General features: G+C 39.5%; 56 protein-coding genes, 1 tRNA gene and 1 riboswitch (1 of these 58 running past the window's edge). Of the genes, 28 read left to right on the top strand and 29 right to left on the bottom strand.

Annotated elements, in window-relative coordinates:
• Positions 1-436: 436 nt before the first annotated feature.
• Together JO40_RS00010 and JO40_RS00015 are read right to left on the bottom strand one after the other, a co-directional pair.
• Entirely contained in the window at positions 437-862 is a 426-nt protein-coding gene (locus tag JO40_RS00010; RefSeq protein WP_044977248.1) for a hypothetical protein, read from the bottom strand.
• 28 nt (positions 863-890) lie between these two features.
• Positions 891-1,331, bottom strand: coding sequence for a hypothetical protein (locus JO40_RS00015; protein WP_044977249.1), 441 nt, complete (start codon positions 1,329-1,331; stop codon positions 891-893).
• 240 nt (positions 1,332-1,571) lie between these two features.
• On the opposite strand from JO40_RS00015, the gene JO40_RS00020 reads away from it, so the two are divergent.
• The 4 genes from JO40_RS00020 to leuS all read left to right on the top strand — a co-directional run bounded on the left by JO40_RS00020 (position 1,572) and on the right by leuS (position 7,964).
• Positions 1,572-2,729: an NAD(P) transhydrogenase subunit alpha gene (locus tag JO40_RS00020; protein ID WP_044977250.1), complete on the top strand. Its 1,158-nt coding sequence runs from the start codon at positions 1,572-1,574 to the stop codon at positions 2,727-2,729.
• The gene (locus JO40_RS00025) at positions 2,726-3,028 is read left to right on the top strand and encodes an NAD(P) transhydrogenase subunit alpha part 2 (protein WP_044977251.1); all 303 of its coding nucleotides are present in this window, start codon (positions 2,726-2,728) and stop codon (positions 3,026-3,028) included. The genes JO40_RS00020 and JO40_RS00025 overlap by 4 nt, the downstream gene beginning before the upstream one ends.
• The gene (locus JO40_RS00030) at positions 3,025-5,073 is read left to right on the top strand and encodes an NAD(P)(+) transhydrogenase (Re/Si-specific) subunit beta (protein ID WP_044977252.1); all 2,049 of its coding nucleotides are present in this window, start codon (positions 3,025-3,027) and stop codon (positions 5,071-5,073) included. The genes JO40_RS00025 and JO40_RS00030 overlap by 4 nt, the downstream gene beginning before the upstream one ends.
• A gap of 314 nt (positions 5,074-5,387) precedes the next feature.
• Positions 5,388-7,964, top strand: coding sequence for a leucine--tRNA ligase (gene leuS, locus JO40_RS00035; protein ID WP_044977253.1), 2,577 nt, complete (start codon positions 5,388-5,390; stop codon positions 7,962-7,964).
• A gap of 10 nt (positions 7,965-7,974) precedes the next feature.
• On the opposite strand, the gene JO40_RS00040 is transcribed toward leuS, so the two are convergent.
• From JO40_RS00040 to JO40_RS00090, 11 genes are all read right to left on the bottom strand, one after another.
• Positions 7,975-8,397 (bottom strand): FMN-binding protein, encoded by a 423-nt coding sequence (locus tag JO40_RS00040; protein WP_245608923.1) that lies wholly within the window; start codon positions 8,395-8,397, stop codon positions 7,975-7,977.
• A gap of 10 nt (positions 8,398-8,407) precedes the next feature.
• Positions 8,408-9,760, bottom strand: coding sequence for an RIP metalloprotease RseP (rseP, locus tag JO40_RS00045; protein ID WP_044977254.1), 1,353 nt, complete (start codon positions 9,758-9,760; stop codon positions 8,408-8,410).
• A gap of 19 nt (positions 9,761-9,779) precedes the next feature.
• A complete protein-coding gene (gene dxr, locus JO40_RS00050; protein ID WP_044979631.1) occupies positions 9,780-10,925 on the bottom strand; it encodes a 1-deoxy-D-xylulose-5-phosphate reductoisomerase in 1,146 nt (381 codons plus the stop codon).
• A 20-nt stretch (positions 10,926-10,945) separates the two neighbouring features.
• A complete protein-coding gene (locus JO40_RS00055) occupies positions 10,946-11,803 on the bottom strand; it encodes a phosphatidate cytidylyltransferase (protein WP_044977255.1) in 858 nt (285 codons plus the stop codon).
• A gap of 20 nt (positions 11,804-11,823) precedes the next feature.
• The gene (gene uppS, locus JO40_RS00060) at positions 11,824-12,507 is read right to left on the bottom strand and encodes a polyprenyl diphosphate synthase (RefSeq protein ID WP_044977256.1); all 684 of its coding nucleotides are present in this window, start codon (positions 12,505-12,507) and stop codon (positions 11,824-11,826) included.
• Complete coding sequence (frr, locus tag JO40_RS00065; RefSeq protein WP_044977257.1) at positions 12,508-13,065, bottom strand: ribosome recycling factor; 558 nt, start codon at positions 13,063-13,065, stop codon at positions 12,508-12,510.
• An 84-nt stretch (positions 13,066-13,149) separates the two neighbouring features.
• Positions 13,150-13,992, bottom strand: coding sequence for a translation elongation factor Ts (gene tsf / locus JO40_RS00070; RefSeq protein WP_044977258.1), 843 nt, complete (start codon positions 13,990-13,992; stop codon positions 13,150-13,152).
• Positions 13,993-14,078: 86 nt separating this feature from the next.
• Positions 14,079-14,954 carry a 30S ribosomal protein S2 gene (gene rpsB, locus JO40_RS00075; RefSeq protein WP_044977259.1) on the bottom strand — a complete coding sequence of 292 codons (876 nt, stop codon included), beginning with the start codon at positions 14,952-14,954 and terminating at the stop codon, positions 14,079-14,081.
• A gap of 227 nt (positions 14,955-15,181) precedes the next feature.
• Positions 15,182-15,799, bottom strand: coding sequence for a Maf family protein (locus tag JO40_RS00080; RefSeq protein ID WP_044977260.1), 618 nt, complete (start codon positions 15,797-15,799; stop codon positions 15,182-15,184).
• A gap of 15 nt (positions 15,800-15,814) precedes the next feature.
• On the bottom strand, positions 15,815-16,522 hold the full coding sequence (locus JO40_RS00085; RefSeq protein ID WP_044977261.1) for a HEAT repeat domain-containing protein: 708 nt from the start codon (positions 16,520-16,522) through the stop codon (positions 15,815-15,817).
• A gap of 136 nt (positions 16,523-16,658) precedes the next feature.
• Positions 16,659-17,258 carry a hypothetical protein gene (locus JO40_RS00090; RefSeq protein WP_044979632.1) on the bottom strand — a complete coding sequence of 200 codons (600 nt, stop codon included), beginning with the start codon at positions 17,256-17,258 and terminating at the stop codon, positions 16,659-16,661.
• 121 nt (positions 17,259-17,379) lie between these two features.
• On the opposite strand from JO40_RS00090, the gene JO40_RS00095 reads away from it, so the two are divergent.
• The 7 genes from JO40_RS00095 to JO40_RS00125 all read left to right on the top strand — a co-directional run bounded on the left by JO40_RS00095 (position 17,380) and on the right by JO40_RS00125 (position 23,770).
• A complete protein-coding gene (locus tag JO40_RS00095) occupies positions 17,380-17,871 on the top strand; it encodes a hypothetical protein (RefSeq protein ID WP_044977262.1) in 492 nt (163 codons plus the stop codon).
• Between the two features lie 73 nt (positions 17,872-17,944).
• Positions 17,945-19,816: a flagellar hook-associated protein FlgK gene (flgK, locus tag JO40_RS00100; protein WP_044977263.1), complete on the top strand. Its 1,872-nt coding sequence runs from the start codon at positions 17,945-17,947 to the stop codon at positions 19,814-19,816.
• A 22-nt stretch (positions 19,817-19,838) separates the two neighbouring features.
• Entirely contained in the window at positions 19,839-21,086 is a 1,248-nt protein-coding gene (locus JO40_RS00105; protein ID WP_084224496.1) for a flagellar hook-associated protein 3, read from the top strand.
• A gap of 18 nt (positions 21,087-21,104) precedes the next feature.
• On the top strand, positions 21,105-21,548 hold the full coding sequence (locus JO40_RS00110) for a flagellar assembly protein FliW (RefSeq protein WP_044977264.1): 444 nt from the start codon (positions 21,105-21,107) through the stop codon (positions 21,546-21,548).
• Entirely contained in the window at positions 21,548-21,778 is a 231-nt protein-coding gene (csrA, locus tag JO40_RS00115) for a carbon storage regulator CsrA (protein WP_044977265.1), read from the top strand. The genes JO40_RS00110 and csrA overlap by 1 nt, the downstream gene beginning before the upstream one ends.
• A 27-nt stretch (positions 21,779-21,805) precedes the next feature.
• On the top strand, positions 21,806-22,660 hold the full coding sequence (locus tag JO40_RS00120) for a DUF368 domain-containing protein (protein WP_084224497.1): 855 nt from the start codon (positions 21,806-21,808) through the stop codon (positions 22,658-22,660).
• A 186-nt stretch (positions 22,661-22,846) separates the two neighbouring features.
• Positions 22,847-23,770 (top strand): M23 family metallopeptidase, encoded by a 924-nt coding sequence (locus JO40_RS00125; protein ID WP_044977267.1) that lies wholly within the window; start codon positions 22,847-22,849, stop codon positions 23,768-23,770.
• Here the strand turns inward: JO40_RS00125 and JO40_RS00130 are convergent.
• From JO40_RS00130 to JO40_RS00150, 5 genes are all read right to left on the bottom strand, one after another.
• Positions 23,767-24,261 (bottom strand): hypothetical protein, encoded by a 495-nt coding sequence (locus tag JO40_RS00130; RefSeq protein ID WP_044977268.1) that lies wholly within the window; start codon positions 24,259-24,261, stop codon positions 23,767-23,769. The two genes, JO40_RS00125 and JO40_RS00130, sit on opposite strands and share 4 nt — an antisense overlap.
• Positions 24,251-24,892, bottom strand: a complete 642-nt coding sequence (locus JO40_RS00135) for an RNA polymerase sigma factor (protein WP_044977269.1) — start codon at positions 24,890-24,892, stop codon at positions 24,251-24,253. Before JO40_RS00135 ends, JO40_RS00130 begins: the two co-directional genes overlap by 11 nt.
• On the bottom strand, positions 24,885-25,241 hold the full coding sequence (locus tag JO40_RS00140) for a hypothetical protein (RefSeq protein WP_044977270.1): 357 nt from the start codon (positions 25,239-25,241) through the stop codon (positions 24,885-24,887). Before JO40_RS00140 ends, JO40_RS00135 begins: the two co-directional genes overlap by 8 nt.
• A 32-nt stretch (positions 25,242-25,273) precedes the next feature.
• On the bottom strand, positions 25,274-25,744 hold the full coding sequence (locus tag JO40_RS00145) for a flagellar basal body-associated FliL family protein (RefSeq protein WP_044977271.1): 471 nt from the start codon (positions 25,742-25,744) through the stop codon (positions 25,274-25,276).
• Positions 25,745-25,809: 65 nt separating this feature from the next.
• Positions 25,810-27,030, bottom strand: coding sequence for a mechanosensitive ion channel family protein (locus JO40_RS00150; RefSeq protein WP_044977272.1), 1,221 nt, complete (start codon positions 27,028-27,030; stop codon positions 25,810-25,812).
• A 177-nt stretch (positions 27,031-27,207) separates the two neighbouring features.
• Here JO40_RS00150 and JO40_RS00155 point away from each other — a divergent pair, with 177 nt between their 5' ends.
• Together JO40_RS00155 and JO40_RS00165 are read left to right on the top strand one after the other, a co-directional pair.
• Positions 27,208-28,659 (top strand): lipoprotein 17-related variable surface protein, encoded by a 1,452-nt coding sequence (locus JO40_RS00155; protein WP_044977273.1) that lies wholly within the window; start codon positions 27,208-27,210, stop codon positions 28,657-28,659.
• 120 nt (positions 28,660-28,779) lie between these two features.
• On the top strand, positions 28,780-31,128 hold the full coding sequence (locus JO40_RS00165; RefSeq protein WP_049992322.1) for a formylglycine-generating enzyme family protein: 2,349 nt from the start codon (positions 28,780-28,782) through the stop codon (positions 31,126-31,128).
• A 68-nt stretch (positions 31,129-31,196) separates the two neighbouring features.
• Here the strand turns inward: JO40_RS00165 and JO40_RS00170 are convergent, their stop codons facing one another.
• The 3 genes from JO40_RS00170 to JO40_RS00180 form a co-directional block, all read right to left on the bottom strand.
• On the bottom strand, positions 31,197-33,323 hold the full coding sequence (locus JO40_RS00170) for a methyl-accepting chemotaxis protein (RefSeq protein WP_044977275.1): 2,127 nt from the start codon (positions 33,321-33,323) through the stop codon (positions 31,197-31,199).
• Between the two features lie 24 nt (positions 33,324-33,347).
• Positions 33,348-34,667: an ABC transporter substrate-binding protein gene (locus tag JO40_RS00175; protein WP_044977276.1), complete on the bottom strand. Its 1,320-nt coding sequence runs from the start codon at positions 34,665-34,667 to the stop codon at positions 33,348-33,350.
• 114 nt (positions 34,668-34,781) lie between these two features.
• A tRNA-Gly gene (locus JO40_RS00180) sits at positions 34,782-34,853 on the bottom strand.
• Positions 34,854-35,030: 177 nt separating this feature from the next.
• A riboswitch (cobalamin riboswitch) is annotated at positions 35,031-35,209 on the top strand.
• A 153-nt stretch (positions 35,210-35,362) separates the two neighbouring features.
• Here JO40_RS00180 and JO40_RS00190 point away from each other — a divergent pair.
• The 6 genes from JO40_RS00190 (at position 35,363) to JO40_RS00215 (ending at position 41,714) form a co-directional block, all read left to right on the top strand.
• On the top strand, positions 35,363-37,018 hold the full coding sequence (locus JO40_RS00190) for an ABC transporter substrate-binding protein (protein WP_044977278.1): 1,656 nt from the start codon (positions 35,363-35,365) through the stop codon (positions 37,016-37,018).
• Between the two features lie 15 nt (positions 37,019-37,033).
• Positions 37,034-38,011 carry an ABC transporter permease gene (locus tag JO40_RS00195; RefSeq protein ID WP_044977279.1) on the top strand — a complete coding sequence of 326 codons (978 nt, stop codon included), beginning with the start codon at positions 37,034-37,036 and terminating at the stop codon, positions 38,009-38,011.
• Positions 38,008-38,820 carry an ABC transporter permease gene (locus tag JO40_RS00200; protein ID WP_245608926.1) on the top strand — a complete coding sequence of 271 codons (813 nt, stop codon included), beginning with the start codon at positions 38,008-38,010 and terminating at the stop codon, positions 38,818-38,820. The genes JO40_RS00195 and JO40_RS00200 overlap by 4 nt, the downstream gene beginning before the upstream one ends.
• Positions 38,813-39,766 (top strand): ABC transporter ATP-binding protein, encoded by a 954-nt coding sequence (locus JO40_RS00205; RefSeq protein ID WP_049992323.1) that lies wholly within the window; start codon positions 38,813-38,815, stop codon positions 39,764-39,766. Before JO40_RS00200 ends, JO40_RS00205 begins: the two co-directional genes overlap by 8 nt.
• Positions 39,759-40,424, top strand: a complete 666-nt coding sequence (locus tag JO40_RS00210) for an ABC transporter ATP-binding protein (RefSeq protein WP_044977280.1) — start codon at positions 39,759-39,761, stop codon at positions 40,422-40,424. The genes JO40_RS00205 and JO40_RS00210 overlap by 8 nt, the downstream gene beginning before the upstream one ends.
• Positions 40,425-40,547: 123 nt before the next feature.
• A complete protein-coding gene (locus JO40_RS00215) occupies positions 40,548-41,714 on the top strand; it encodes an aminotransferase class V-fold PLP-dependent enzyme (protein WP_044977281.1) in 1,167 nt (388 codons plus the stop codon).
• On the opposite strand, the gene selD is transcribed toward JO40_RS00215, so the two are convergent.
• Positions 41,711-42,775, bottom strand: a complete 1,065-nt coding sequence (gene selD, locus JO40_RS00220) for a selenide, water dikinase SelD (protein ID WP_084224499.1) — start codon at positions 42,773-42,775, stop codon at positions 41,711-41,713. The genes JO40_RS00215 and selD overlap by 4 nt on opposite strands.
• A gap of 232 nt (positions 42,776-43,007) precedes the next feature.
• Between selD and JO40_RS00225 the strand changes: the two genes are divergently transcribed.
• A complete protein-coding gene (locus JO40_RS00225) occupies positions 43,008-43,631 on the top strand; it encodes an FMN-binding protein (RefSeq protein ID WP_044979636.1) in 624 nt (207 codons plus the stop codon).
• A gap of 250 nt (positions 43,632-43,881) precedes the next feature.
• Here JO40_RS00225 and JO40_RS00230 read toward each other — a convergent pair whose 3' ends face one another.
• The 6 genes from JO40_RS00230 to JO40_RS00255 form a co-directional block, all read right to left on the bottom strand.
• Entirely contained in the window at positions 43,882-44,142 is a 261-nt protein-coding gene (locus JO40_RS00230; RefSeq protein WP_044977283.1) for a putative Se/S carrier protein, read from the bottom strand.
• A complete protein-coding gene (locus tag JO40_RS00235; protein ID WP_044977284.1) occupies positions 44,142-44,351 on the bottom strand; it encodes a sulfurtransferase TusA family protein in 210 nt (69 codons plus the stop codon). Before JO40_RS00235 ends, JO40_RS00230 begins: the two co-directional genes overlap by 1 nt.
• A gap of 72 nt (positions 44,352-44,423) precedes the next feature.
• The gene (yedE, locus tag JO40_RS00240) at positions 44,424-45,473 is read right to left on the bottom strand and encodes a YedE family putative selenium transporter (RefSeq protein ID WP_044977285.1); all 1,050 of its coding nucleotides are present in this window, start codon (positions 45,471-45,473) and stop codon (positions 44,424-44,426) included.
• Positions 45,474-45,771: 298 nt separating this feature from the next.
• Complete coding sequence (locus tag JO40_RS00245) at positions 45,772-47,085, bottom strand: hexokinase family protein (protein WP_044977286.1); 1,314 nt, start codon at positions 47,083-47,085, stop codon at positions 45,772-45,774.
• Positions 47,086-47,126: 41 nt separating this feature from the next.
• On the bottom strand, positions 47,127-48,296 hold the full coding sequence (metK, locus tag JO40_RS00250; protein WP_044977287.1) for a methionine adenosyltransferase: 1,170 nt from the start codon (positions 48,294-48,296) through the stop codon (positions 47,127-47,129).
• A 180-nt stretch (positions 48,297-48,476) separates the two neighbouring features.
• Positions 48,477-49,541 carry a DMT family transporter gene (locus tag JO40_RS00255; RefSeq protein ID WP_084224500.1) on the bottom strand — a complete coding sequence of 355 codons (1,065 nt, stop codon included), beginning with the start codon at positions 49,539-49,541 and terminating at the stop codon, positions 48,477-48,479.
• Positions 49,542-49,636: 95 nt separating this feature from the next.
• On the opposite strand from JO40_RS00255, the gene JO40_RS00260 reads away from it, so the two are divergent.
• The 8 genes from JO40_RS00260 (at position 49,637) to JO40_RS00295 (ending at position 57,207) form a co-directional block, all read left to right on the top strand.
• The gene (locus JO40_RS00260) at positions 49,637-51,415 is read left to right on the top strand and encodes an ABC transporter substrate-binding protein (RefSeq protein WP_044977288.1); all 1,779 of its coding nucleotides are present in this window, start codon (positions 49,637-49,639) and stop codon (positions 51,413-51,415) included.
• A gap of 98 nt (positions 51,416-51,513) precedes the next feature.
• Positions 51,514-52,539, top strand: a complete 1,026-nt coding sequence (locus JO40_RS00265) for an ABC transporter permease (protein ID WP_044977289.1) — start codon at positions 51,514-51,516, stop codon at positions 52,537-52,539.
• Complete coding sequence (locus JO40_RS00270; RefSeq protein WP_044977290.1) at positions 52,540-53,556, top strand: ABC transporter permease; 1,017 nt, start codon at positions 52,540-52,542, stop codon at positions 53,554-53,556.
• Positions 53,553-54,545 carry an ABC transporter ATP-binding protein gene (locus JO40_RS00275; RefSeq protein WP_044977291.1) on the top strand — a complete coding sequence of 331 codons (993 nt, stop codon included), beginning with the start codon at positions 53,553-53,555 and terminating at the stop codon, positions 54,543-54,545. Before JO40_RS00270 ends, JO40_RS00275 begins: the two co-directional genes overlap by 4 nt.
• A complete protein-coding gene (locus tag JO40_RS00280) occupies positions 54,538-55,695 on the top strand; it encodes an ABC transporter ATP-binding protein (protein ID WP_044977292.1) in 1,158 nt (385 codons plus the stop codon). Before JO40_RS00275 ends, JO40_RS00280 begins: the two co-directional genes overlap by 8 nt.
• The gene (locus tag JO40_RS00285; RefSeq protein ID WP_044977293.1) at positions 55,695-55,904 is read left to right on the top strand and encodes a hypothetical protein; all 210 of its coding nucleotides are present in this window, start codon (positions 55,695-55,697) and stop codon (positions 55,902-55,904) included. The genes JO40_RS00280 and JO40_RS00285 overlap by 1 nt, the downstream gene beginning before the upstream one ends.
• Positions 55,905-56,086: 182 nt before the next feature.
• On the top strand, positions 56,087-56,575 hold the full coding sequence (locus tag JO40_RS00290) for a flavodoxin family protein (RefSeq protein WP_044977294.1): 489 nt from the start codon (positions 56,087-56,089) through the stop codon (positions 56,573-56,575).
• Positions 56,572-57,207, top strand: coding sequence for an NADPH-dependent FMN reductase family protein (locus JO40_RS00295; protein WP_044977295.1), 636 nt, complete (start codon positions 56,572-56,574; stop codon positions 57,205-57,207). Before JO40_RS00290 ends, JO40_RS00295 begins: the two co-directional genes overlap by 4 nt.
• 92 nt (positions 57,208-57,299) lie before the next feature.
• Here the strand turns inward: JO40_RS00295 and metG are convergent, their stop codons facing one another.
• Positions 57,300-57,671 carry the end of a methionine--tRNA ligase gene (gene metG, locus JO40_RS00300; protein ID WP_044977296.1) on the bottom strand. It continues 2,010 nt past the right edge of the window, so only the last 372 of its 2,382 coding nucleotides appear in the window; its start codon lies off the right edge, out of view; its stop codon occupies positions 57,300-57,302.

Raw genomic sequence — 57,671 nt, forward strand, 5'->3', positions numbered from 1 at the left:
TGGTTAATCAGCTAACCCTTACCGGTTTTTGATACTTTCCTTACCAAAAGCTTTTCGCTTTGGCTATTTTTGTTCTTTCCCTTCCCTCTTAGTTTCAAATATCATTTGCTAAAAAGCATAAAATGCTATTTAGTGAGCAAAAGTGAGTATACATTATTTCCTCACTTTTTGTCAAGTGTTTTCTAAAAGTTTTTTTATTTTTTTTAACATTTTTGCAGCTTTTAAACTGCTAAGCTTAAGAAGCCTCGTCTTCATTCAAAAAGCAAAACTTTCAAAACTTTTCTGGTGTTTTCTGCACTTTTCAATGCAATCCCGCCCTCTCAGACGGTGAAAGCGAATATATACCTTTCTACAACTTTTGTCAAGTCCTTTTATAGGATTTTTTGTAAAATTTTCATTTATTTTTAACAAAAACAGAAAGACATTGATTTGATATTTAATACTCACCCGGAGTAAGTACGATGGTAAACAAACTCTCTTTATTTTTGTCATTATATACAAATTCCATATTCAATTTATCCTTTCGAAATTGTTCAACACTGGTCTGAGACTTAAATTCCGTGGTAAGAGCTTCTTTTGTAGCAGATTCAATCAGTTTCCATACATCTTCCGTATTATCGCTTTTAAGCATGGCAGTAAAGGAATAAATATATTGCAGGGTATGAGAATCTTCAACATAGTTAACCTCATCCAGCTGAATATTATCATCTATTTTTGTAGGGCACTGCTTGTTTAAAGAATCAGCTATAATTTTATAGTTAGTTTTATATCCGTCTTTATCGCTGTCTTTAGCACAAGCAAAACAACATACAAAACAGATCATTATTGCCGTTAAAATACTTATTTTTTTCATTATTTTCATCTTAATCTCCTAAAATTTTATATGTTTTTTAATATTCCGTGTGTTTAAAATCAAATACAAAAAGCTCTTTACCTTCCTTATCTTTAAAAACATAAACAAGTTTTACCTTGTCTTTTCTAAACATATCCAGTGCAGCCTGACCTTTTAAGCCGGATAACATAGCATCTCTCATCATTCCTAAGGTGAGGTCTACAGTATTAGCAGGAATATCCGATTTTTTTATGTTCATTATGCTGTAGCTATAAACTAGAGCATGTTCTTTTGCATTGTATTGAACGGAATCAAGCCTTGTTATTTCATCAAGCATTACGGGACACTGTTTTGTTGCAGCTTCTGCTACCAGCTCATATTTACTTAGATCACCATTGTTTTTTGCCGGACTGATTTTGTTCTCATTTGTTTTACATGAAAAAACAAACACAAAAGACAGCGTTAAAGCAAAAAGAATAATTTTTCTACATGTTTTCATTTTTTTCTCCTAAATTTTTAATTTAGTTGGTATACGCACAACTTAAACTATGAGTATGGTTTTATCACAATTTTAAAAAAAAGATAAGAGCTTAAATAAATAAATTTAAAAATATGCTAGCAAGACTATCAAAAATACATCAAAAATCGAACCTTGACGGTAATGGCGTACTATGGTATAATCGATTGAAATTAAGAGTTCAGTAGAGCTATATAAAACTGTACTCTATAGGAGGATTTTATGATTATTGGTATTCCTAAGGAAATCATGCATGGAGAAGACCGTGTTGCCGCTACCCCGGAAACATGTGAGCTTTTGGTTAAAGACGGACACAAAGTTTTAGTAGAAAAAGGGGCCGGTGAAGGCGCCTATTTCCACGATCCGGAATATGAAAAGGCCGGAGCAGAAGTAGTTTCCGATGTTAAAAAACTTTTTTCCGATTCGGAAATCATTTTAAAGGTAAAAGAACCCCTTTATAATGATGCAATGGGCTGTCATGAAATCGATATGATGCATAAAGGACAGTATCTTATCACGTTTATTCACCCTGCAGCCCCTGTTAACCATGAAATGGTTAAAAACATGGCGAAAAAAGGCGTTATTTCTTTAACACTCGACGGAGTTCCTCGAATTTCAAGGGCACAAAACATGGATGCTCTTACTTCGATGAGTACTTGTGCAGGTTACAAAGGAATTTTAATTGCTGCAAATCTCTTGCCGCGCTTTATCCCTCAAATTTTCTGTGCTGTAGGTATGATTAAACCTATGAATGTCTTAGTAGTCGGAACAGGTGTAGGAGGCTTACAGGCCCTTGCAACAGCCAAAAGACTTGGAGCTGTAACTTATGCAGCAGATATTAGGCCTGCAGCCCGTGAACAAGCTCAGTCCCTCGGTGCTAAGATTATCGATTTAGGTGTTCCTGAAAATGAAGCCATCGGTGAAGGCGGATATGCTCTTCATCTTAAAAAAGAGACCCTCGAAAACGAAAGAAAGCAGCTTGCTCCTCACATTAAGGACATGGACATAATCTTCCTTTCAGCCCTTGTTCCGGGAAAACTTGCTCCGGTTATCATCACCGAAGAAATGGTAAAAACTATGAAACCCGGCTCGGTAATCGTAGATATTTCTATTGACCAAGGCGGAAACTGTGAATTAACACCTCCGGGAGAAGTTGTAAAAAAACACAATGTTCACCTTGTAGGTATTAAAAACATACCCGGGCTTCTTCCTTCAAGCTCTACATGGATGTTTGCTCAAAACATTTGCAACCTTACACGCTACCTTATCAAGGACGGAAAAATTGAACTTGACCGAAATGATGATATCGTCAAAGGTATTCTTACCACCATTGACGGTGAAATCGTTCATAAGGGAGCCAGGGAGGCAATGGGCATATGAGTTTGGAATTGATACTGGTTCTTGTATTTGTTGTAACGACCCTTATAGGCTACAAACTGATCAAGAACGTACCAAGTCTTTTGCATACCCCTCTTATGTCGGGTATGAATGCATTGTCCGGCATTACCATTTTGGCTACAATGACCGCTACGGCAGCTGCAATTACTACAGGAAGCAAAATTTTCGGCTGTATAGGCATCATTTGTGCAACAATAAACGTAGTTGCCGGCTTCGGCCTTACGGATAGAATGCTTAAGATGTTTAAAACCGGTAACGAGTCTAAAGAGGATACAAAATGACGGATACGGTTTATTATATTATTTGCGGAGTACTCAGCATAGGAGTCCTTTTAGGAATCAACATGATGAGTAAGGTTAAATCGGCCGTTAAGGGAAACCGCTTAAGTGCCCTTTGTATGCTTGCAGCCGTATGCGTAACCTTGTATAAATATCAAATTTTTTCTGCAGGAATGATGTGGGCAGGACTTGCCATAGGAGCGGCAATCGGTATTTACCTAACAATAAAGGTAGAAATGATTACCATGCCCCAAACGGTTGCCTTGCTCAACGGTTTAGGCGGAGCGGCTTCGGCTGCTGCAGCCCTCTTAACATTAGCGGCTGTTAATACTGAAACAGGAATTTTTGCGATAGTTACGGGAGGAATAGCCTTAGCAGTAGGAGCACTGACCTTTTCAGGCAGCTTAATAGCCGCAGGAAAACTTCACAAACTTCTTCCTCAAAAACCGACCGTTCTTCCTGCACACCAAATTTTGACTACTGTCAGCTTTTTAGGAATGGTTGCCTTCATTATTCTCCTTCCTATTAAGCCTGAACTAATGATGAGCATTTCAGTTGCAGGACTTGTAATAAGCCTCCTTTTCGGCATCTTCTTTGCGATACGCGTAGGCGGAGCTGACATGCCGATTACGATTTCTCTTTTAAATTCCACTTCCGGTGTTGCCGCTTCGATTGCAGGTATGGCGATAGGAGATATTCTCTTGGTATCGGTCGGAGGCATAGTCGGAGCTTCAGGGCTCCTGCTTACCCAGATTATGTGCAAGGCAATGAATAGAAGCCTCGCTTCAATTCTTTTCAGCAAGGCGGCTTCTCCGGCTAAATCGGCACAGCCGGCAAAACCTGCGAGCCCTTCAGTATCTTCATCAAAAGAAACATCAGAGGCAAAAGCTCAGCAAACGGGAGAAGCAAAACCTGCTCAACAGGAGCTTACGGCAACAGGACATGCCGATAAATCGCAGCTTCCCTCATGGTTCAGCGATGCTAAAGAAATAATTTTTATCCCCGGCTACGGCATGGCTCTTTCACAGGCACAAGGCTTGGTAAAACAGCTCGCAGATAAACTCGAAGCTATGGGAAAGAATGTGCGTTTTGCCATTCATCCCGTCGCAGGAAGAATGCCCGGCCACATGAACGTACTCTTGTGCGAAGTTGATATTCCTTATGATAAGCTCTATGAAATGGAAGCTATAAATCCCGACTTTGATAAGACGGATTTGGCTATTATAATCGGAGCAAGCGATGTTGTAAACCCTGCCGCAAACACGGCAGAAGGTACGCCCATCTACGGAATGCCGGTCTTGGCTGCAGAAAAAGCTAAAAAGCTCATCATCTGTAACTATGACCTACAACCAGGCTATGCGGGAGTTCCAAATCCATTGTATGAACCTAATCCCAATACTATGATGCTGTTAGGCGATGCAAAGGACAGCATAAACACCATGCTCGACTCTCTTAGAACTAAGGGAAGCACCGCAGGAAGCTCTTCAGGCGGAGGAGCCGGCAGCACAGGAGCAGAAGCAAACCGTGAACAAGCCGGAACGGAAGCTCAAATAGGCCATTGGTTTAAGGAAGCAAAGGAAATCATCGTTATCCCCGGCTACGGCATGGCCCTTTCACAGGCACAAGGCTTGGTAAAACAGCTTGCAGATAAACTTGAATCTATGGGAAAAAATGTGCGTTTTGCCATTCACCCCGTCGCAGGAAGAATGCCCGGCCACATGAACGTACTTCTTTGCGAGGTCGATATTCCCTATGACAAGCTCTACGAAATGGAAACCATAAACCCCGACTTCGATAAGGCGGATTTGGCTATCATAATCGGAGCAAGCGATGTTGTAAACCCTGCCGCAAACACGGCAGAAGGTACGCCCATTTACGGAATGCCTGTCTTGGCTGCAGAAAAAGCTAAAAAGCTAATCATCTGTAACTATGACCTTCAGCCCGGCTATGCGGGAGTTCCAAACCCCTTGTATGAACCTAATCCCAACACTATGATGCTCTTAGGAGATGCAAAGGATAGTTTAAACAAGATATTGGAAAATCTATAAGTTAAAGGGGCTTTTTAAAAGCCCCTTTAACTTGAAAAAGGACTAAGGACGTACATTCATAAACGGACTCAGGATGTCCGTGGTTATGTCAAATGCGTACGTCCTTGTACGCATTTGACACCGAGTTTTTCAAAGACAAGCTTTGAAAAACATCGCAATAGTCTACAGTAATCGACCTCCTGTCGATGTTTTGCCTTCAGGCAAACTTGAAGTTCAAAAATGTACTCTGGATGTACATTGTTCATCGGCACTTGAATTTTCTCCCTCTTTTATATAAAATGCTTTCCGTCAATTTAATATACTCGGAGTAAAACATGGCTTATCCTTTTAGTACGATAGAACCTAAATGGCAAAAATATTGGGAAGAAAACAAAACCTTTAAAACAGTTGAAGACAAAAATTATCCTAAAGATAAGAGACTCTATATTTTGGATATGTTTCCCTATCCTTCGGGAGACGGTCTTCATGTAGGACACCCTGAAGGCTATACTGCAACGGACATTTACAGCCGTTTTTTACGTATGAACGGATACAATGTGCTGCATCCGATGGGTTTTGACTCTTTCGGACTGCCTGCAGAAAACTATGCCATTAAGACGGGCGTTCATCCTCTTATTACCACCCGAAAAAATATCGAAACCTTTAAGAAGCAAATAAAATCGATAGGTTTAAGCTATGACTGGGATAGGGAAATTTCTACAAGCGAAGAATCCTATTATAAATGGACCCAGTGGATATTCCTTCAATTATTTAAAAAAGGACTAGCCTACGAAAAAGAAGCGCCCATCAACTGGTGTCCTTCCTGCTTAACAGGCCTTGCAAACGAGGAAGTAAAGGATGGAAAATGCGAAAGATGCGGAGCTCAAATAAAGCGCAAAAACTTGAGGCAGTGGATTTTAAAGATAACCGAATATGCCGAACGCCTCTTACAAGATTTGGACGAACTCGACTGGCCCGAATCCATCAAAATTATGCAAAAAAACTGGATAGGCAAGAGTACGGGGGCCGAGGTGGATTTTGCCCTTGCCGATAAGGACGGAAAAGAAACAGGACAAAAAATAAAGGTTTATACAACCCGCCCCGACACTATCTTTGGAGCTACCTACATGGTATTAGCCCCGGAACACGAGCTCGTAAAAAGCATAACTACAAGTGACCAAGAAAAAGCCGTTGCCGCCTATATTGAAGAGGCTGCAAAAAAAAGCGACCTCGAAAGAACAGACCTTGCAAAAAATAAGACCGGCGTTTTTACGGGAGCCTATGCAATCAATCCATTAACGGAACAAAAAATCCCTGTTTGGATTTCGGACTATATTTTAATTTCCTACGGAACAGGTGCAATTATGGCAGTCCCCTCTCACGATGAAAGAGACTTTGAGTTTGCTGCCCAATTCAATCTCCCTAAAATAAAAGTTGTAGCCGGTACGGAAGAATGGGAAAGCGGAAAAAGAGACTTTTCGGCTGAACCTAAGGCTTGCACAACAGAGGATGGTTATTCGGTAAACTCAAAGCAGTTTGACGGTCTAAAAACGGAAGAAGCAAAGATAAAGATTACGGAATATCTTGAAAACCTAGGTCTTGCAAAAAAGGCTGTAAACTATAAACTACGCGACTGGATTTTCAGCCGTCAGAGGTATTGGGGGGAACCCATACCCTTAGTACACTGTCCTTCTTGCGGAATAGTGCCTATAGACGAAAAAGACCTTCCCCTAACCCTCCCCCAAGTAGAAAGTTATACTCCCACAGGTACAGGAGAAAGCCCCTTGGCTGCTATCGACTCTTGGGTAAATACAAAATGCCCAAAATGCGGAAAGGAAGCAAAACGGGAAACCAATACAATGCCTCAGTGGGCAGGTTCTTGCTGGTACTATCTCCGCTTTATAGACCCTCATAACGATAAAGCCTTTGCAGACAAGGAAAAATGCGATTACTGGATGCCGGTAGATCTTTATGTAGGAGGCACCGAACATGCTGTTCTCCATCTATTGTATGCAAGGTTTTGGCACAAGGTCTTGTATGATCTGGGGCTTGTCTCTACAAAAGAACCCTTTACCCGTCTTATAAATCAGGGGATGATAACCTCCTTTGCCTACATGAGAAAAAACAAGAGCCTTGTTCCGGCCGATAAGGTAAAAAAAATATCGGAAACCGAATTTGAAGACATTGAAACCGGAGAAAAACTTGAACAGGTAATAGCCAAGATGTCCAAGAGTTTAAAGAACGTTATCAATCCCGATGACATCATAAAAGAATACGGAGCAGATACCCTGCGCTTATATGAAATGTTCTTAGGCCCCTTAGAGGTCTCAAAACCGTGGAACACAAGCGGTATTATGGGAGTATTCAGGTTTTTGGAAAAAATATGGAATCTATCCGATAGGGAAATATATAAAACGCCGGTCAACGATACCTCGACCCCTGAAACCAAGACACTCACTGTTCTTTTAAATAAGACGATCAGAAAGGTAACCGAGGACACAGCCTCTCTTAACTTTAATACGGCTATAAGTCAGATGATGATTTTTATAAACGAGGTTTCAAAACATAAAAAAATACCCCACTATGTTTGGTATAATTTTGTAAAACTTTTAAACCCCTACGCTCCTCACTTGGCCGAAGAGCTTTGGCAAAAGATGGGTAATGATGAATCGATAGCCTATTCTCACTGGCCGATGTTTGTCGAAAAATTCTGTGTTGATCAAACCTGCACGGTGGTAGTACAGGTAAACGGAAAACTCCGAGGTAAATTTGAGACAGAGGCAGGCACCTCTAAAGAGGAACTGGAACGCCTTGCTTTATCGAATGAGGGTGCTGTCCGCAACATTGAAGGCAAGGAGATAAAAAAGATAATTACAGTGCCCGATAAACTTGTAAATATTGTTGTACAATAGGGCATCCTACTTAACAAGGGCTATTCTTTTTGGCCTTTAGGCCAGCCTTTAGGCCAGCCTTTAGGCCAGCCTTTAGGCCGGCCTTTAGGCCGGCTTTTTTTAGAGCATCATTTACAGCTTCTAAAAAGGCCTTGCTCGTTAGGGTAGCACCGGCTACGATATCCACATCCGTAGAATTTTTTTCGACAATCCTTTTAGGCAGGTATTCAAAAACGGCATCGCTGTAGCCGGGCGTATCGGCATACTCTAAGATATCTATATGTTTAATTTCGTTTTTTTCTATCACAACCCTTACGCTCATATTTCCCATCAGACTTTCTGCCTTTCCTTCAAAAATACCTGAAACAATCTTTTCATCATTTTTTTCATTACAAGAAAATAAAAGGCTGCTAAAAATAAAAACTATAAGGGCAAAACAAATTTTTTTAATCATATTTGAAAGTTCACCTGCCTAAAAAATATCCTATGTCCCCCCAGAGGGCAAATACGAAAACTATTGCAATAAAGGCTATGCCGATAAACTGAACATAGTACAGCACTTTCGGATGGATTTGCTTTCTAAAGATAAATTCTATAAAAGCAAAAAGAATTAAGCCTCCGTCCAAGATTGGAATGGGCAATAAATTCATTATAAAAAGAGAAATAGAAATTATACTTATAAAGTTTAAGATATCGGAAAGGCCTATTAAAAAACCGGCCTTAAAACCTTGGGCAGCTACATCTCCCAACATGTGGGTAATACGGACAGGGCCTGAAACAGCCTGCCTTAGATCAACCCCCTTAAACAAAAGACCTAAACTTTTAAACGTTAAAACAAAGGCCTTGTGGGTTGAAACAAAACCGTTCACTATGCTCCTAAAAAAGCCTGTTCCGGGAATTTCGACCTTGATAGATTTCATGCTTAAACCTAGGTCTACCCCGTTTTCGGTTCTGATAAGGCTTACGGTTTTTGTAATCTTGTTTCCGCCTCTTAAAATTCCCAGTTCGGCAGTCTTGTCGTTTATACCATCTAGAGCTCGGCTAAAATCTACAGTATTGGCAACTTCAATTCCGTTCAATTCCGTAATAAGGTCGCCTTTTTTAAGGCCTGCAAGTTCGGCAGATGAAGAAGGCTTTACTTCACCTATTTCAAGGGGAATAAAAGAATAAAAACCTATTATTCCTGCACCGGTTTTTGGGTCGAGCTTGGGCTTAAGTTTTTTTATGATAATTTGCCCATCTCTTTCTATTTCTAAGGTAACCTCTTCCTGTGCTTCAGGCACAATGAGACGCACAATATCTGCAAAGGTCTCGGTTTTTTCACCGTTAATGCTTAAAATTACATCCCCCATCCTTAAATCGGCCTCGCGGGCAGGAGAGTTGTCGGCTTCGTTGTAATAATAAACCGGAGCTATCTTATTTGAGCTTGTATAATAGCTTGAACCTATAGCACTTACAATAGCAAGGGCAAGAACCGCACTTATATAGTTTGCAAAGGGGCCGGCAAAGGCAATTATAATCCGCTTAAAAGGGTGTACACCGTAAAGCTCTCCCTTTTTTTTAGGAATTGCAGAGAGGTTTTCTTCGATAGCTTGCTGAAAGGCTTTTTCTCCTTTCATGCCGCAATAACCTCCCATTGGGATTGCAGAAATTCTATATTCCGTGTCTCCTTTCTTTTTTTTAAAAAGAACAGGTCCCCAGCCTATCGAAAAACTTTCTACTACAACACCGCAGAGTTTTGCGGCAATAAAATGACCAAGCTCATGGATAAAGACCATGATACTCAATATAATCAAACCTATTAAAATCTTAACCATAAATTATTCCGTTTTACTTTTATTGCAGGCCGTTTACTCTGCCAAGTATCCTTGCCAAAGCGATCGCTCTTGCCCTGTTTTCATAGTCATAAACTTCTTCATAAGAAGAAAGTTTCATAGTCCAATCCGAATTTAAAACTTCTTGCGTAATATCCGCTAAATCGGTAAAGCTCACCTTTCCATGCATAAAGGCATCAACGGCTTCTTCGTTTGCAACATTAAAAGCTATAGGATAGGCTCCGCCTTTTTTAGCCGCCTCAAAGCCCAAAGCCAGCATGGGAAAATCATCGGTTCTGGGAGGCATAAATTCCAACCTTATAACTTGAGAAAAATCCAAGGGGTTTAAAAATGGTTCAGGCATTTCAGGAAAACTTAAAGCATTTAAAATAGGATTTTTCATATCGGGAGGAGAGGCTTGAGCAAATATCTCTCCGTTTTTACACTGTACCATCGAATGGATTATACTTTGAGGATGAACCGTAACTTCGATTTTTTCGGGCGGAAAAGAAAATAGCTTTACAGCCTCAATTACTTCCAAGGCCTTGTTTGCAAGAGAAGCCGAATCTATCGTAATCTTTCCTCCCATTTTCCATGTCGGATGCTTTAAAGCATCTTCAAGTTTTATGGTGCAAAGCTTTTCCTTAGGCGTATTTAAAAAAGGGCCGCCTGAGGCGGTAATTATAATTTTTTCAATATTTTCTTTTTTATGAGCGTTTATAAGCTGAAAAATCGCAGCGTGCTCCGAATCAACGGGAATTATTTTACTCCCCGTTTTTTCGGCATCTTGAAAAATCAATTCTCCTGCCTCTACTATAGTTTCTTTATTGGCAAGAGCCAAATCCAAACCGCTTTTTATAACTTCTACCGAAGCCTTTAAGCCTGCCGAACCCGCTATACCGTTTATAACGATGTCGGCCTTTGATTCTTCAATCAGCCGGTTTATAGCTTTTACATCTATCTCGTGTTTTAAAGTGGAATCGTTTTTTTTTGTAGAAACAAATTGTGCACCGATAAATTCGGCTTTTATTTTTTTTGCAAAGTCCAAATTTGAATGAACCGAAAAACCGGCAAGTTCAAACCTATCGGAAAATCTTCTTATTACTTCTAAAGAATTTTTTCCTATCGAGCCGCCTGCACCCAGCAATAGAACCCGTTTTTTTTTCATTAAAGGCCGCCTATGTTTCATTAAAGGCCGCCTAATAAGAGTACGCAAAAGCAGTAGAATACGGGCGCGGCTATGAGCAAAGAATCAATGCTGTCAAGAATACCGCCCCGCCCTAAAATCACCTTCCCTGAATCTTTAACATCTGCAGAACGTTTTAAAATTGATTCTATTATGTCTCCGATAATGGCAAAAAAGGCGGTAAAAAGAGCTATTATTATAAGTTCTTTTAATTTTCCGTTAAACTGTTTATTAAAAAAATAAAAGGAAAATACTGCAGCTGTGATTGAACCTATGAAGCCGCCTATAAAGCCTGCAATACTTTTTTTAGGGCTTGCCTTAATAAGGCCTCTGTTGTTTTTTCCAAGCAGCATACCGAAAAACCATGCAAAGGAATCGCAGCCGAAGGTCATAAGAAAAAACATGATGATAAGGGCGCCTGCATTGGGAAGTATTGTTATTAAAGATAAATAAACTGCCAAACCCCAAGGATAAATCAGCATAAACACACCCGCTGTAAATCGACTGATGCTGTTAGTAAAATTTCCCGAAAATGAAAAGATAATTTCCATAAACATCATTCCGGCGGTTACACAGCCGAAGATAAGAAAGATGCAGTAGAACGGTAAAACATTTAAGCCTATTAGGTATGATGAAAACAAAAGGATTGATCCGAAGAAAGCAAGAATTTTTTTAGGATAGGCCGGTGATTTTTGGGATAAAATATTATATATTTCATAATTTGCAATTAAGGCAGCTATAAATAACTCAATATGATAAGCTAAAAAATTATAATTAGGAATAAAATAAATGGAAGCTAAAATTAAAGGTGCACCCACAAAAAATATGACAAGTCTTTCAATAATTTTTTTTATTTTCATTTTATTCTCCGTTTATTACATTAAGCGTTTCCATAACGTCTGTTTCTTTTTTTATAATCTTCTATTGCTTCATATAGGTCTTCCGCTGTCCAGTCAGGCCACAAGGTATCCGTAAAATATAGTTCCGCATAGGCACTTTGCCAAAGCAGAAAATTACTTAAACGCTTTTCTCCGCCCGTCCTTATAAGCAGATCTACAGGTGGAATTTTACCCGTATCCAACTTCGAATCAAAAAGTTCTTCGCTTATTGTAGACAGCTCGTCCGGGTTTATTTTTCTTATCGCCCTTATTATCTCGTTTTGAGAACCGTAATTTATTGCAAGCACAATTGCAGTCCCTGTATAATTTGCAGTTTGAGCTTTTACTGTAGCTATCTCATTTTGAATATCTTGAGGTAAACCGTATAAATTGCCTATATGTTCAATACGTATATTATTATCGGCATAAAATTTAAGCTCAGCCCTCAAATGCTGCTTAATAAGGCCCATCAAAAACCCGACCTCGGACTCGGTTCTTTTCCAGTTTTCGGTAGAAAATACATAAAGCGTTATATAAGGAATTCCCAGATCGGATACGGCCTTGGTTATTTTTTTTGCGGTATTAAGCCCTTCCTTATGTCCCATAGAACGGGGAAGTCCTCTTTTTTTTGCCCATCTGCCATTGCCGTCCATGACAATGGCAATATGTTTTAGGTCATCGGACATTTAGTTTTCCATTATTTCCTTTTCTTTTGCTTCAAGAACTTTATTTATTTCGGAAATATAAGCATCCGTAGATTTTTGTAATACATCTTCAGCTGTTTTTAACTGATCTTCGCTTATCTTTCCGTCTTTTTGTAATTTTTTTGCCTCATCGATTCCGTCCCGTCTGATATTGCGGATAGAAACCCTTGAATTCTCGGCAATGGTCTTTGCCTTTTTTGCAAGGTCTTTTCTGCGGTCTTCCGTCAGAGGCGGAATTGCAATGCGGATAACCTTTCCGTCATTTGTAGGATTTACCGAAAGGTCAGCCTGCAGCACAGCTTTTTCGATTTCGACCAATAAGGATTTATCCCATGGCTGAATTACTACAAGCCTTGCTTCAGGAATAGAAATATTTGCAAGCTGGTTAAGAGGGGTGCTCTCTCCATAACAGTTTACCTTTATCTTATCAAAAAGGGCTGAAGATGCCCTTCCGGTTCTAAGCATATTAAATTCTTCTTTTAACGCAGAAACCGTTTTTTTCATTTTTTCTTCGCAACTTTTTTTAACTTCCTCTATCATAATTTGCCTCCGATTTATTTTTACCGGTTATATGCTGTCCCCCTTAAACTTAAAGAGAGGCAGCATAACATCTTAAATTGTGTTTTAGGCTTTAACACCTAATTGAAAAATAACCAGCTTTGATAAGCTCAAAGAAGCTCCGGCTTCTTTTCCGACCTCAGCCATTTTCTTTGAGACTGAAAGTTTGTCATCCTTGACAAAGGGCTGTTCAAGAAAACAGATTTCGGATAAATGCTTTGAAATTTTTCCTTTAACAATTCCCTCTTTTACATTATCCGGCTTATCCATGTCTGCAACCTGACCTCTAAAGATTTCTTCTTGTTCTTTGATGTAAGATTCATCCACATCTTCTTTTTTAACATAGAGGGGCAAAAATGCTGCTGCATGTAAACAGCAGTCATAAGCAAAGTCTTGAACCGCACTTTTTTCAAAGATTTCCGGCTTATCCGACTTTAAAACTACAATGACTCCAGTTTTTTTATCGGAATGAATATAGCGTGAAAGGTACTCGTCTGTACCGGCCTTTACACTGATTAAGCGTGTAAGGTTCATGTTCTCGCGTACGCGGGTAGCCAAATCCAAGAGCTTATCATTTAGTTCGGGAGTAACTTCAGAAATGTCTTTATCAAAGGCCGTTTTTGCAATGTCTTCTCCGACGGCGATAAAGTCCGCATTTTTTGCAACAAAGTCGGTTTCGCAAGTCATTTCAAGCATAACAGCTTTCTTATTATCATTTTTGATAACAATAATACCTTCACTTGTTGCTCTATCAGCACGTTTTTCGACGGCAGCCAGACCTTTTTCTTTTAAATATTTTTCAGCCTCTTTGGCATCCCCGTTACAGTGCTGTAAAGCCTTTTTGCACTCCATCATACCTGCACCGGTTTTATCTCGCAATTCTTTTACATCAGATGCTTTAATATCCATAAATTTCTCCTATAAAAACTAGAAGATTAACAGTGAGGCAGAATTTCTGCCGAGCTGTTTATCGAATCTCCTATAAAAACTTTTATTTACTTGTCGTCATATAAATCCTCATCATTTACGAGAGGATTTTCTTCTTCATCCACATCATCTCCGGAAGTTTCATCTTTGGGAGTGTAGTTGGAATAATCGGTAATTTCTTCTTCTCTGTCCTGATAAGGATCAACACCTGAATCGCCGGACTCCTCATCTTCCTGAAGATTTTCGATGATTTTAAGGCCGTGTTCGTTATCGGCCTCGATAACGGCATTAGCGATTACGCCTGTAAAAAGCGAAATAGCTCTGATTGCATCATCGTTTCCGGGGATGGGATAATCGATGCCTTCGGGATTGCAGTTGGTATCAACAACGGCAATAATAGGAATACCTAATGAGCGGGCTTCTCTGATAGCAATTTCTTCTTTTCGGGTATCGATAATAAATAGAATTCCGGGTAGATCCTTCATCTCCTTAATGCCGCCTAAGTTTTTTTCAAGCTTTGCTTTTTCTTTTTGGAGAGAAGCGATTTCTTTTTTTGTTAGGTTATCGAATGTCCCGTCAACTTCCATTTTTTCGATTTTCTTAAGACGGGCCAAACTCTTTTTGATTGTTGAAAAGTTTGTAAGCATTCCGCCAAGCCAGCGGTTGTTTACATAGAACATTCCGCATCTTTCAGCTTCTTTTTGAATTGTCTGCTGGGCCTGCTTCTTTGTTCCTACGAACAAAACCGACTTCCCTTCCGAAGTTGTTTTGCGTACGGCTTCATAGGCCTCACGGATTGCTACGATTGTTTTTTGTAAATCGATGATGTGAATTCCGTTTCTTTCAGAAAAAATGTACTTTTTCATTCTCGGATCCCAGCGTTTTACTTGATGGCCGAAATGTACGCCCGATTCAAGTAAGTTTTTCATGGTTACTACTGCCATGTGTTTCTCCTTTGGAGCTAAAAAGCTCCTGCCTTCTCTATTTCTCGGAACAGAGTACAGCCAATTAAACTGCCTAGGGGCTAATCTTATAGCCGTACATCCTTCCGGATATTTACCGTAAAAACGGCATATCGGTATTATATAATTTTTTGAAGTTTTTGTATAGTGCTTGACAAAGTTTACTTAAAAGAGTTTTATCTAAGGCCTTAAATTCGCAGGTTTTTCGATTAAAGAATACTGAATCCCTTTTCATTTAAGATTTCATAAAGCTCTTTTATAGGAAGGCCGACTATGCCGGTATAGGAGCCTTCGATTTTTTCAATAAAAAAAGAAGCCTTACCTTGAATTTTATAAGCCCCTGCAGCATCCTTCCATTCTTCGGTTTTTATATATGCGGAAATTTCTTTATCTGAAAGTTTTTTAAAAAAGACCTTAGAAATATTGTGTTTTTCATTTACTTGACCTGTTTTACAGTCAAGAAGGCAGATTGCACTCACCACAAAATGGGCTGAACCGGAATGGCTTTTAAGCATCATTTCGGCTTCTTTTTCGGTTTTAGGTTTACCGAAGATTATCTTTTTATTTGGAATTTCAGTATCGATAGCAAAAACAAGAGTATCTGCCGCCAATATCAGCTTATTAAGGTTATTGTCCGCAGTTTGCGGTAAGGTCTTAAAAAGGCTTTCCGCCTTACAGTGCGCAGTTAAAATACATTTTTTTACCGGATCTTTTTCGGTTATTAAAGATTCATCAAAATTAGACGGTTTAATATAAAATAAAACACCCAGCGAATCGAGTATCTCTTTTCGTCTGGGTGATGCAGAAGCTAAAATCAGCTCTTTCATTCTTTTAGCTAAATTTTAGTTCTTATTTTGTCCGCTCACTATTGATTTTAGGACTTCCATAGCTCTGTTTCTTACAGGAGTTATGTAGTTAAAGTTATTTGCAATTCTCATAATACTTTCAGTCATAGCTCTCTTATCTTTTACAGTGGGAGCCAATTTTTCATAAGCATTGAGTACTTCAAGGGCCAAGGAGCTTTGAGGGTTAATAATATCGAATTTGCGGTTGATAAAATTTATCATATCTACAACCTCATCATTATTGTTGTAACCCAATTCTCCTAAAGATTTAACGGCTTCCATAATTACTACCGGCTCATTATCGGTGTACATAACGGTCATAAGAGATTTCTTTGCCTGTTCGTTTTTAATTTTTCCTAAAAGACGGCATGCCTCCCTTCTGACATCGGGATAGTTATTGGCAACTCTTCCGTTTTCACGTACGACCGAGGTAAGGCCTACAGTCGCAAGAGAATCAAGAGCTTCCTGCAGTTCAGGTGTTACCCTCCCGCTCTCAATAGCTTCTTCAACCATCTGCAAGGCTACAAACTTAGAATCGCGGCCTTCCGTTGTAACCATCTCTTTAAGAATTATGCCCTCCATCGAATTAAGATAGGCTTCTTCAACTGTCATCATAGAGCCGGGCTTTTCTCCCTCCTCTGCAAATACAAAGCATAATCCTAAACATAATATCATCATTACAAAAACTAAAGACTTTCGTCGCATGTTCAATTACCCCCTAGTTTGGTACATTACCTTTATTTTCAATCATTTTCATTGTAAAGTCAAGTAGTAAAACTTGCTTTTTTTATTTTTATAGTCAAAATAGTCAAATTCGATGAAAAACCTCTAAAAGCCCGTTTTAAGGAACCAAAAGCCATCTGTCATCTATTTTTTCAAATCTATAAAGCACCTTAGAGTCTGTCGTCCTAGCTTCAACCTTAGTCGGTGATAAATAAGTAATATCATCAAACACTTTGTTTTGTCTTGAAGGAACAAAAACATAGTAAAAATAGTCTTCAATACTTTTTAACTGCGTTCCTTTTTGATGAGCAGGAAGTCCCTCGCTGGCTTTTTTCAAAACTTCAGGCTTTGAAAATTCTTTTATATAATCTTTTGAAAGCCAGTATCTCCAGCGGCCATAGTCCTTTTTTGCCGTTATATCGTTTAGTTTTTTTACAACCTCTTCAATTTCGGACTTAGCTATCTCCTTGTCCTTTTTGGTAATGGAAACGCCCTCAAATTGAGCAACAACTTCTTCATCCGCAGGTTTTGATACTTCAGCCTGAGGCTTTTCCTCTTCTATAGGCTTTTCAGCCTCTGGTTTTTGAACCTGCTGAGGCTTTTCTTCCGGTACAGGAGTTTCAACAACAGAAACAGGCTTTGTTTCAGGTGCGGATGCACATGAACCTATTAAAATTACAACAAGGCATAGGCCTAAACAATAAAAAGTCTTTTTCATACAATTATAATACATTTATTTTCGGCTTACGTCAACTGAAATGTTATTTCTTTTCATAAATTAAAAATTCTCTAATGCTTTTTTTTTATATGCCGATACTGCCTCTGAGGAGTAGATTGCTATGGAAAAACATTCGGTTGCGGCAGACATAAAAAGCATTTTACATGAACAAATTGATTTAATCGATAATATCTATAATTTGCAAAAGGCTATGTACCAAGGTGTTTTGGATAGAGACTGGCAGGAAAGTGAAAAAAACTTGAGTTCCTTAAACGATGCTTCCGTAAAATTTTCGCATTTGGATAAAAAATTATACGGACTTTTGCAAGCTGATGAAAATGATTCTCACGAAATTGACTTTTATGCACAGACAAAACAATTTGCTCCGGCAGATAAGAAGCAGATCGATTCTTTATATGAAAAATTAAAAGAAAGAGTTTTCTATTCAAAAATTGAAAATGATGTTTTCTCAAATTATGTTTCACATGCTCAAGCCTTGGTGAATGGTGTAGTAAATATTATTTCGGAAGAAAGAAACGGAAAATGTTATACTGCGAAAGGGAAACGGGTTAATACGGAAATAACAAGCCTCGTTTTAAATGAGGTCTTATAAAGGAGGTGCGATAAACAGTTCGGCAGAAATTCAGCCTCACTGTTTATCTACCGTAATTATTATGGAGGTATAGATGGCGACATTTGATGCAATAGAATTAGGAAAAAGAAGTTTGTTTGCTCACCAGCAGTCGATTCAAACGGCGGGTCATAATATTTCGAATTCTTCGACAAAGGGATATACAAGGCAGAGGGTAAACCTCGATGCTTTTGAGCCTCTTTACAGGCCAGACTTAACCAGAGCAGAAACACCCGGGCAAATCGGACAGGGAGTTACCATAGGTTCCATTACCCGATTAAGGGATGAGCTTTTGGATCAAAGAATTATAGGGGCTGCCGATGACCTAGGCTATTGGGAAACAAGAAACTCTTATATTGCTCTTTTGGAACAGGTTCATAACGAACCCGAAGACATTTCCGTCCGAAGCCGAATGGACCAGTTTTGGGAGGCTTGGCAAGAACTTTCACTCTACCCTGAGTCGGATGCTGCCCGTCAGGTAGTCCGTACACGGACTGAAACTTTAACGGATGCCATTCATCATCAATTCCGCGGCTTACAGGGCATAAGGGACATGGTACACGGCGACATAGAAGCAACCGTAAAGCAGGTAAACGACCTTACAAGCCGTATAGCCAAACTAAACGAAGAAATAGTTAAGGTTAAGGCTATGGGAGACAATCCCAATGATTTAATGGATAAAAGAGACCTTTTAACCGAAAAACTTTCTTCTCTTATTGATATTTCCGTAGATAAAAGAGATGAAGACGAAACATACGTCATTCATACGGCCGGTTTGGAAATAGTACAGGGAAGAACACACCGAACATTCGATTTTAGGGCCTCAACTGAAAACGATAAATATGCAGACGTTATCTGGGAAGATTCCGGTAATTTAGCTCATTTTGAATCGGGAAAACTAGCCGCTTTGATTGAGCTTAGGGATACGGATATCCGAAACGAAATCAGAAAACTGGATACGATGACAATGAACTTTGTCGATTTGGTAAATGATGTCCACAGAAGTGCTATGAGTCCCAACGGAAAAACGGGCATCGATTTTTTTAAGGAACAATATTTTATAAACAATACCCTCGGCAATTTTGACAGAAACGGAGACGGAGAATATGATTCTTCCTACATCTTCAGAATTACAAGTACCAACACCCTTGACCCGCGTGAACAAATAGGCCTTGAAGGAACCTTAACCCTTTCGTCTGGGGACGGCATTGTGCAGGTACCCTATTATTCGACTGATATGGTTTCAGACCTTGTAGAAAGGATTAACAGATCAGGCTCCGAAGTAGCGGCTTACCTTGACCAAAACAATAAACTTGTTTTAAAAGGTATGACAAGCCTTGATAAAGAAAATCCTGACTTTGTTATCCGTCATGTCGAGGATTCGGGAAGATTTTTAGCAGGCTATTCGGGCGTGCTTTCTCAGGCAGGGCAGGAAGGTGCCTATGACTGGGGAAGAGCAAATGCGGTTGATGTATTATCCGGAGCCCAATATGCGGTCTCTCCCATAGCCCATCCTTCAGGCTGGATGGAAATAAATCCCGTAATCAAAAGCGATATACAAAATATAGCTTCAGGTTATAAGGGACCGGAAGGCGTCGCCTATCCGGGAGACAACAGAGCCGCTCTTGCAATAGCCGCAATCAGAAATACTCCCGTAATGGTAGGGCTCTCAGCCACCTTTGACGACTTTTTTGCCGATACTGTAACCGAAATCGGTCTAAAAGGCGAGCAGGCAGAAATGACCTTAAACACACAGATAGCCATTGTAAAGGAATTACACGATATGAGGGATTCAGTATCGGGCGTAAACATAGACGAAGAACTATCGGATATTATCAAATTTCAGCACGGGTATAATGCTTCTGCAAGATTTGTTTCGGTAATCAACGAAATGATAGACACCGTTATAAACAGAATGGGTGTCTAGCTTTTAAGGTTTGGAGTAAAATATGATGAAAAGAATTAGTACAAATATTCAGCACACGGACAGTAATTTTTCGATGAGGAATCAGGAGTCGAGGCTTCATAATCTAAATAATCAGATACAGTCCCAACGGCGGATAAACCAGCTTAGAGATGACCCCGTTTCTGCAGGACACTCGGTAAGGTACAAGTCCTATCTTGCCCGCCTCGAAAGGTTTGAAAAAAACACAAAAACCTTGAGAGATCAATATATGTCGGCCGAAACCTATATGAATAATTCGCTCCAAGTTGTTCAGCGTTTAAGAGAACTTTCAGTACAGGGAGCAAACGGAACCTATACACCGGATGACCTAAAAGATATGGCAGCCGAGGCCGATGAACTTTTAAAAGAACTTATTCAAAACGGAAATGCCGTAAATTCGGACGGTGTCAGAGTTTTTTCGGGAACCAAAAGTTTTACAGAGCCCTTTGAAACCGTAATGGGAGATGTGGACGGAGCAGGTTCCGCCCTTATAACTCAGGTCAGATATAACGGTACGGTCGATTCAAAAGAAGTTGAAACCGATGAGCTTTCTTTTATGAGGGCAGATCAGGCCGGTAACAGGGTATTTTGGGCAGAGCAGCAAATTCTTATTTCTCAAACTGATGCCCGAAACTTTGTTATAAAAGAAGACACAAGCATCGAGGTTGACGGGGTTGAAATTCCCTTAATTGCAGGCGACAATGTTTATGCAATTATGTCAAAGATAAACGATTCGGGAGCCGCAGTAAAAGCAAGCCTTGACCCGATAACAAGCGGCTTAAACCTTACAACTACCGATGCCCGCCAGCTTTGGCTTAGAGATGCGGAAGGAAGCACCGTTTTATCCGAATTGGGCTTAATAAAGGCCGAACAAAGACCGCCCTACAATTTGGCAAATTCGGTACGCGTTTCGGGGGGCTCTCTTTTTGATGCAGCCATTGCCGTCCGCGATGCTTTCCTTTCGGGAGACCAAGAAGCCCTAGGCGGAAAGATTTTAGGAAGCCTCGATGAAGGCATACACAATCTTACTACAAGAATGGCCGAAACGGGTTCCAAGTATGCAAGAGCCGAAGTAATATTAGCCCGCATTGATACGCAAACCTTAAATGTAACGGCGGCAGAGGCGCGCGAAGCAGACTTGGACATTACAAAGGCGATAACCGATCTAAAGATGTTTGAACATACTCATCAAGCTTCTTTAAGCGTATTGGGAAGACTTTACAGGGATTCACTTTTAAACTACTTAAAATAGAAATAGGATGGATTTACAATGGAAATTAAGACAAAAGCCATGGGGCTTGTTGAGATTCAGGATGAACAGATAATAGAATTGGTTGACGGATTTTACGGATTTGAAGAATTTCATAAATACGCCTTATTGGATTCGGGAAAAGACCCCTTCTTTTGGGTTCAATCCCTTGACGATGAAAATTTAGCCTTCATCGTTATAGATCCTTTTTTGTTCAGACCCGATTATGAGCTGGATATCGATGACGAATTATTAAAACCGATAGAGGCAGAATCTCCTAAAGACCTCTTGGTTTTTGCCCTTGTTACCATTCCGCCTACAGGAGCACCTATTACGGCAAATTTGCAGGGCCCTCTTATTATAAACAAAAAGAATAAAAAGGCTTTTCAGGCTGTCTTAAATGACGGAAAATGGAATACAAAACACGACATTCTTGCAGAGCTTAATACTGCGGGGAGGAACTGATGCTCATACTTTCCCGTAAAACAAACCAAAAAATTCTAATAGGCGATAACATAGAACTTACCATAATCGATATTCGGGGAGATCAGGTAAAGATAGGTGTAGATGCACCGGCATCGGTCAAGGTTTTCCGTGAAGAAATCTACCAAGAAATCCAAAATGAAAACAAGGCAGCCTTAGTCCGCGATGCAAAACTTAATTTACCCGAACTGCATATTAAAAAGAATAACTAAATCCCAATTGTTTATATTGTAAAATTTATATATAATGAAACAATGTTAAACTATATAAAGAAAATAATTGCAGGTATTGCCATCGGTATAGCGAATGTTATACCGGGAATTTCGGGTGGAACAATAGCCGTCATTTTCGGAGTTTATTCGGATCTTATAGGAGCGGCAAGCCTTGACGTAAAAATCATTAAGAATAATTTTAAAATTTATCTTTGTCTTTTCGGAGGAGTCGGTCTGGGCGTTCTCCTTTTTGCACGCCTATTCAAACTTGTTTATGAAAGGTTTCCTGTACAAACAAGTTTCTTTTTTGCGGGTCTAATAATCGGAAGCATATTTATAATTTTTGAATTTGTCAAAGAAAAAGAACAAAAAAAGCCTATAAAAATCGTACTTAAAATTATTTGGTTTTTGATAGGTTTAAGCATAATGCTTGCCCTATACTTTTTTAAAGGTGCAGAGGGTTCATCAAATGCGGTTATAAAAACATTGAGCTTAACTAACTTCATATTTTTATTCATAGCAGGCTTTGCAGGAGCTGCCGCAATGGTAATTCCGGGCATATCAGGCTCCTTCATTCTTTTAATAATGGGAGCCTATTACACAGTCTTAAAAGCAATTACAGACTTTAACATTCCACTTCTTATACCTGTCGGTCTAGGAATTCTTGCAGGTATCATTTTATCTGCCAGATTAATAGGTTTTTTAATGGAAAAATTTCCTAAGATCACCTATGCCTTTATTTTAGGCCTCGTTTCAGGTTCAATCAGACATATATTGCCGGAAGACTGGCTGCAACATTCTATGAAGCCAATTACACTCCTCTGTATGCTTGCAGGCTATGGCTTGATAATTCTTTTTGAAAAAAAGAAAACACGGAAATAATCAACACCCCCGACGCAAGCGTGCATTGCACAGCAACAGGATATTAAACCATCCGCACGAATAAAAGACTTCACCCATTGCAATTTTTTTGATTTTTTATTATACTTTTTGTCTAAAAAAGTGAATAAATTTCACTCTTTTACCGATAATTAAGATAATTTATATGGAAAAGTTTTGCAGGTTTAAATGAAAAAAACTCATTATTTGATTGCAGGTATAATCGGTTTCCTCCTAGTCGCAGGTACAGTCTACTTTGCCTTGAACGGCTTTAATTTTGCTAGTGTATCTCAAAACTCACAGGATGACGGAATGGGAGGCGGAGATACAAGATTGCCTACTTTTAGACCTGATAAGGAAATTTCTGAAATAACGCTCCCTCCTCTCGACTACATAGTATATTCGGTAAAAAAAGGCGACATGGTGGGCGAAATTGCAGCCCGCTACGGCGTAAGTCAGGACGCAATTATAAGCTTAAATAAACTAAGAAACACTAGAACTCTTCAAATAGGACAGCTGTTAAAAATTCCTTCAATGGACGGAATTGTTTATACCCCAAAAAAAGGCGACACGCCTGAAAAATTGGCCGACACCTATAAAATTTCGCTTGAAAAATTGGCCTTAGTCAATAAAATTTCGGATAATAATGTACTAAAAGCAGGAGCTGTAATATTCTTGCCGGATGCAAAACTCGACTGGGTAACCCTTCAAGAAATCAATGGAGACCTTTTTAAGTCTCCCATACACGGAGGATATAGGATAACCTCCCGTTACGGCTGGAGGCGGGACCCTTTTACAGGAAACAGGAGCTTTCATAACGGAATAGACCTTGCAACATACCTCGGTGCCCCCATCTATGCAGCCCTTCCGGGAACCGTAGCCGCAACAGGTTACAGCAATGTATACGGCAACTATGTAATAATAAGACATCACTCAGGTTATCAAACCCTTTACGGACATATGAACTCCATTCTAACCTCGCGCGGAAAGTATGTTACCCCTCAAACTAAAATAGGAACCGTCGGCACAACAGGCAGAAGCACAGGCCCACATGTTCATTTTACGGTTTACAAAAACGGAGCCACAATAAATCCTGCCGCCGTATGGAATTAAACCTTTTCTATTTTTTGATCCTTTAGATCGAGCTTCTTTACAAAAAAATCCAGATTACGGTAAACGAATATGCCTGAATAAACGCTTACAAAGATAGCAAAAACAAGAGCAAAAGGAATTATAAAACTAAGCTTAAAATTCGTTGCAGCCCATTTACCTATTTCCGTAAACGGTATGTAAGCAAGGCCGACAATCATTAGTATCCCGACGATGGCCCATGGTAAGATGCTGACATTAGGAAGCTGATATTTTTCCGCTTGCAGGCTCAAAAAATCGGGAACCGCCGCCTCAATTTTTACCATAGTTTTTTCAGTAAGGACCTCATCTGCTTTGGTTCTAAAAGAAGAGGTATACAGATTTGAGGCTTGAGTAAGAGCACGCACAAGGCTGCGGCATTTCTTACACCTCAAAAGATGGAAAGTAACTGCAAAAGGAACCGCTTCATGCTTATCAAGAATCATATAACGGTTAATAGCTTCATTACATGTCATAAGCCAAATTCAATTTAAATAAAACCGGATACTTAGGACTTTCTTCTTGTCCGTAAATTCCTTGATTTTCAAGTTCGGTTTTTAATATTTTTTTTGAGCGGAAAATATGAGACTTAATAGTATTTACAGGGATGCCCGTAACCGATTCTATATCCGCATAGGGCATATCATAAAAAAAATAAAGGTCTATACATATTCTGTATTTTTCGGGGAGGTCGTTTACAGCCCGCCTGATTGCATTTTTTACACAATTTTGAATTTGCCTCTCTTCCGGGCTAAGATCATTAGTCCTTATCTCAAAATCATCAAAGGCAGAAACGAATTCCCTTTTACGTTTAACCGAGTTTATCGCCGAATTATAGGCAATTCTCATAAGCCATGTAGAAAAAGAAGACTCTCCGCGGAATTTAGGCAGAGCCGAAAAGGTTTTAAGCATTATATCCTGAACAAAATCTTCAGAGTCATCATGGTTTTTAAAAAAGCTCATCCCCAAAGAATAGATGCGCTTTTGGTATTTTGAAGCAATCAGGCTGAAGGCTTCGGTATTTCCTGCAAGGACAGCTTTACATAAGAGGCGGTCTTGTACGGCTTCAGGAGATTCTTTTCTAAGTAAATTGGTAAATTTAATCATCTTTCAGATCCTCTTTCTTGCCTTTAGATGAAATAAAATAGTAGGCCAAAAGGCCTATGCCGCAGCTTAAAGGTACAAGGCCTCCTAAAAGTACATAGCTCACCCCGTCTATTACCGAAAACAGAACAGTTAGAACGCTTCCTATCATTAATAAAAGAATGCCTGAAATAAGGCAAAAACCCGATAAATTAAATTTTATCGGAATATATGTTTTAGTTTGAATTTGACAGATTATTTGTTTGTTACGCCAAAATAAGTAGAAAAAAATTAAAACGCCGGCCATAACAATACCGACTATGGGAACAACAGCTATAATAATCTGTGCAGCTGCAACAGGTTGTCCGCTCATTTCAATTCCTCCAAAATTTTATTTTAAAAATTTTATTCTAAAATAACAAAGTCCTTAAAATATATACGCTTTATACGGGATAAATTCAAGATAGAATTTATCTCGGTTAATAATTCTTTTTTTAACTCATGTTCAGGTATAGTATAAAGCTCATATACCGTTTTTTGCGAAAACCAGTCAATTATGTGCTTACGTATATCTTCCTTCTTTTGAACAAGTTCTTCTTCAAAGGCTTTATCTTCAGAATTATACTCCAAAATGGGAAAAATGACAAGGGTTGCGGGTGTGGTATCGGCTGTAGAAATCCTAAGTTTGCCTAAATCGGAATAAAGAGCTTTTTTTCCGCGTATTTCCGAATGGTTTTCAGGTTTTAAGGTCTCCCCGACATTTTTTCTTTTAAAAAGAGAAAAAACCGAACCGGCAATTATAATAAGGATTAATGCAAAAAGTACATATTTAAGAAATTTATATAATCTTAAGCCTTTCCGGTTATTTTTAAGCATACTCAATTATATAAAATGGGAGCCAAATATTCAATAGAGCGGCTTATTTGAAAGGCTCACGTATATTACTTTTTTGGCAAAAAGCCGCCTACAGGATATTGGAATATCCTAAGATCGAATTCGTGGACGGATGCAAAAAGATGGTCGAAAATATCGGCTTGAATCTTTTCATATTCTGCCCAGTTGGTAGTTGCAGCAAAAACATAAATCTCCAAAGGGACGCCTGTAGGTCCCGGTTCAAGCTGGCGCACCAAGAAGGTCAGGTCTTTTCTTAAAGTATCAAGGCTTTGAAGATAGCGCGTAACGTACATTCTAAAAGTGCCGATATTGGTAAGCCTTCTATCGTTTAAAGGATTCTCGGTATTGTTACCGTACTGAGCACTTATATCGGAGCTTTCGACTTCGGCAAAATAAGATTTTAAAAGGTCTATCTTCCCTACCCTGCGCCTCAGTTCTTCATCCATAAATTTTACGGAAGAAACGTCCAAAAAAATTGAGCGCTTGATACGCCTTCCTCCCGTTTCCTGCATTCCGCGCCAATTTTTAAAACCGCTTTGCAGCAGGTCGCTTGTCGGTAAAACCGAAATGGTTTTATCCCAGTTTTGAATTTTTATCGTATGCAGAGCGACCTCGGTAACATCCCCGTCGGCATCATATTTAGGAACCGAAATCCAATCCCCGCGGCGCACCAAATCGTAGGAAGAAATCTGAAGGCTGGCCACAAAGGAAAGAATCGTCTCGCGGAATACTAAAAGAAGAACAGCCGTCATAGCCCCAATTCCGCTTAAAAGGGACCATGGGGATTTTCCGCTGATTGTTCCTGCGGCTATGATAAAACCCGCAATATAAACAATTAAGATAAAAACCTGAATATAGCTTCGGTAGGGCTTTCCTTTAAATCGGGGCTCATTTTCAGTATAGGCTGTAAGCCCGTCCAAAAAGCCGTGCAAAAGTCTTATTATTATCCATATCGAAATAAGGCTTGCAAGTTTTTGCATAAGCCCTGCTCCGAAACTTAATTTTAGAGACAAAAAATTAAAAGCAAAAATATATATAATGAGCGACGCGCGTTCTACATGAATTTTATCAAAAATATAATCGTCCAGTTTGCTCTTTGTTTTGGCTGTAATGCGGGACAATATTTTTTTCCCCGTTCCCGACATTATTTTCTTTAACAATTTATGAAGAATAAAAGAAAGAATCAAAACGGCAATCAGCCAAAAAAGCTCTTCTCTAACGGAATATTCCGAAAGCCAGCTTTGTGCCTTCCCCAATAAATTTTGCATAAAATACAATACCTCTTAAAATTTTCTTATTAAATTCTAATTTTAATTAAAAGGGGTAAGTATGTAAAGAGCTCGCTTTTAACGCTTTTAACATTTCACTTGACATTTTCGAGAAAATTTATTATAGTAATCCCACTAGTCTGTGTGAATTAAGCCTAAAATATGGAGAAAAAAGAAATGAAAAATATAACTAAACTGATATTGTCGGCACTGCTGCTTTTAGTGCTGTCTATAACCGGCTGCCCGCAAACGGGTACGTCTTCCGGTGCGGAAAATCAGGGAACAAATCCCGCCGTTCCGCAAAATCCTGATGAATTGGTTGAAGCGGATGTGCTTACGGCATTCGGTTTACAGCGAGGAAAGATTACGGCTTCGGCTGCAGCGAAAAAGATTGAAAACAGTTCGCCGACAGGCGGAATTACGTTTACCGAAAAGACGGCAGTAAGCTACGACGACGAAGCGGGAACCTTTACCGTAAAAGTAAAAGGTACAAAAAATGGAAAAGAATTTGAAAAAGAAATAACGGTCAGCGGCTTTGTCAATCCCTATGCTGCTAATCCGGAAAGTGTGGATACGACCGACGACAAGGGCGAGTTAAACCTTGATGAAGGCATTGAGCACAACCATTCAATCGAAAAATATGCGGAAAAAGCAAACGCAGATATTAAAAACTTTTTTAAAGCACCACTTACTTTTTCTCTTGTAAACGGAACTTCAGTAACACTCGGCGATTCTTCCGGTTATACATTGACTGCTACCCTTGAAAAAGAGGGGCTGGATAAAGTTAAAATCGTACCTGTATATACGGTAAAAAATCACAAAAAGACTGCTGACGGAACACCTACGGTAACGCCGGAAACAAAATATTCCGTATTCCCAGCGAAGTTTGAGGCTAATCTTACAAAGCCGTATTTTACCGAAAAAGATGTGTTTGCCTATGTTCTAAAGAAAACGCCTGATAGTGTTATAAAGGTTTACGCCGATGAATTTGCTTCGGCATTTTATGCGTTTACCAAATTAACGGAATTTGCTCCCGGCAATCTTTTTGATACTACTGCAATTGCTCTTTATACTGCTCTGTATCAAACTAAAGATACCGATGAATACATGGCGCTTGATATTACCTGCGGCGTTGCAAATCCGAAAAACGGCGGTATTGATGCAGATGACTATAAAGGCGAGCTTACGGTGCAATTTTGCATTGCAACAAATGAGATGTTGGCTGATCCCGGAAAAATTACGGCAAGTAGAGAGATAAAGAAAACCGGCTTTGCAAATATTCCCGATGATGCGGCGCTGGCAACACCGGAAACACATCTTTTCTTCAATCTTTTAAAGAAGCATTCGCTATCATCGACGGATGAAACTAAGTGGGAAAAAGAAGAGTTTAGCAAAGCATTGTTGCGTATAAATGAATCCGGTGCCGCTGTAATAGCCAATCCTTTTGGCGGCAGCAGCTCTCTTTTCAACTTATTTGTAAACGGTTCCGATCCGAATCCTGCAGTTTATTTAGGCAGCGCCGGTGCGGCTTATGGAGGAGCTTCAAAAACCAGAAATAATAAGGTGATTTTTATTGAGCATATACAATTGGTAAAAAAGCAGAAAATAAATCTCTTGAGGTTCAGGTAACGCTCAAAGGCTCTCGTACAGAACCGCTTAAAGTAATTGCTACTCCGGATTATTGATACAATCCCCCTTGTCCGCACCAAGTCGGACTTTTATGTATAAATTATGGAGGTATGAAAAATTATGAAAAAAATATTATTGATTACAACGGCTGTTATAACACTTGCCGCATTTTTTGCAGGCTGTAAAAATCCTGTAGGAAGTAACTCCGTACCGTCTTCACCGCAGCAAGGCGGCGGAAGCGGCCGCGATTCAAATCCAGTAAAAATAACGATAACCGTTGCGGGGGATACAAACGCTGTTCCCAAAGCGGACGGTAATACTTTTCCAGTAACAGTCGGTACAAAATGGGACGATATTAGAGTGCTGGCAGACAGTAAAATCGATTATACGCCAGGTTATGAAAACGTTGTATGGAAATTTAACGATGCTTCCGGTGCGGTTATTTCTGCCGGTCATAGGTTTAATACGAATGTGACCGTCTATTCCGTATCGAAACGGCCGGAAAAACAGCCGGTCAAGGTAACGATTACCATTGCAGGAGATCCGCAGGTTATTCATAAAGGTCAGAATTATACATTTAAAGTAGATAAAGGTGAAACATGGGCTCACATCAAAACTCGGGCAGCCGATACAATCGGATATGCTGAAGGCTTTGAAAACGATACGTGGAAACTGACCGATGCTTCGGGTACGGAGATTTTACCTGACTATAAGTTTGAAGCAAACACAACCGTCTACACCGTATCGAAAAAGATAGCGGTAACGATAACCGTTCAAGGGGATACAAACGTTCTTTACAGAGTAGCGGGTGATGTATCTTTTCCGGCATATTACGGCGATACGTGGAGTACACTTAAATCGCAAGCGGAAAGAAAAATCAAGTATAAACCCAATTATGAAAATAAAGACTGGAAACTTAATAGTTCTGCGGGTGAGGCTTTGATCGGCACTCATAAGTTTACCGCCAACACCGTTGTTTTTGCCGAACCCAAACGGAAAGATGTAAAGATTACCGTTACAGGCGACAGCCGTGTTACCGTAACCCCTCCCGCTGCAATCAAAGTACCGAAAGGCACTAAGTTCAGTGCAATTAAGACCAAAATCGAAAGTAAGGTTTCATGTCCGGCCGACTTTATTATAAAACAGTGGAAAAAAGACAATGCAAGCGGCCGTGTCATACATGATCATACTCCTTTCGGAACGGATACGACACTGTATGCCGAAATAAAATCGGTGAATGTTACTATAACGATACAAGGCAGCGCCCATGTGCACATAGATACGGATAATAATATCATAAGACCGAACGGTGAAACATGGAAAAATATAAAAAACTTTGCAAAAAGCAAGGTAACATGCGATCCGGGCTATATCGTGTCTGCATGGAAAAAAGGCGGCACAAGCGGAATCCCCCTTGCCGACGTTGATGCGTTTGAAGAGGATACTATCGTGTATGCAGCCGAGCAAGCTGTTACTGTTCCTGAAAGCGCAGCGGTAACACCTCCAGTAGGCGGCATTACGGGGCATGCCGTTTCATATGCCTTACCCGGTGCGGATGCTTCATGGAAAGGCGTCTTTGTTGACGGGCGTACGGTTAATTTAAATCCTTATAAAATAGGCAAGTATGAAGTAACGGTAGAACTATGGAATGAAGTATATTACTGGGCAAAAGAGAACGGGTATTTGTTTGATTTTGAGCCGGATAGCGAAGATACTCCTACCGAAGACGATCAGCCGATGGCGAATATAAACTGGCGCGACTGTATAGCGTGGTGCAATGCGTATACCGAAATGTGTTTCGGAAGTAAGGATGAATGTGTGTACCTCAATGGCTCGGCATCGGGAGATGTAATAAAAGACGGAGCCGCCAATGGAGATAGTGCTTATTGCAATTTTTCAAAAAAAGGCTTCCGTTTACCGACCGAAGCCGAATGGGAATACGCCGCCCGCTATCAGGGTGCCGACAGCACCAATGCCGAAAACTATGGCAACGGCATCTATCTGACAAAATTGGATTCCGCAAGCGGATCTGTAAAGCCTATCGGTTTTCAGGGAATGACGCCGCCTACCGGGGAAACGTATGAAACCTTACGCGATGAAACCGCCCGTGTTGCGATTTTTAATAAATGGTGGGACGGTACGGCAACAGCATTTGTAACGCAAACGCCGCCCGTAACCGATAGGGCAAATGTCGGAAGCAAAGCTGCAAATAAACTGGGGCTTTGCGACATGAGCGGCAACGTTGCCGAGTGGTGCTGGGACTTGTATAAGGCAACCGTAACTTCAAGTACGGATGCCTATCCTGCAGGACCTTTCCCGAACTATGATACAAAACGGGTAGTACGCGGCGGCAATTGGTCTGAAAGTACCGGACAAGCTGTGTATGACTGCATGACCGGCAAACGCAAAATGAATTATTCCAGCCAAGCCGATCCCATCAGAGGCTTCCGCTTAGTCTGGAAAGAGTAGCGGACGCTTATTAAAAAAATGCCGATTAAACTGCTTCAGGTTTAATCGGCATTTTTTTTAATCCGGTGTTATTCTGTTTTGAATTTGCCTACTTCTACGACAAGCCCGTCAATACTTTGTTTATTTTTTACGGCAATTTCAAGAGATTCTTTTGTAGCTTCATTTATCAAATCGACTTGTGATGAAATCCTATTCATATTTTCCCGCAAGGCTTCAGTTAAATTGCCGAGCCTGTCCGTTTCGGCTATAATTTTTTCGCTGCCTAACAGCATTTCGCCTGAGCTTTGTTTTACTCCGCTTGTCATACCGCTGACATCCTTAATCATTCCCCAAATAGCCTTTCCGTTTTGCTCTTGTTCTTCCATAGCGTGGACGACGCTTTCAATCGAATCGGTTACATCGGTTGAATACTTGGAAATAAAATTGAATTTTTCAACTGCGCTTGATGCGGAATTTGCAAGCATTTCGATTTCACCGGTTAAATCCTTAAGCGTTACTGAAATTTTCTTTCCCTGAGTGCTTGACTCTTCGGCGAGTTTTCTGATCTCGGAAGCAACTACGGCAAAACCTTTTCCGGTTTCACCGGCATGGGCTGCCTCTATTGCTGCATTCATCGCAAGCAAGTTTGTTTGGCTTGCAATATTTTGTATAACAGATCCGGTTTCAATCAATCCGCCTGAAGCTTCTGAAATTCTTTGCGAGATTTCGTTTGCTTTTATCAGCGTTGCACGCCCGTCATCGGTAGCCGAAGAAAGATTCATAATCGCTTCGCGTGTTTCTTTTACACTTCCACCTACGCTGCCTATACTTAGCGTCATCTTGTCAAACGATGAAAAAGATTGCTCAACGATTGTTGCCTGCCGCACAATGCTTTCATTCAGCTCTTTTAAAGCCGTAATTATCCGGTTGATAGCGGTATCGGTTTCTGCAATACTTTTTTCCTGCTCGGTAAAGCTGGCTTGCAAACCGTCAATACCGCCCGTAATTTCCGTAACGAATTCGCTTACCGAAATCATATTACTTTCAAGATCGGAACCTACTGCCTTCATTTCTTTGGAATCGGAGCCGACTTTTTGAATTGAGTTTTTCAATTTCAAAATAGTTTCGTTAAAATACGAAGACAAAACGCTCGTTTCATCGCCGCCGTCCGTAGGAAGTTTAATTGTCAAATCGCCTTCTCCCTGCGAAATATTTTTAAGAGCAAAAATTATCATGTTAATCGGTTTTACAATTCTATGTGCAACAAAAAAACCTACGGCAACGGCCATTATTAAACCGGCTAAAGCAATCACAATAAAAATACGTATTAAACTTAAAACGTTTTCCGAAATAAATTCCGATGAAGGAGCGGTAATCAGCAGCGTCCATCCGGAATAGCGCATAGGAGCCGCTGCCGAAATATACTGTACTCCGTCTATATTTGAAACATTAACCGACGTACTTTCGGAAGCGAGGGCATCTTTTAAAAAGGAGGTAAAGCCGCTTTTTTCATCTCCGGCGATTTCGGTAAAAATACTTTTATATAAAATTTCCGGCCTGCGGTTCCCTATTATAAGACCTTCGGGACTGATAAGATAGGCGGTACCCGTTTCGCCTATAATAATATCGCTTATTAAATTGGAAAGAGAATCGCTTAAAATATAAGAACTTATAACGCCCACTATTTTTCCTTGCAAGTCGCGCATCGGAATCGCCGCTATAGAAATATATTTATTTTCTTCGGCGGACATCTTAGGTTCCGTAATTACATATTTTCCTTTTAGTGCGGTTTTAAACCATTCGGTGCCGAGTACGTTTTCAACTTTATTATCGGTTCGGTATAAAAGACCGTCGGTACCGCTTATGCCGAAATGAATCCATCCGTACAATTTTTGCATTTGTATTTCGTTTTTAAAGAGGTTTATTTTTTCTTTATAGGAAATATCATCTTCCTGCATTGTAGGAGTATTTGAAAAAGCTTCAAGTTTTCCGAAAATGGAAGATGCCCGCTCATTTAAGATTTTTGAAGAACCGGAAACCAGTTCCCGTAAAAAATATTCGGTATTGCGCATTAAAAAATATGACGCAAGGTTTATCGAAACTATACACAAGACAGTTAAAATCGAAACTGAAAAAAGGGCAAAAGCCACTATCATTTTATTCTTTATAGAAAATAATTTTAGTTTTTTGTCTGTAGATAAGGTTTTATTTTTCATTCTATCTCCATGATTAAATGTACTTTAGTTTTTCAATGTATTGTCGGAATTGCGTACAAAATTATTCAATACATCCTGAACATTTTTGCCTGAAGCGGCTTCTTTTAAGGCGGAGTTCCAATATCCCCGCATTTTTGAAAAACCGGTTATATTATTATAATATTGTCCGAAAAACCGTTGTAAAACGGAATTATAAAGTATTTCATCATCATTTATTTCAAGTTCTATTTTTGAGCTTGCAGGAAAACCTCCGGTAGCCGCAACCAAACGCGGTGCCCACACTTTATCGACAGCCACAAAATGTAAGAATTTTTTTGCGGCTTTTACTTTATCGGGATTTCCGTTTTTAAAAATACAGGCACCGCCTACAAGAAATTCCAAAGAAGGAGAGCCCGCATCATTCGGAAAAGGCATATAAATCGGCGTAAAATTTTTTCCCTTATAGCTGCGCTTTCCGTTATTCATTTTATCCAGTTGAGGTGAATACAAAATTGTGTGAGCCGCATCGGATTCTACAAACATTTTAATGGCATCGTTTGATGTCAGCTCCGCTCCGTCGGCAAGAAGGCCTTCTTTTATAGCCGCCATTGTCCATTCAAGGTTTTTTACGGCATTCGGAGAATTATAAATATATTTTGAATAATCCCCGTTTAAAAGGTTTGCGTCCCCGTAAAGGTTTACCAAAAATGCACGGGTACCTTGGTCGCCGCCTTGAGTTTTATAATAAAAAACGCCGGGAGTTTTTCCGGCCGGCAGTTTTTCTTTCAATGCTTTAAGAAGTTTTTCATACTCGGCTACCGTCCAGCTTCGGTCGCGGCGTTTGTACGGCAGTAAATCTATAAGATTTAAATCTTCAAGCATTTCTTTATTAAACGCCATCGAAAAAGGAACTTGGTGCATCGGATACATATATGTCCGCCTGTCTTTTCCTGCCGAAACAGCCAAAAGTCCCGTTGTTATATACGGTTTTTCGGTTGCAAGAACATCATCTAAAGGCTCAAGCAAATTATTATCAGCCCACACGATAATGCGGCCGGGTGCATCATAAATAATATCGGGAGGATTTCCCTCTGCGATAGCTTTTTCAATTAAAGCAGGGCCTTCTGTAAAATCGATAAGAGTGAAATTTATTTTTATTGAAGGGTTTTCTTTTTGAAAAGCATCGATAAGGCTTTTTTCGAAGCCGCCGTCGGTACCCTTTTCCGAAGAAAAATTGGGAAATGACCAAAATTCAATTTCAGTCTCGGCACTTTTGGAATTTTTACCGGAACAGCCGATAAAAATTAGCAGAATTAAAAGCAAAATTACCGTTTTTTTCAAACCGTAAAAAAAAGCGTTTTTCATAAAAAATTTTTCCTTTGTTCATATCAAATCTTTATCATTAAGAGGCTGGCATTTTCACGCACTTAGCAACCGGCATAGTAGAGAAATGCTATCCGCCATACATAAAGGGGATAAAGCGGATGATGGGAGTCGAACCCACGTCACGAGCTTGGGAAGCTCGGGTAATAGCCGTTATACGACATCCGCAATAACAAAACTATTATAGTAAAAAAACAAAAAAAAGCAAGCGATTGTTATTGACAGCGATTCTTATTGACATCGATTGATATGGGCCGGGAATACCGAAATATACAGGGGCCTTGCATTAAATATAAAAAAAGAATATACTCTGTCTCATTGGAAAATAGTTTCCTTAAAATTAAACAACCGAATTCGCATTAAGGTTCGGCGTAATTGCCGATTAAAAAGGAAATAGGTGAAAATCCTATGCAGTCCCGCTGCCGTAACTGAAGAGTTCTTTTCAATATGCCACTGATTTTTTGGGAAGGCGAAAAGAATGAAGACTCATAAGCCGGAAGACTTGCCTTAATGATTTTAGCTTTTGCTCCTTGCGAGAGACGGGGAGGATTGCAGATACTTATCGGCATTGTAATGTGCTTCATTGTATTTACAAATCCTCTTGCGGGTTTTTCCTGTGAGAGGATTTTTTGCATTAAAGCGGATATCGGTAACATTAATCAATTTTTGGAGGAGTTATGAAAAACTCATTTTTTAAAATTTTGTCGGCTGCATTTGCAGCTCTTGTTCTGTCCGCCGCTTGTTCAAAAGCCGATTTAAGCCGGCAAACTCAAAAAGGCGGGCACGTCGAAAACCTTGTTATCGGTACTAATTTAGTTCAGCAAAACGATTTTAGCACGCAAAGGCAGAGACCGGATGCCTTACAGTACAACGCTTTAACACAGGCAAATTTCGTATATACCGACAAAAACGGAAAAATCCAACCGTATTTTTTTAGGTCCTTTACCATTTCGAAAGATGCAAAACAATTGGTTTTTACTTTTCCTTTGACGGCAGTCTGGCATGACGGAAAGCCGGTTACAAAAGACGACATTCTTTTTACATTCGATTTTATGAAGAACGTAAGAAAAACGGGCTCTTTAAAAAACTTGGAAAAATGGGAAATTACCGGAGAAAACGAGTGTACACTCACCTTTTCGGAACCCGATGCTTATTATTGGATTAACAGTGCTGTTTTAAGCTCTTTTGTTCTCCCTAAACATGTTTGGGAAGGTGTTGAAGATTATCGGCAATATAACGGAAAGGATGCTACACTAGGCTGCGGACCTTACCGTCTTGTTTCTCATGATAAAGATTCCCAAACTTCCGTTTATGAAGCGGTTCCTCAAAATGCCTTTTTGGGTGAGCTTACCATTGACAAAATTACCGTACAGACTTATTCGGGCGAAGATACGCTTATGTTCGCAATGGCAAACGGAGAAATCGATGCAATGTTCAATTATGCAAATTCCATTGACGTTACCGTAATCGATTCTTTTAAAGGAACCGAAGGCATAAATCTCGGTGAAAGCGACTATGCCGGAAACTATCAGGTTACATACGGAATGGAAAGAAAACCTTGCACGGATATTGCTTTCCGCAAGGCTTGCAGGCTTGCATTCGATTACGGTAAACTTGCAGCAGTTATCAACGGACAGTACGGCACGGCACCGGGTGCGGGCATTATACCGCCTTCCTGTAAAGGCTTTGACCCATCCCTCCCCATTCTTAAAACCGACATAAAAGAAGCTGCTCGGCTTTTGGATGAGGCAGGCTACAAGGATATTAACGGGGACGGATTTAGAGAATATCCTGACGGCTCAGAATTAAAAGTTATGGTAACGCAGCAATTTTCAACTAGAAATAAGGAACTGTTTAACCGGATGTCCGATGTAATTATGGCTTCTTTAAAAAACATAGGTGTTAAGACCTATGTCGATGAAGAGAGTTTACGGAATGATGAAGTTTGGGAACAAAATATAATTGACGGAAATTATGATATTTCAATCGGGTACACCACTTCAGGAATGGCTCAGTACACAAGTGCTTTTAGGTATTTTTTAGCCGATCCCAGATTTGAAGGCGAAAATACATGGATATGGGGAACCTTTCATAATGACGAATTTAAAGACACCTTTTTTGCCATGCAGCGAGCATCCGATGATGAGACCTACATTAAAAATGTAAGAAAACTTCAAGCTATGGCAAACGATGTAGCCTTTGCCCAAGCACTCTGTTGGGAAAAATGTTTTTTCCCGTATCGAACGGATAAGTATGAGGGCTGGGATAACTATCCTTCTTGGGGCGTCATCCATCCTACAACATGGTTTGAGCTTAGAACAATAAAAAAATAAACTTCCAAAGAAAAAATGAGATCGACGGGAAAAAAATTTCTGTACGCAGTCTGTACGGTTTATATGATAATATCGCTCAGCTTTTTGCTCATTCATATTATGCCGGGGAAACCAATTATGTATTTGGTCGGGCAAGAAGAATATTATTATCTTTTGGATCAATACCCTGCCGAACTTGAAGCATTAAAAATGAAATTCGGACTTGATGATTCGCTGTGGGTGCAATATAAAAAATATTTAAAATGTATTGCGACGCTCGATTTCGGGCGGGCCTATTCGAATCATCAGCCCGTTTCAGAAAATGTTTTGCGGGCGGCAAAAAGCACTTTACTGCTTTCGATACCTACGTGGATTTTAGGCGGAATTTTAGGGGCGGTTTTGGGAACTCTTGCAGGCTGGCGGCCGAAAGGAATTTTTGACCGCATTACAACTCCGTTTTTTTTGTTTGTAAACACAATTCCATCAAACTGTATAGGCTTAATTTTTCTTATTATATTTTCTTATAAACTTAAAATATTTCCTATAAACGGGATGGTAGGCCCCGGACTTTCGGGGGCTGAACGGTTTTGGAGTTTATTAAACCATATGGCATTACCTCTTATCATTTTAATTCTTTCGCGTACGTCAGGAAATTTTATGCTTATGAAAAGCTCCGTCTCTCAAATCCGTAACGAGGATTATTTAATAACAGCGGAGTCAAAAGGATTGGAAGATAAAAAAGTGTTATTCCGTCACGTTTTATGTAATGCATTGCTTCCTTATTCAACATCGATTTCAATTCAGCTGGGCTGGTTATTATCGGGATCGATGATAGTTGAAGTTATTTTCGGCTGGAAAGGGATGGGCTCTCTTATGTTCGATGCGGTAAGCAGGAGGGATTTTCCGACAGCGCAACTGTGTTTTTTAATTTCGGCAGTAAGCGTTGTAGCCGCAAACTGGATCAGCGACATTGTAAATATCATAATAGACCCGCGTGTAAGGAGTGAGCAATGATACAATTTTCCGATATAAAAAAAATGCCCTCTTCTTTTAAAGCGGGGCTGATTATTGTTTTGACGGCGGTGATTATTGCAATTTTTGCGCCGGTTATCGCTCCATATGATCCGTATGAAATGGGAAATATTTATGAAAAGCCCGGCTTTAATCACCTTTTGGGAACGAATGATGTCGGACAGGATATTTTAAGCGAGCTGGTGTACGGTGCACGTGTTTCTCTTTTTGTCGGCTTTTTTGCGGCAATTATTATTACCGGCATCGGCGTTGTCTTTGCCCTGCTTTCAGGATATTACGGGGGGCTTATCGATAGACTTATAACAGTACTTACCAATATTGCAATGTCAGTTCCGGGACTGCCGTTAACGGCCTTATTGGTGGCGTTTATGAAGCCCGGAAAATGGAATCTGATTATAGCTATGAGCATTACTGCGTGGACGGGAACCGCACGGATACTGCGTGCAAAAACAAAAGAAATTGCAGAACAGCCCTTTATAAAAATAGAAAAAGCCTTGGGAGTTTCAAATCTTATCATTATGTTTAAACACATATTGCCGAACCTTAAAGATATAATACTTATACGGGGTGTGCTTTCCGTTTCGGCAGCGATGGTAACGGAATCGGGCTTAAGTTTTTTAGGACTAGGAACCTATGGAGAAAAATCATGGGGTGCAATTTTGCGCTACGCTTTTTTTAGGCACAGCATTTTGCGCGGACAAATATGGTGGTACCTGCCTCCTATTATATGCATCTCGGTTACCGTTTTAGGTTTTATGCTTATAGGATATTACGGCACAAAAAATGAATAATATTGAAATAAACTTAACAGAGGCTCCTATTCTCAAAATAGAAAATTTAAGCGTTTCATTCGGTGCAAAAAATGCTCCGCAAGTTCTTCAAGATTTTAATTTAGATATTTTTGAAAGAGACAAAATTGCGGTTATAGGTGAAACGGGGAGCGGAAAAAGCGTTATGCTTTTAGCGGTATTAAAACTTTTACCTAAAAATGCAGCAGTACAGGGTTCCGCTTTTTTTAAGGATCGGAACCTTTTAAATCTTGACCGCAAAACTTTAAATTCCATTAGAGGTAAAGAAATATCCTACATTCCCCAAGGCAGCGGAAACTCTTTAAACCCTCTTCTTAAAGTGGGCTATCAAGTCGGAGAACCTCTTATAATTCATTACGGGTATTCTAAAAAAAATGCGGAGGCAGAAGCAGTAAACCTTTTGCGCAAATTCAATTTAGGCAATGAACAAGAACGGGCAGTTCAGTATCCTCACACTTACAGCGGAGGAATGAAGCAGCGGGCTATGATTGCGATGGGCATTTCAGCCGGAGCGCATTTAATATTTGCCGATGAGCCTACAAAGGGCTTGGATTCAAGACGGCTTAAAATGGTTGAACAAGCATTTAAACTCCTAAAAGAAGAAACCTATCTTTGTGTTACTCACGACCTTAATTTTGCAAAAAACATAAGCAAAAAATTATGCGTTATGCATTCTTCATACAGTGTAGAAATAGGACTTACCGAAGAAGTATTTGCAAAACCTTATCACCCGTATACCGAGGATATAATAAGGGCGATGCCCGAAAACGGACTACAGTATAAGGCAAAAAGTATGCAGCGTCCCGTTTATGAAACAGGATGCAGATATGCACCTAACTGTGAATACGCCTTTGACAAATGCAAACAACCCCCTCCCATGATCGAGATCGAAAAAAATAGAAAAGTAAGGTGCTGGAAATATGCTTGAACTTAAAAACATTTCTAAAACATATAAAAATACCCGTAAAAAAGATTTTGAAGCAGTTAAAAATATCAGTTTTTGCATAAATAAAAAAGAAACACTCGGTTTGATTGGGGACAGCGGAAGCGGCAAAACAACTATCGGACAAATTATAACCGGCTTAATAATGCCGTCAAAAGGAGAAATGTTTTTTGAAAACGCCCCTCTCAAATATCCCGTTAATAGGGAAACAAAACGCAAAATTCAAATCCTTTTTCAGCATCCAGAAATATCTTTTAATCCCAAGCTGCACATCATAGATAGCTTAAAAGAACCCTACCGTATTTATTTAAAAGAAAAAGGAATGGAGAAAATTATTCGGGATATAAAAGAATTGGGCTTAAGAGAAGAACATCTTTACCGCTACCCGCGGGAATTGAGCGGAGGAGAATTGCAGCGTTTGGCTTTGGCAAGAATTCTTTCCATTACGCCTCAACTGATTGTCTTGGATGAGCCGACGGGAATGTTGGACAGCGTAAGCCAAGCACAGATTATCCGCTTGTTAAAAGAATATCAAAATACACATCAATCAAGTTATCTTTTTATAAGCCACGATATAGTTTTAGCGGAACAATTTTGTGACAGGCTTCTTTATATAAAAGAAGGACAGCTGGATTTTCAATGACCGGACAAGCTGCAATTTTCAACCTAGACTAAACTGAAATAGGAATGATTGCCGCAAGGCACTTGCCGTAAGGTACTTGCTTCTATATTGACTCAAGAAACTATTTAAGCTAGAATAAGTCATATGAAAAAGCGTATTTTTTTAGATAATGCGGCCGGCGCTTTTCCTAAGGCACCCGGCCTTGAGCAAGCTCTTGCAATGGCAGTCAACATAGGCACTGGAAACATTAACCGCAGTACTTATAGTGAAACCGAAGAAGCCGGTCTTGATATCATAGAAACAAGGGAACTCTTATGTAAACTCTTTAATTTTAAGCCCGCCACTCACGTTATTTTTACATCAGGAGTTACGGCAAGTCTAAACTATATTATAAAAGGTTTTCTCAAATCAGGCGACAGAGTTTTAACAAGCTCCTTTGAGCATAATGCCGTAATGCGTCCTTTGGTTCAAATGGAAAAATTAGGCGTAAAGATTGACCGTGTTCCTTCAATCGTAAAAAACGGAGGAGCTTTTGTAGACACCTCCTTAATCGAATCTATGATAAGACCTGAAACCCGCCTTGCCGTTTTTTCACATGCTTCAAATGTAACGGGCTTTATTCAACCTATCGAAGAAATTGCCTCAATTCTAAAAAAACACAATATTCCTCTGGTAATAGACGGAGCTCAAAGTGCAGGCCACATTCCCGTCGACCTTGCACAATTAAAACCGGCAGCATTTTGCTTTACAGGCCATAAGGGCTTACTCGGCCCGCAAGGCACCGGAGGCATCTTATTCGATAAGGATTTTGCAAAAGAGGTTGAACCTCTTATCACAGGCGGAACCGGAAGTGCATCCGATTCGGAAGTAACGCCCTCCTTTATGCCGGATAAATTTGAAGCCGGGACTCAAAACATAATAGGAATTGCAGGTCTTCACCACAGCCTAAAATGGCTGGATAGTTTCGGGATTCAAAACATTCATAGCCGTGAACAAAAATTGCTTAAACTCTTTTTGGACGGAATAAAGGACATCCCTGTAAAAATAGCGGGAGGAGATTCAGCGGAAAACAGGGTCGGAATTATTTCGATAGATTTTTCCGAATTTATGGACAATGCGGAAGCCGGTGCAGCTCTCGAAGAAAAATACGGCATCCTTACCCGCTGCGGCCTCCATTGTTCACCTGCTGCTCATAAATCGATAGGAACCTTTCCGCAAGGAGCGGTAAGGTTCTCGACAGGCCCCTTCACAATAGAAGAAGAAATTGAAACGGCAATAAGGGCAGTAAAGGAGCTTTGCTCAAGAGCTTAACTCACCCTAAGAATTTTTTCTTCCCGCTTGGTAACAAGGCCTATAATGGCAGGCTTTCCGCAAGGCGTATTTTCCAAAGCTTGGGACAGTTCTTCGTAAAGAGCGGCAGCATCTTCCTTGTCTACCGAAATCAAAAGTCCTCCCGAAGTTTGAGGATCGAACATCAGGTCTTGGTAGGCAAGGGGAACATTTTCAAAGACAACATTATCTCCCACAAAATTTCTATTGGAGTAAACTCCTGCCGGCATCAAACCCATTTGGGCGCTTTCAATTACGGATTTATAAATAGGAACGGATTTATAATCGACTTCAATACTCATTCCGCTTCCCTTTCCCATCTCGTAAAGATGACCGAGTAGGCCGAAACCGGTAATATCGGTACAGGCGTTTATCTTGTATTTTACCATGATGTTACGAGCCTTCGCATTTAAAAAAGCCATAGCTTTATAACAGCGGTCAAGCTCTTCCGGCGGCGACATGTCGGCTTTTGAAGCCGTAAGTAAAGTACCCGTACCGATGGGCTTCGTCAAAATTAAAACATCGCCTTCCTTTGCGGTAGAATTTTCTAAAATTTTTTTAGGATGAACAAAGCCGTTTACAGCCAAACCGTACTTGGGCGAATCATCATAAATAGTATGGCCGCCGCAGACTATAGCACCGGCCTCATAAACCTTATCAAAACCGCCTCGTAAAATTTCTTTTATCATATCTTCAGGCATATCCTTGGTAATACAAAAAAGATTTAGGGCGAGCTTAGGCTCCCCGCCCATCGCATAAATGTCGCTTAAAGAATTTGCGGCGGCAACTTGCCCGAATATATAGGGATCGCCTGAAACGGGCGGGAAAAAATCTATAGTAGATATAAGAGCCGTTTCATCGTTTATCTTATAAACGGCCGCATCATCCGAAGTATTAAAACCTACGAGTAAGTTATCGTCATTCCTTACGGAAAAGTTTTTTAAAAGTTTATCGAGTGCACCCGCACTCAGCTTTGCACCTCAGCCGGGATTCTTTGCAGCTTTTAATAAATCAAAATTTTCGTTAATAAATGAACAGCCCATATCAACCCTCCTTAAACCTATTTGCGATGTTTAAAATTGAGTCATCGAAATATAAGGCCTTAATTTTAAACTCACCGGCCATCTTTAAAAATCCGGCAAGATTTTTAAAGATGGCCATAGTATCTCATAATTTTAGATTATAGTCAAGCCAAGAAAAAAGGTATTGAAAATTCAATTTAATAATAGTATACTCTTTCTAACAAAATTTTATTTACGGAGAAAGATTATGAAAATAAGTAAAAAGATAAAAGCTATAGGGTTCTTTATAACGGCTCTTTTAGTATTTGCTTTTGCTAGTGAACCGGAGCTGCTTTATGGTACTTCAAAAGTAGCAGGCTCATCCTCTACCGGTTCTAATTATGAGTACGGATATTCGGTATGTATTGATGTAGCCATTGATGAACAAGGTAAAGTTATAAAAGTAAGCGATGACGAAAAAAACACGGAGGCATCTATCGAAGCCGATGTTATAGGAACTGCAGCAAGCAACAAAGTTTACTGGAAAAAATATTTATCAGGAAAAGGCTTTGAAAAGTATAAAAACTTGACATTAAAAGACATAAAAAAAATGGATGTAGGCTTTCCAGGCAGCCCGGGAGCCGATGCAGTAGGAGGAGCGACGGCTTCTTCTCTAGCGGTAAAAGAGGCTGTTCTTCAAGCATTGGCCTTAGATGCTTCAATTAAGGAGCTTGAAAACTACAAAAATCCCGACAACTATAAAAAGGGAGAACAAAAAAAATTGGAAAAAATAGTTAAAGAAGGAAAAGCTCATCTGGAAACTTTAGAAACTTATGAAGAAATAGAAAATGCCCTTGCAGAATTAAAACAAAAATTGGATGCGTTAAAAACAAAATAGACTTTTAGACAATACAACGACGCACGAATAAAAAAGCGGCGGCAGTATTTATAGAAATGCTCCAAACCGGAAAGTTTCCGTAACACTGCCGCCTTTAATCGCACTATTGGAAGCCTCTAAAAACATCAGTTTTTAGAGGCTTTCCTCAAATTTAATTTACGATGTTTTTCATAAGTCATTGATATATAAAGACTTATGAAAAACTCGTTGGTCATCTCTAAAATCCAACAAGATTTTTAGAGATGACCGATCACACTTCAACATACTTACCGTTTTCACTTAAAGAATAAAAAGCGTCGTAATCAAATTGACTAAAATAATCTTTATCGAAGATAACCCCTTCTTTAAAAACTAATTTTAATGCAGTGCCGCAGCTTGAACTTACCGAGCGTGGCACAGGAATTAATTTTGCAGTCAATTCTCCTGCCGCAGCATTATCCGTTTTGTTCACGGCTCTCATGCAGACAAGAGAATCATAATGGGTATGAAAGGTAATTAAATACTCTTTCATTACTTTGATACGGCAATTTTCCAGCCGTCATCACTGGGCTCAATTTTTGTTTGTGCTTTTGAGTTATCGCAAAAGCGTTTTACATTTTCTTTTGCAGTTTCGTTATCTACCAACACAACAAACGCAGAATTTACTGCAAGAGCTTTTTTAGTTAAAACCACAGGCTCAGGACAAGCAAGCCCTCGAGCATCTACAATAATATCAGACATAATCTTCTCCTAATCGATAAATAGCGAAGCAGTATTTCTGCTGAGCTATTTATCGCTTCTCCTAATAAAACCTTATTTATTTTTCAGCGAATAATAAATACTTACAAAGGCCGTAAAAGCAAAACCTACAACAACAGCTATCATTCCGGCACTTGTCGGCCCATTACCGGAAGAAGCTAGACCGAAGTTATGAGCGAAAGCAGCACCGGCTATAAGGCCTGCAACGGTAACTGCGGAATCACTGTTTCCTTCGCCCGTCAAAATAAGCTGTCTTAAAGGACATCCTCCCAAAAGAACACTTGCCCATCCGACTAAAACCATTCCGAGAGCGTTCCATAAGCCGTCTGTGTGGGCTACGGGCTGACCTGCAAAAGCAGGATTGAATTTTCCCAAAATCAAAGAACCGATCAATACCGTAACAAGAATTGTAAGGCTTCCCCATAATAGGTGGAAATCTTTAAGCATAATTGCATCTCGAATACCGCCGGCTGTACATATCCTGCTCCTTTGTGCAAAGCCGCCTACAACAAGGCCTATACCAAGAGCCAAGAAAATCGGAGCCTTCATAGAACCGGGGCCTTTTTCACTAAAGGCAAGAACTGAGGGGAAGGCAACCAAAAGTATAAAGAAAACAACCATAAATATGATGGGGATGATTCCTTCTTGTTTGGATTGATTATAAGCCCTGCTAAGAGAAAAGTTTTTATTTAAGAAGAAGATACCTATTACAATTCCTGCAACAAAGCCTACCAAACCGAAAATTGCATTTAAATCGCCAGCCCCTAACCTCAAAAACATTCTTAAAGGGCAGCCCAAGAAAACCAAAGCTCCTATCATTACAAAAAAGCCGAGTGTAAACCTTGTAAAGGCAGCCGAACCTCCTCTTGGTTTAAATTCCTTTTTTGCAAATGCCATAAAAAAGGCTCCGATTATAAGACCGATTATCTCAGGTCTCATATACTGCACAACACCTGCGTTATGCAATTTTAAGGCCCCTGCAATGTCCCGCAAAAAACATGCAATACAAAAACCCATGTTTCCCGGATTTCCGAACCTAACCAATACGAGAGCCGCAATACCGATCACGGCACCTGTAACAATAACCATGAGATGTTTTTTCATAAACTCTCCTCCATAAAAAAAGATTTAGAGATAACGAGTTTTTTAAAATAAATTTACAAAAGGGCTAAAGAGAATCTTGGAAAGAATCAAAAAGAAGGAGCATGAAAAAACAAAATTCGTAAAAAGTCCTTCACTTTTGTTTCCGTATTATAAGCCGGAAGTAAAATTACTTCAAAGATATAAACTCATTTACGCATTTTGATCTCCAATAAACATTACAGTTTACTTGAGTATATTCTAGCAAAAAGAAAATAAAATGTCAACATATTAAAAAAAATTAAGATTTATTATTTAATTTTTAATTTAAAAAAGCGGCCAGAGCCGTACCCAAGGTAACGGATTCTTCATTTGTTTTTAAAACAAAGAAAATTCCTTTTTTTTCATTCAAAAAAGAGTGTAGACTGTTAAAGATTCTTTCCTTGATTAAAAAGCCTTTTAAGAACATAGAACCGTCCGCACTTATACAGATAGGTTTATCCGCTGATTTACCTTTGCCGGTTTTTATACAGGCTGCAGCTATAACAGCAGCTGAAAGCCTTCCTGCCCTCTCAAAAAAACTTTTACATATAGAATAGATTTTAACATAGTCTTCCGAAACCGAATGAGCTTCGATTATGCCTGAAAAAATATTTTTATCGTGGTTTTGTTCTTTTAAAAATAAAGAAATTTCTTCGCTTGAAAAATTACGCGAATTTAAAAGCATCTTATTTGACAGAGGCGAAAAAATTCCCTCGGCAGCACCCGTCCTTAGCGCAATAGAACAAAGCTCCCCCAAATAACGACCCGAACACATTCTTTCTAAAAAATACTCATTTTTTAAATTGGAATTTTCGGATAAGATTTTATCGAATTTGCTTTGAGGAATCTTATTGCTTTTTCCAGACTCGCATACGATTATCTGAGGTTTATCGTAAAATTCGGTAGTTTTGAGTTTTTCAATTTTTCCGTATTCGATATATGCAGAATTTAGACCCGTTCCTAGAACAAAGCCTATGTGAGAGTCAAAGCTCTGATCGTCGGTTTCAGAAAAAATTCCGGACTGAAGAACTGCTGCGGTATCGTTTACCATTATAATTTTTTTTACTTTTTTCCAACCCTTACGAGATAAGGCTTGCAAAAGCCCCTCATTTATTTTACAGTCGCCGATATAGGGCAGCTTTATCTCTTTTGAAAGCTTAATAGCCTGCCCTCCTCCATCGGGAAAAATCTTTATGGCATAGGAAAAACAAAAAGAAATCACATCAGCCTCATCCTTTAAAGGCTCTAAGTATTCCGCGATGTTGTCAAAAAATTCTTCATTAGTCATTTCCCTGTCAAGGGCAGGCATAGGGTGCTTAAAAAAAGAAAGAATTTCAGCCATTCCTTTTTTGTCAAAATAAACAAGTCCCGCTCTAAAATTAGTACCTCCGGCATCGATTATGATTACTCTTTTATCCTTAGGAAGACTGTCGGGAAGGTTTTTCCATAAGGGAATCATATCCATAGAAGAAACAGACTCATTTTCGCTTTCCAAGCCTTTTTTCATATCTTCCAAAAGGATTGAAGCTGCATGTTCAATATCTATTTTATAATCAAAATCATTTCGCTTAAAAAAGTCATCTATCTCTTTCACTTAAATAATTCCCTTAAAATCAATACAAAAACCTGAAATCTTTATTTTATAGCCTTCTTTAAGGCTTCAGTTTTGTCGGTTTTTTCCCATGAGAATTCGGGGCGGCCGAAGTGTCCGTAGGCTGCCGTTTCTTTATAGATAGGGCGTTTTAAATCGAGGGCCTTTATAATGCCTGCCGGGGACATATCAAAAACTTCTTTTATTGCCTTTTCTATTTTTTCCTCAGGAACTTCACCTGTACCGAAAGTATCTACCCTGACGGCAACAGGGAATGGAACACCGATTGCGTAGGCTAACTGAAGCTCACAGCGGCGTGCAAGGTCTGCGGCTACTACGTTTTTTGCAATATATCGAGCCATGTAGGCAGCAGAGCGGTCAACCTTTGACGGATCTTTACCCGAAAAAGCGCCTCCCCCATGTCTTCCCATTCCGCCGTAGGTGTCTACGATTATTTTCCTGCCGGTAAGCCCCGTATCTCCGAAAGGGCCTCCTATAACAAATCGGCCTGTGGGATTGATAAAATATTTGGTATCATCGGCTAAAAGCCCTGTCGGACCTAAAACCGGCTTAATAACCTGATTTATCAGAGTATGCTTTAACTCATCATATTGAACATCGGGATAATGTTGATGAGAAAGCACAACCGTATCTATTTTAATGGGTTTAAAGCCTTCATATTTTACGGTAATCTGAGTCTTGGAATCGGGACGAAGCCAAGGAATAACCTTTTCTTTTCTAAGCTTTGCCGCATAACGCAAAACTGAATGAGAAAACATAATAGGAGCGGGCATTAATTCAGGGGTTTCTTTACATGCAAAACCGAACATCATACCCTGATCTCCTGCCCCCTGCTGGCCCTTATATTCATCGAGTCCCGTACCGTCTACCCCTTGTGAAATGTCGGGAGACTGGGAATGAATCATATTCATAACGGCCATAGAATGACAATCCAAGCCGAAATCGGTATTTGTATACCCTATTTCTTCAGCTATAGTACGTGCAATGTCTTGTATATCGACATAGGTATCGGTGGTTATTTCTCCGCCAACAAGGACCAAGGCAGTCGATGCAAAGGTTTCGCAGGCTACATGACTTTCAGGGTCATCCCTTAAACATGCATCTAAAACGGCATCCGAAATCTGATCGCATAGCTTATCGGGATGTCCCTCGCTTACCGACTCTGATGTAAAATAACTTATATTATTTTTCATATTAACCTCTCATTTAATAATATTTTCAGAATTGATAGTATATCACAAAATTCAGTAATTTTTCAAGTATACGTTTTTCTACAAAAATATAAAAAGTTTATTTTAGTACATTTTTAAGAAACCGGTTTAGCTTATCTTTAAAAAACCGGTTTAGCACATCTTTAAGAAACAGGTGCTTTTTTAAGCTTTTGCTTTTTTTAAAAATGAAAGCTTTGTTTCCGAAATTATTATCGCTATAAAAATTAAGATAAAACCAAAAACCGAATAAATGTCAAGATTTTCACCCTTAAATATAACTGAAAAGATAATTCCGAAAATAGATTCAAGACCTAAGATAATGGCGGCACTTGAAGCATCGGTGTGCTTTTGTCCTATATTTTGTAAAAGAAGAGCCAGGCCCGTACAAATTGCAGCAAGGTACAGCACAGAGCCGATAGATGAATAAGACCAAACTATTGTGCTGTTATCTTCAAAAATAAGGGTTACAAGCCATGAAAGTATAGCAGCCGTTCCGAACTGAATAATAGTCATAAGAATGGGATCCTTTCTTTTGCTTAGTCGGGTAATACTTATAATATGACTGGCAAAAAGAAGACCGCTTAAAAGAGCATAAAGGTCTCCCATGGTTATTCCTACAGATGATGAAAGAACTAAGTCCTTAAAAGATACAAACCCTATTCCTAAAATACACAAAACCGCAGCAGAGGCGTTATACCTATCGGGACGAACTTTATTTACAAGCCAACCCAAAAAAGGCACTATTACACAATAGGAAGCCGATAAAAAGGCACTGCGTCCGGGAAGACCTCCTGCGGTTGTAACACCGAAAGTTTGACTGGAATAAGCTATAAAAAGGAAGAAACCTACAATTACCCCGTTTATGAGATAATCTTTATCTATGAGTTTTAATTTTCGATAAAAAATAAGACAAAGCAAGATACAGGCAATAGAAAACCTTAACCCCAACAAAAAATTCGGGTTAAAAAAATCAGTAGTTCCGCTTACAACAACAAGAGAACTACCCCATACTATAGCGACAATTAAAAGAGCCAAGCGCGATAAAAAATTAATCTTGTTATTAGTCAAAATAAATTCCTTTGCATCGTCAGTAAAACGGCAAATGCAAAATGCCTCAAAAAGTCCGGGAACGAGCTTTTCTTTTTGAAAAAGAATTTTTACATAATTAAGACCGGAATTATATAGCAAAACAAAAAAAAAGGCAAGACCGGCAAAATTTTTTGTCAAAATTTTTTTTTGCCTTAATCTTTACATTTTTATCATTTTATGATATAATCCGTTGCGGTAATTTATGTTACCGACTAAAATACTTGGAGGACACTATGAAAAAAATCGTGGTGCTAATTGTAACACTGGTGCTGGCTTTTTCCGTAATAGCATGCGGCGGAAACAATACGGCAACAACTACTACCAACGAAAAACCATTCGTTGTAGCTTCAGCTGAGTTTAACGGAGATTTTTACTCAGGCTGGACAAATTCAACTTATGACAACGATATCCGAAAGTTGGTTTGGGCATTCGGTCTTATGAATGAAAATTCCAAAGGCCAAGTTGAAGATTCTCTTCTCGTTGCAGAAAAAAAGGTAAGCGATGACCTCAAAACATGGACATTTAAGCTTGTAAAAGGTGCAAAATTCCACAACGGCGAAGCCCTTACTGCAAAGGACGTAAAGTTTACCTATGACTTTTACATGGACACAAAAGCTTTAAGCGATACGGGAGGATCGTCAACACTCAACGACTATGTTGAAAGTATTGAAATTGATGAAGCTGCAAATACCGTAACTTTCCATCTTAAAAAAGTCAGCTATACCATTGACACAGCCGTATTCAGTACTTATTACCTCTTCCCCGAAGAAACCTTCACAAAGGGTGCAAAGGAAGAAGGTCTTACAGTACAGCAGTATGTAAAAAAGCATATTTCAAACCCAATCGGCTACGGCCCCTACAAGATGGCCGAGTACAAGGAAGGCGAATATGTTAAGTTGGAAGCTTACAAAGATTATCTCGGCAAAGTACCTGCCATCAAAGAGGTAATCGTTAAAGTTGTTCCCAGCGAAACAGAACTTGACCAGCTCCTTCAGGGTGAAGTAGACATGCTGACAGGTCAAGGTCAAGCCGAAAAAATTGACCCCGTTAAGGATAAGCCCGGTTTTGCTTATACCAACTACTACAGACACGGAGGAGGAACAATCGCCCTCCACTGTAACTTCGGCCCCACTTCCCTTACGGAAGTACGCCAAGCCTTTGCCTATGTTCTTAACAGACCAAAAATCATTGAGCTTTTCTTAGGTCAATACGGTATTTCTTCTAACGGCCCCTACTCCAAAAACGACTGGACATTGTGGGATGATGATGAAGCAAACCTTATCGGTACTTCTGCCGTTGGTAGATTCGAAAAAACCTTAACAAGCTATGATATCTTGGATGCCAACGGAAAATTCGATGAAGCTGCAAATATTGCAAAAGCTCAGGAGCTTCTTGATGCAGCAGCCAAGAGAACAGACGGAAACTATGCAAAACTTACAGGTAATGCAAAATCAGGCTACCTTTGGGAAGGAAAACCACTTGAAATCAAGATTACTTACACACCTTTCTGGTCGGATACATATAACCTAGTATTCAATGATGCTTATGTTTCAAAGCTCGGCTTCAAAGTAACTTTGACAGGTCTTGATTGGCCCGTAATGTACAGCCACTGGACAGGGGATACTCAAGAAGAAAGAACATACCATGCCTTCGTAGGCGGTGTAGGCTATGTACTTAAAGCCAACCCCAAAGCCGACTATGCAACTAACCTCATTATGCCTTGGGGACAGCCCTCAAGCAATAATGTAATGTTCTCTGGAGGTTCTACCTATACACCTGCAGAATGGGATCAACTGCTTGATGACATCGAAAATGCTCACCCTGTAACGGGAAGAGAAGAGTACAGAAAAAACTGGAGAAAGTTCGTAACCGTTATGAATAAAGAAGTTCCCGTTATCCCTGTTTACTCAAATAATTACTTTGACCTGTTTACTGATAAATTGGAAAACTTCCATACCACAGCTTTGTGGAACTGGGCAAGAGCTTTACCTGAAGCAAATTGGAAAAAATAATCGGCATGACGCTGATTGTTTAAGTTAATTTTTAAGACCTCTTGTTTATTTAACCGGAGGTCTTAATTTTTTGTGATTATGTGATTAAAGGAGATTTTATGGCAGATAATAGTGTCAGCGGTTCAAAATCGCTGTTTGAAATCCTTTTTCCCTATATTCGGTATATCTTCAAGCGTTTAGTGTCTATGATACCCGTACTAATAATTATGTCGATTGCCATCTACATTCTTATTAACATGATGCCGGGAGACCCGATACTTGCGATGCTCGATCCTGAAAAGACAAAAGCTATGACACCTGAAGAAAAAAGTCTTTATATCGAGAATATGAGAAGATTTTTGGGATACGATAAAGGCCCTGTAGAAAGGTATTTTTTATGGATGGGAGATACTTTTAGGGGAGAATTCGGTTATTCCGTAAAATACAATAAACCCGTAAACGAGTTTATAGGAACATATATCGGACGATCTTTTAAGATAAATATTTGGGGCTTTCTTTTAGCCTTTTTAATTTCAATTCCTTTAGGGATTACGGCGGCGGTAAAAAAGAACAGCCTTTTTGATAAAACCGTAACGGTACTGACAATAATAGGAATATCGCTGCCCTCATTTTTCTTGGCATTGCTTTTAATAATGGTATTTGTTATCTTTATGAAAATTCTGCCTTTTTCCGGCATGTCTGATCCGAGAGGTATATTACCTGACTGGCATTATATCATATTACCTGTTACGGTAGTTGTCCTTACCTCTCTTGTAGGCCTTATCCGGTATGTAAGATCTGCTATGATAGATATCTTAAAAGCAGATTATATAAGAACGGCAAGAGCTAAAGGTCTTTCAGAAAAGGTAGTTATATACCGCCATGCCTTCCAAAACGCTTTGATACCGGTTGTAACCCTCATCGGTTTATACATACCGGGACTATTCGGCGGTTCCATCGTTGTAGAAAAAATATTCGCTTATCCCGGAATGGGATTATTGATGAATTATTCATACAATTTTAAAGACAGGGCTGTCTTACAGACTGTACTTTTGTTTTTCGGGCTTCTTACATTATTAGGTAATATATTTATAGATGTAGGATATATGGTTGTAGATCCGAGGATTCGGGAAGGAAAGGTTTAAATGGCTAAAGAAGAAGATAAAAATTTCAGTGAAAAAGATGAAGTTATTCTATCCCCGACACAACAGATAAGGATCAAATTCAAAAATAACAGACTGGCTATGATAGGCTTTTATATGTTTGTTACGATAGTTCTCCTTGTTGTAGTAACTCATTTCTATACCAAGTTCACAGGTTATGATTTTGCAAAAACAGATCCTACAATAAGAAATAATCCGCCCTCTTGGGCTCACCCTTTTGGAACGGACAAGTACGGACGGGACACTTTTATGAGAGTTCTCGAAGGAGGATGGATTTCTTTACAAGTAGGCTTTTTATCCACATTTATGGCAATAACCATAGGCTTAACTATGGGTGCAATCGCAGGTTTTTTTAGCGGACGGGTAGATAACATCATTATGAGACTTATCGAAATACTTTCCTCATTCCCCTTCTTGGCGATTGCCTATACAATTTCCGCTATATTTAGGGAAGAAGCGCCTGAATTTAGGCTCTATGTAATAGTTATAATTCTAGGCTTTTTAAGCTGGACAGGTTTAGCCCGCTTGATAAGGGGGCAAATCTTAGCTCTAAGAGAACAGGAATTTATTGTAGCTACAAGAGCTCTTGGCATAAAAAGAAGAAACCAAATTTTACGCCATCTGGTTCCCAATGTATTACCTACCGTTGTAGTATCTGCAACTCTCACTTTTGCATCCGCAATTTTAAGTGAAGCTTTCTTGTCATTCTTAAACCTATCGGTAACTGAACCTATCCCGACATGGGGAGCTCTTTTGTCAAAGGCGGCCGAAAACAGTACCAGCCTTAGAGCCTTTTGGTGGATTTGGATATTCCCCGGCACAATGCTCTTTTTGTTTATAATGAGTGTCAACCTCATAGGCGAGGGGCTTAGGGATTCTATAGATCCGAAAGCCGAATATACTACCAAAAAACAGCGAAAAGAGGCAAGGGCAAGACGAAAAGAAGAAAAAATTCTTGCAAAACAGGCTAAGCAAGCAGCAAAGGAGGCGGCTGTATGAACAACCCTCTACTTGAAGTTAAAAATTTGCATACATACTTTTTTACAAATAAGGGTACGGTAAAGGCTGTCCAAGGTGTAGATTTTACAATCGAAGCCGGTAAAACTTTGGGAATAGTAGGAGAATCAGGTTCCGGTAAGTCCATTACTGCTTTTAGTATTCTTAATTTATTGGAATACCCGGGCCGCATTGTTGAAGGCGAAATAATTTTCGGCGGCAAAAATATTGTAAATTTAAACCGGCACGAAATAAGAAAGATCAGGGGTAACGATATATCTATGATATTCCAAGAACCCATGACATCTCTTAACCCGGTGCACAGGGTAGGCAGACAACTAAGCGAGCCTCTTATTCTTCATCAGCACATGTCAAAAAAAGAAGCATGGACTGCTGCTATCGAACTTTTGCGCGAAGTAAAGATTCCTAATCCAGAAAATGTAGTTTATAACTATCCCTTTCAGCTTTCGGGAGGAATGAGACAGCGTGTAATGATTGCTATGGCCTTGGCTTGTGAGCCACGTCTTTTAATAGCCGATGAACCTACAACGGCCCTTGACGTTACAATACAGGCACAGATATTTAAATTGATGAACGATTTAAAGAAAAAACACAACACTGCTATCATGTTCATAACCCATGACTTAGGTGCCATTGCGGAATTGGCCGATGATGTTGCCGTAATGTACACAGGCGAAATCGTAGAAAGAGCCTCGGTAGACGTTATCTTTGACAGAAATACACAATTTTCTCATCCCTACAAGGAAGGCTTACTTGAATCAATCCCTCTCTTAGATCAAGAAGTAGAATATTTAGCTCAAATTCAAGGAAGTGTGCCTCACCCTCTTAAACTTCCCAAGGGCTGCAGATTTTCGACAAGGTGCGAGTATGCAACCGAAAAATGCCGAAATGAAAAACCCGAATTGGTTGAAGTTGAAGAAGGACACTTGATCAGATGCTTTTATCCTAAATCAGGAGGTAGACATGAGTAATATATTATTGGAAACTCGTGGCCTTAAACAGTATTTTCCTACGGGAAAGAAACGTAATGAAAAGAAAAGACTTAAAAGAATTGCCGATGAAGCTATTAAACTTTACTCAGGAATGTCTGATACTAAGGTTGACATAAATCAGCTATTGGATGTGTATAAAAGCGGTAAAGACCTCAGCAAGGAGCTTAAGGATATGCTTTTTGAGTATGAAACATATTCTGCCTTGCACGGTCAAAACTTGTACGTAATAGCCAATGACGGTATAGACCTCGCTATCCATGAAGGAGAAACCGTAGGCCTTGTAGGAGAGTCCGGCTGCGGAAAATCAACTTTAGGCCGCACGATCTTAAAACTTTACAAGCCCACTGCAGGCGAAATCTTTTTTGAAGGAAAAAACATAACGAATTATACTGTGCCTCAAATGATGCCTTTAAGAAAAAAGATGCAGATTATCTTCCAAGATCCATATTCTTCTCTTAATCCTAAGATGACTGTAGGACAAATCATAGGCGAGGCCTTGCTTGAGCATGGAATGTTCAAAAAAAATGACCCGGAATATGAAAAATACGTAAAGGAGATAATGAATACCTGCGGATTGGCAGACTATATGATTTACAGATACCCTCATGAATTTTCAGGCGGTCAAAGGCAGCGAATCGGTATAGCACGAGCCCTTGCCTTAAAACCTAAATTCATAGTATGCGATGAAGCCGTTTCGGCCTTGGACGTATCGATTCAGTCCCAGATCATCAACCTCCTCAATGACTTGCAAAAAGAATTTCACCTGTCGTACCTGTTTATTTCGCATGACCTTTCGGTTGTAAAACACATAAGCGATAGAATTGGTGTTATGTATTTGGGAAATATGGTTGAATTTACCGATAAACACGAAATGTATGCTAATCCTCTTCATCCTTATACAAAGGTTCTTCTTTCAGCCATCCCTGAAACGGACTTACAGAAGATGAGGACAAAGAGGCGAATCTTATTGGAAGGAGATATTCCGTCCAACATCATTACGCCCACAGGCTGTAAATTCCATACACGATGCCCAATTGCAAAGGATATATGCAAACGCGAAATTCCTCAATTTAAGGAAGAAAAGCCGGGGCATTTTGTAGCCTGTCACTTTAGCGGAGCGGAGCTGTAATGTTTTTTAGAAACGATGAAGATAGTTTAAAATCCGGTAAACGGAAAGCTATAGAAGAAATGGAAGAATTGAATGAGCTTAGGGAAAATCAGCCTCTCGAAAAAGGGGATGTTCCGGCCTTGATAATAGCGGCTATTACAACCTTGCTGCCTATCGGAGCCATAATTGTATTAGCCTATTATCTGATATCAATGTTCATCTTCGGCTAGACACTTAAACAAAAGGGATGTTCCTTTATGGATCATCCCTTTTTTAATTTAATGACATAAGGATTATAAAATATAATTTTCTGAACCTTGAAAAAATATATAAAAAGTACTAGAATTGTTGAAAGGTTTTGCATAACTGATTGAAATAGACAAAATCATGTTTATTTTAGGAGTAGATGGCAATGAAACTTATTATAACCGACATTGAAAATTTTAATATTCCGATAAAAGGCGAATACAAGATCATACAACCTAATAAAAAAATCCACCACTGTATCGGCTGTTTCGGGTGCTGGATAAAAACTCCGGGGAAATGTGTCATCCATGACGGTTATGAAAAAACAGGTATCGACATGGGAAACTGCTCGGAATTAATTTTAGTCAGCCGCTGTTATTACGGCAGCATAAGTCCTTTTGTAAAAAAGGTACAAGATCGGGCACTTTCTTACATCCATCCGGACTTTGTTATTCGGAAAGGAAAAATGCATCATAAAAGAAGATATAACAATATCATTACAATGTCATCCCACCTTTATGGTGAAAATATTACCGATATAGAAAAGAAAACTGCCGAAGAACTGTTAAAAGCCAACGCAGATAATTACGATGCTTTAGTAAAAGGAGTTTACTTCTATAAAGATGCAAAAGAATTGGAAGGTGTTTTTTTATGAAAATTGCGTTAATCAATGGGAGCCCGAAAACAAAAAATAGTGCGAGCGGAATCCTTTTAGAAGATTTAAAAAAATATTTGGAAAAAAATGCAGAAGTAGTAAATTTCGAACTTCATTTATCGGAGATTCCCAAAGAAGTAATTGAAGAATTAAAAAAGATAGATACATGGGTATTTGCCTACCCTCTTTATGTGGATGGAATTCCGGGACATCTCCTGTCTTGCTTAATTCAATTGGAAGAAGCATCTATACACAAGTCTGATCTACATATTTACGGAATAGTGAATTGCGGTTTTTATGAAGGGATACATGGAAAATTAGCATTACAAATTTTAGAAAATTGGTGCTTAAAAGCCGGTTTTATATGGGGCGGAGGTATCGGAGTCGGATGCGGAGGTGCCTTGGTAGGGATGCCTAAAACAGCTGCAGGGCATGGTCCAAAAGCAGCAATTGACAAGGCTATTGCAAAACTTTCGGATATCATTATAAAGGGAGAAATACAAAAAAATAATTATGTATCCCTTGCCTTTCCGCGTTTTTTATATAAAATTGTCGGGCAGATGAGATGGAGAAAGTTGATTAAGGCAAATGGCGGAAAAGCAAAGGACTTAGGGAAAAAATATAGTGAGTAAAACAAACGGCTATTTTAAGCAAGTACCATACCAATCTTTACCGTTGTTAAAAACAACAGTAAAGATTTTATTCTGAAAAACCTGTAATCGGCCTAGCCTGCTTCTCCGGTTTTTACCTTTTCAAGCTTCATTTCTTTTCCGGCAACCAAGAGCTTTTTACCCTCAATTTTTGGAATATAATCTTCTATTAATATGGGAGCGGCAAAGAAAGTATCTGCATCTATCGCTGCCGGTTTTTGTGCGTAAAAGGCTTTTACGGCCTCAGGGTCGAAAGAATCGGCATCGCCTTCAAGGATTACGGGCGTTCCGGGAGCAGCCCACGGAGCTTGAAGAAGCTCAACATGTTCTTTTTCTTCTTCATCATACCAGCTTGCCGCCAAAAGCATACCTTTCGATTCGATTCCGCGCATTTTCCTAGGTTTTAGGTTGTCTGCAATTATGACGGTTTTTCCCAATATTTCATC

The sequence above is a fragment of the Treponema putidum genome (genome assembly GCF_000755145.1).
Classification (GTDB): domain Bacteria; phylum Spirochaetota; class Spirochaetia; order Treponematales; family Treponemataceae; genus Treponema_B; species Treponema_B putidum.

What these genes read in the sequence shown, in the direction of transcription:
- uppS (WP_044977256.1), bottom strand. Translation starts at nt 12,507, where the DNA reads ATGTCCGATGACCTAAAACATATTGCCATTGTCATGGACGGCAATGGC.
- JO40_RS00150 (WP_044977272.1), bottom strand. Translation starts at nt 27,030, where the DNA reads ATGCAAAATTTATTGGGGAAGGCACAAAGCTGGCTTTCGGAATATTCC.
- JO40_RS00015 (WP_044977249.1), bottom strand. Translation starts at nt 1,331, where the DNA reads ATGAAAACATGTAGAAAAATTATTCTTTTTGCTTTAACGCTGTCTTTT.
- JO40_RS00155 (WP_044977273.1), top strand. Translation starts at nt 27,208, where the DNA reads ATGAAAAATATAACTAAACTGATATTGTCGGCACTGCTGCTTTTAGTG.
- JO40_RS00195 (WP_044977279.1), top strand. Translation starts at nt 37,034, where the DNA reads ATGAGATCGACGGGAAAAAAATTTCTGTACGCAGTCTGTACGGTTTAT.
- JO40_RS00145 (WP_044977271.1), bottom strand. Translation starts at nt 25,744, where the DNA reads ATGCTTAAAAATAACCGGAAAGGCTTAAGATTATATAAATTTCTTAAA.
- JO40_RS00190 (WP_044977278.1), top strand. Translation starts at nt 35,363, where the DNA reads ATGAAAAACTCATTTTTTAAAATTTTGTCGGCTGCATTTGCAGCTCTT.
- JO40_RS00030 (WP_044977252.1), top strand. Translation starts at nt 3,025, where the DNA reads ATGACGGATACGGTTTATTATATTATTTGCGGAGTACTCAGCATAGGA.
- JO40_RS00010 (WP_044977248.1), bottom strand. Translation starts at nt 862, where the DNA reads ATGAAAATAATGAAAAAAATAAGTATTTTAACGGCAATAATGATCTGT.
- JO40_RS00270 (WP_044977290.1), top strand. Translation starts at nt 52,540, where the DNA reads ATGGCTAAAGAAGAAGATAAAAATTTCAGTGAAAAAGATGAAGTTATT.
- JO40_RS00200 (WP_245608926.1), top strand. Translation starts at nt 38,008, where the DNA reads ATGATACAATTTTCCGATATAAAAAAAATGCCCTCTTCTTTTAAAGCG.
- JO40_RS00040 (WP_245608923.1), bottom strand. Translation starts at nt 8,397, where the DNA reads ATGATTAAAAAAATTTGTTTTGCCCTTATAGTTTTTATTTTTAGCAGC.
- flgK (WP_044977263.1), top strand. Translation starts at nt 17,945, where the DNA reads ATGGCGACATTTGATGCAATAGAATTAGGAAAAAGAAGTTTGTTTGCT.
- JO40_RS00090 (WP_044979632.1), bottom strand. Translation starts at nt 17,258, where the DNA reads ATGAAAAAGACTTTTTATTGTTTAGGCCTATGCCTTGTTGTAATTTTA.
- JO40_RS00205 (WP_049992323.1), top strand. Translation starts at nt 38,813, where the DNA reads ATGAATAATATTGAAATAAACTTAACAGAGGCTCCTATTCTCAAAATA.
- JO40_RS00280 (WP_044977292.1), top strand. Translation starts at nt 54,538, where the DNA reads ATGAGTAATATATTATTGGAAACTCGTGGCCTTAAACAGTATTTTCCT.
- JO40_RS00290 (WP_044977294.1), top strand. Translation starts at nt 56,087, where the DNA reads ATGAAACTTATTATAACCGACATTGAAAATTTTAATATTCCGATAAAA.
- JO40_RS00260 (WP_044977288.1), top strand. Translation starts at nt 49,637, where the DNA reads ATGAAAAAAATCGTGGTGCTAATTGTAACACTGGTGCTGGCTTTTTCC.
- csrA (WP_044977265.1), top strand. Translation starts at nt 21,548, where the DNA reads ATGCTCATACTTTCCCGTAAAACAAACCAAAAAATTCTAATAGGCGAT.
- JO40_RS00025 (WP_044977251.1), top strand. Translation starts at nt 2,726, where the DNA reads ATGAGTTTGGAATTGATACTGGTTCTTGTATTTGTTGTAACGACCCTT.
- tsf (WP_044977258.1), bottom strand. Translation starts at nt 13,992, where the DNA reads ATGGATATTAAAGCATCTGATGTAAAAGAATTGCGAGATAAAACCGGT.
- JO40_RS00285 (WP_044977293.1), top strand. Translation starts at nt 55,695, where the DNA reads ATGTTTTTTAGAAACGATGAAGATAGTTTAAAATCCGGTAAACGGAAA.
- JO40_RS00125 (WP_044977267.1), top strand. Translation starts at nt 22,847, where the DNA reads ATGAAAAAAACTCATTATTTGATTGCAGGTATAATCGGTTTCCTCCTA.
- JO40_RS00265 (WP_044977289.1), top strand. Translation starts at nt 51,514, where the DNA reads ATGGCAGATAATAGTGTCAGCGGTTCAAAATCGCTGTTTGAAATCCTT.
- JO40_RS00165 (WP_049992322.1), top strand. Translation starts at nt 28,780, where the DNA reads ATGAAAAAAATATTATTGATTACAACGGCTGTTATAACACTTGCCGCA.
- metK (WP_044977287.1), bottom strand. Translation starts at nt 48,296, where the DNA reads ATGAAAAATAATATAAGTTATTTTACATCAGAGTCGGTAAGCGAGGGA.
- leuS (WP_044977253.1), top strand. Translation starts at nt 5,388, where the DNA reads ATGGCTTATCCTTTTAGTACGATAGAACCTAAATGGCAAAAATATTGG.
- JO40_RS00130 (WP_044977268.1), bottom strand. Translation starts at nt 24,261, where the DNA reads ATGACATGTAATGAAGCTATTAACCGTTATATGATTCTTGATAAGCAT.
- dxr (WP_044979631.1), bottom strand. Translation starts at nt 10,925, where the DNA reads ATGAAAAAAAAACGGGTTCTATTGCTGGGTGCAGGCGGCTCGATAGGA.
- JO40_RS00175 (WP_044977276.1), bottom strand. Translation starts at nt 34,667, where the DNA reads ATGAAAAACGCTTTTTTTTACGGTTTGAAAAAAACGGTAATTTTGCTT.
- yedE (WP_044977285.1), bottom strand. Translation starts at nt 45,473, where the DNA reads ATGAAAAAACATCTCATGGTTATTGTTACAGGTGCCGTGATCGGTATT.
- JO40_RS00110 (WP_044977264.1), top strand. Translation starts at nt 21,105, where the DNA reads ATGGAAATTAAGACAAAAGCCATGGGGCTTGTTGAGATTCAGGATGAA.
- frr (WP_044977257.1), bottom strand. Translation starts at nt 13,065, where the DNA reads ATGATAGAGGAAGTTAAAAAAAGTTGCGAAGAAAAAATGAAAAAAACG.
- JO40_RS00135 (WP_044977269.1), bottom strand. Translation starts at nt 24,892, where the DNA reads ATGATTAAATTTACCAATTTACTTAGAAAAGAATCTCCTGAAGCCGTA.
- rseP (WP_044977254.1), bottom strand. Translation starts at nt 9,760, where the DNA reads ATGGTTAAGATTTTAATAGGTTTGATTATATTGAGTATCATGGTCTTT.
- JO40_RS00055 (WP_044977255.1), bottom strand. Translation starts at nt 11,803, where the DNA reads ATGAAAATAAAAAAAATTATTGAAAGACTTGTCATATTTTTTGTGGGT.
- JO40_RS00170 (WP_044977275.1), bottom strand. Translation starts at nt 33,323, where the DNA reads ATGAAAAATAAAACCTTATCTACAGACAAAAAACTAAAATTATTTTCT.
- JO40_RS00020 (WP_044977250.1), top strand. Translation starts at nt 1,572, where the DNA reads ATGATTATTGGTATTCCTAAGGAAATCATGCATGGAGAAGACCGTGTT.
- JO40_RS00235 (WP_044977284.1), bottom strand. Translation starts at nt 44,351, where the DNA reads ATGTCTGATATTATTGTAGATGCTCGAGGGCTTGCTTGTCCTGAGCCT.
- JO40_RS00085 (WP_044977261.1), bottom strand. Translation starts at nt 16,522, where the DNA reads ATGCGACGAAAGTCTTTAGTTTTTGTAATGATGATATTATGTTTAGGA.
- JO40_RS00140 (WP_044977270.1), bottom strand. Translation starts at nt 25,241, where the DNA reads ATGAGCGGACAACCTGTTGCAGCTGCACAGATTATTATAGCTGTTGTT.
- JO40_RS00105 (WP_084224496.1), top strand. Translation starts at nt 19,839, where the DNA reads ATGATGAAAAGAATTAGTACAAATATTCAGCACACGGACAGTAATTTT.
- JO40_RS00275 (WP_044977291.1), top strand. Translation starts at nt 53,553, where the DNA reads ATGAACAACCCTCTACTTGAAGTTAAAAATTTGCATACATACTTTTTT.
- JO40_RS00080 (WP_044977260.1), bottom strand. Translation starts at nt 15,799, where the DNA reads ATGAAAGAGCTGATTTTAGCTTCTGCATCACCCAGACGAAAAGAGATA.
- JO40_RS00210 (WP_044977280.1), top strand. Translation starts at nt 39,759, where the DNA reads ATGCTTGAACTTAAAAACATTTCTAAAACATATAAAAATACCCGTAAA.
- rpsB (WP_044977259.1), bottom strand. Translation starts at nt 14,954, where the DNA reads ATGGCAGTAGTAACCATGAAAAACTTACTTGAATCGGGCGTACATTTC.
- JO40_RS00230 (WP_044977283.1), bottom strand. Translation starts at nt 44,142, where the DNA reads ATGAAAGAGTATTTAATTACCTTTCATACCCATTATGATTCTCTTGTC.
- JO40_RS00295 (WP_044977295.1), top strand. Translation starts at nt 56,572, where the DNA reads ATGAAAATTGCGTTAATCAATGGGAGCCCGAAAACAAAAAATAGTGCG.
- JO40_RS00215 (WP_044977281.1), top strand. Translation starts at nt 40,548, where the DNA reads ATGAAAAAGCGTATTTTTTTAGATAATGCGGCCGGCGCTTTTCCTAAG.
- JO40_RS00095 (WP_044977262.1), top strand. Translation starts at nt 17,380, where the DNA reads ATGGAAAAACATTCGGTTGCGGCAGACATAAAAAGCATTTTACATGAA.